This window comes from Pseudorhodobacter antarcticus, assembly GCF_900110135.1.
Lineage (GTDB): Bacteria > Pseudomonadota > Alphaproteobacteria > Rhodobacterales > Rhodobacteraceae > Pseudorhodobacter > Pseudorhodobacter antarcticus.
On the sequence record NZ_FOCO01000006.1, the window covers coordinates 57,257 to 111,657 of the forward strand.

Below are 54,401 nucleotides of genomic sequence, written 5' to 3' on the forward strand. Positions count from 1 at the left end.
GGGCTGAACGAATACGGGATTGCGACCTATAAAACCCCCGATAATTTTGCGGCGCGCGAGGTGGCGTGGCTGTTGCAAATTGGCGGGATTGAAGTGCGGTGCGGCGTGAAATTGGGGCGCGATGTGTCGTTGGACGCGTTGCGCGCGGACTATGATGCGGTGTTTTTGGGCATAGGCCTGGGCGGTGTGAACGCGCTGCGCGTGGCGGGTGAGGATTTGCCGGGCGTGCGTGATGCTGTTGAATTTATTGCAGAGTTGCGGCAAGTGGCCGATAAGGCCGCGCTGCCTGTGGGGCGCGATGTGGTGGTGATTGGCGGCGGCATGACGGCGGTGGACGCGGCCGTGCAGTCGCGATTGCTGGGCGCGCAAAACGTCACGATTGTGTATCGGCGCGGGCAAGACCGGATGAGTGCGAGCGCGCATGAGCAAGACCATGCCACGCAAACCGGGGTGCGGATTATTTGCAACGCGGCCCCTGTGGCGGTGTTGGGCACTGCGGCCGTGGAGGGGGTGGAGTTCGCCTATACCCATGACGGGCCGGACGGGTTGGTGATGGGCGAACGGTTTGTTTTGAAGGCCGATCAAGTGTTCAAAGCGATTGGGCAAGCGTTGATTGCGCCCGAAGGGTTGCGCGGGGCGAAGTTGGATGCGGCGCCTATGGCCGGGGTTTGGACGGGCGGCGATTGTGCGGTGGGCGGTGCCGATTTGACCGTAACGGCCGTGGCCGAGGGGCGCGATGCGGCGGAGGCGATCCACGCCGCATTGGGGTTGAAATGACCGGGTTTGCCCCTTTTCTTGGCTTAGTGCGCAGCTTAGATGTAAGCCGCAACCAAGCGGGGATTTATGGAGACGACCGGGCTGATCGCGTTTTTGACGGAGCATCAAACGGCGGTGCCGTTTATTGCGGCAGCGCTGGCGGCGGTGGAGACGATTGCATTTTTGTCGATATTCGTGCCGTCGACAGCGCTGTTGATGGCGGTGGGGGCGGCGTCCAGCACGGGGGCGTTTTCGCTGGGGCCGATCTGGGTCGGGGCGACGATTGGGGCGCTGATCGGGTCCAGTTTCAGCTATTGGTTGGGCTGGGCGTTCGGGGCGCGGATGCTGGCGGCGTGGCCGTTGCGCGACCATGTCGATGCCGTGGCGCGGACGAAAGCGCTGTTTGCACGCTGGGGCGGGTTGGCGATTGTGGCGGGGCATTTCATTGGGCCACTGCGCCCTGTGGTGTTTTTATTCGCGGGATTGTCGCGGATGCGGTTTTGGGCGTTTATGGCGTTCAACGTGGCGGGCGCGGCAAGCTGGGCCTATTTGATCCCGAAATCCGGGGCGGTGGGTGGCGATATTTTGGGCTGGCTGTGGCGCGCTTTGGGGTTTTGACCCGGCGCGCAGTAATGTGGAATTTCAATTTAATTACAGTGGGTTCTGAAGGGTTCTTCAGCGCGCGCTTTAAGATGGGGGCATGACATGGCGGACCTGACCACAGATTTTATTGGCATCAAATCACCCAACCCGTTCTGGCTGGCATCGGCGCCGCCGACGGATAAGGAATACAACGTGCGCCGCGCGTTCAAGGCGGGTTGGGGCGGTGTTGTGTGGAAAACGCTGGGGTCTGAGGGGCCGCCGGTGGTGAATGTGAACGGGCCGCGGTACGGTGCGATTTGGGGGGCGGACCGTCGGTTGTTGGGGTTGAACAACATCGAGTTGATCACGGACCGGCCGCTGGAGGTGAACCTGCGCGAGATCAAGGCGGTCAAGCGGGACTGGAAGGACCGGGCGATGATTATATCCCTGATGGTGCCGTGTGATGAGGCGTCATGGAAGGATATTTTGCACCGGATCGAGGATACGGAAGCCGACGGGGTTGAGCTGAACTTTGGCTGTCCGCATGGGATGGCGGAGCGGGGGATGGGCAGCGCCGTGGGGCAAGTCCCCGAGTATATTGAGATGGTGACGCGCTGGGTGAAATCGCACAGCCGAATGCCGTGTATTGTGAAACTGACACCGAATATATCGGACATTCGCCTGCCTGCGGAGGCGGCAAGACGCGGTGGTGCGGATGCGGTGAGTTTGATCAACACAATCAATTCCATCACCTCGGTCAATTTGGACAGCTTTTCGCCTGAGCCGATGATTGATGGCAAAGGTACGCATGGCGGGTATTGCGGGCCAGCGGTGAAGCCGATTGCGCTGAATATGGTGGCGGAAATTGCGCGGGGGGCGGCGACGCAGGGCCTGCCGATTTCGGGGATTGGTGGGGTGACGACCTGGCGCGATGCGGCGGAGTTTATGGCGCTGGGGGCTGGGAATGTGCAAGTTTGCACAGCCGTCATGACCTATGGGTTCAAGATTGTGGAGGAGATGATTTCCGGCCTGTCGCAGTATTTAGACGAAAAAGGGATGCAATCGACCGCTGAATTGGTGGGTCGTGCGGTGCCGAATGTGACGGATTGGCAGTATTTGAACCTGAATTATGTGACTAAAGCGCGGATTGACCAGGATGCCTGCATTGGCTGTGGGCGCTGTTATGCCGCGTGTGAGGATACCAGCCACCAAGCGATTTCGATGAGCGTGGACCGCGTGTTTGAGGTGATGGACGACGAATGTGTTGCCTGTAACCTGTGCGTGAATGTCTGCCCGGTGGAGGATTGCATCACGATGGAAGTGCTGCCCCAAGGGGCGGTGGACGAGCGCACGGGCAAGGTGGTAGACGGGTTTGCCAATTGGACCACGCACCCCAACAACCCTAGCGTGGCGGCGGAATAGGTTAGGGCTGCGGGCCGCGCGGGGCGATGTGGCCATAGGTGACAGCGGCGGCCTGTTTGGCGATTTGCATGGCCAAGCTGAGGGCGGCGGTTGAGGCGGGCGGTTGGGCCAGAAGTGCCTGAATGATCGCGGTTTTTTCGCGGGGTTCAAACGCTGTTTCGGCGGCGGCCCGCGCTTCATCCACGCTGAGGGGGGCGGGGAGGAGGGTGGTTTCTGCACGCGAGGTGGGCGGTTTTTGCACCTCTGCCTGCGGGAGGGCGGCGGTTACGGGGCGTGTGGTGGTTGGAAAGTCCATTGCCTGATTCCTGACGCGATGAGGCCCCCGCCTAAGGTTACCTTAACCGATTTTGGCGTGGATTTCGCGGGCCTAGTGCAGCGAATTTTAGGTATCGCTGACCTGCAGCAATTTGCGAAACAGCGTTTCGAGGTAATCGCCCGCCACGGGAAAGGCGTCATGGTCAGGGCCAAGGAGCGCGCGGATTTGGCAGTCGAAATCGGCGTAATGCTGGGTCAGTGACCAGATGGAGAAAAGGAGATGCACGGGGGGCAGGCGCGCGATTTTGCCTTGATCCATCCATGTTTGTAAAACGGCGGTTTTTTCAATCACCAGTGTTTTCAGATCCCCTTCGATCGCTGGGCGCATATGGGGCGCGCCTTGCAGGATTTCATTGGCAAAAAGGCGGCTTTGACGGGGAAAATCGCGGCTGAAGTTCAGCTTGGCGCGGACGTAGCCCATGATTTGGGTCAGTGGGTCGCCGTTCGGGTCCATCGCGCGCAACGGGTCGAGCCACGTGTCGAGGAGTTGGCTGAGGAGGGCTGTGTGAACCGCCTCTTTTGACGGGAAATAATAAAGGAGGTTGGGTTTGGACAGGCCCGCCACATCGGCGATTTGATCCAAGGTAGCACCACGAAAGCCTGCGGCGGAGAACACGTCGAGCGCGGCATCGAGGATGGTTTCAGAGTTTTTGGCTTGGATGCGGGTTTGCGGGCGGCGCATGGCATGGTCCTGCGTGGGGGCCGGAACGGCCCGGTCGCAACGCCGATGGTTAGCCCGTCTTTTGGATTTGGTCAAACCCTTAGCGCGGGTTTTTGGGACTGCCGCGCGCCAAGGGTTTGGTTTTGATGATTAATTGACTGTCATCGCGATGAGGTATGGCACGGCCACGATCATGCCGACGATGATGGTGAGGCTGCGGGTAAGACCTTTGAACATGAGATATCCTTTGCGAATTGCTATACCTATCACTTAGGCGTGATGGGCGCGCAAACAAGGCGGGGCGGGTGTGTTTTCTTCAGATGGTCGCTGCGTCCGTCAGCCTCCATGCCAGCGCTTTGACCACCAGCGCGTGATCGTCGCGTTGGGGCAGGCCCGACACAGTCACGGCGGCGACAACAAGCCCGTTTTGCAGGCGGATGGGAAAGCTGCCGCCATGATCGGCGTGATGTGCGGGGTCAAGCCCATCATCGGCCAGCGTGCGGCCACTGGCGCGCATCCGTTCGCCCACATGCAGCGATGACAGGTGATAGGTGAGGACGGTCGCCGATTTGCGCCGCGCCCAAAGGTCGTTCAGCGGTGTGGCACCCGGCAGGGCCACATGGAACAGCGTTTGGGTGGGGGTGCGGATGTTGATGACCACAGGCAGCGCATCTTTGCGTGCCATGACCAAAAGGGTTTGACCAAGATCGAGCGCGTCGCTGGCGGTGAACTGTGGCCAGACCAGCGTTTCTTCTTGGGATTTTAGGGTTTCGATGTCCATTCGGCGGCCTTTTGGGTTGGGTTAGGCGGCACGGATGCCGCGCAGGATGATCTGTTTCACGGTATCTTTGGCGGTTTGCCATTCGGCCTTTGACAAAGGTTTGCCGCCGTTCAGGGTTTGCACCTGATGCCCGAAATCGGCGTAATGCTGGGTGGTGGCCCACAGCATGTATAGAAGGTGGCGCGGGCTGATCGGGGCCATTTGGCCCGCATCAATCCATTTTTGGATTACGGCAATCCGCCCATCGGTCCAATCGCGCAGCGTACTTTCCAGATAATCTTGGATAACGGGCGCGCCGTGCATCACCTCGGACGCCCAAACCTTGGAGCCGTTGGGATGGCGGCGCGAGATTTCCATTTTGGCGTCGATATAGCCGCCGATGCCTGTCGCGGGGTCGGGGGCATGGTCAAAGCTGGCAGCGGCATCGAGCCAGATTTCAAAGATGTCTTGGACAACGTGGCGGTAAAGGTCTTCTTTGGTGGCGTAATAATAGTGCAGGTTGGCCTTTGGTAGGCCCGCCAGATCGGCGATCATTTGCATGGTGGCCCCGCCAAATCCTGCCTCGGCAAACACGGTTTGCGCGGCGGTCAGGATGGCGCTTTCGGTTTGGGCCCGTGCGGCCTGCCGGGATTGTGGGCGTTTTTCAGGTTGCGCGGTGGGTGGGGCCATAAAGGGGCGAATTTTCTTGACCGATTGGTCAGCTTGTGTTGCGCTGCTGTTAAATCATAGGGCGGGGTTGCGACTCGCGGCAAGAAATATTTGACGAAATCTGGGGGTGTGGGATGGTGAAACCGGGCGCAAATGTGCGGATTGACAGCGCGCGGCTGTGGGACAGCCTGATGGAGATGGCACAGATTGGCCCCGGCGTGGCGGGCGGCAACAATCGCCAGACATTGACGGATGAGGATGCGGCGGGGCGCGCGCTGTTCCAAGGTTGGTGTGAGGGCGCTGGCATGGTGATGGGTGTCGATACCATGGGCAACATGTTTGCCACGCGGGCGGGGACGGATGCGGACGCGTTGCCCGTGTACATGGGCAGCCATTTGGACACGCAGCCCACGGGCGGAAAATACGACGGGGTGCTGGGCGTTTTGGGCGCGTTGGAGGTGGTGCGGAGCCTGAACGATGCGGGCGTGCAGACGCGGCACCCGATTGTGGTCACAAATTGGACCAATGAGGAGGGCACGCGGTTTGCGCCTGCGATGCTGGCCAGTGGGGTGTTTGCGGGGATGCATTCGCAGGACTACGCTTATGGCCGCGTGGATGCGGCGGGCAAGCGGTTTGGCGATGAATTGGCGCGGATTGGCTGGGTTGGGTCCGAGGCCGTTGGTGCGCGAAAGATGCATGCGATGATTGAGTTGCATATTGAGCAAGGCCCGATTTTGGAAGCCGAAGGGCGGCAAATTGGGGTTGTGACGCATGGCCAAGGGTTGTGGTGGTTGCAGATCACGCTGACGGGCAAGGATGCGCATACCGGCAGCACGCCGATGGGGATGCGGGTGAATGCGGGGTTGGGAATGGCGCGGATTACCGAAGCGGTGCACCGCATTGCGATGAGCCACCAACCGGGGGCCGTGGGGGCGGTGGGGCATGTGGATATGTACCCCAATTCGCGCAACGTGATCCCGGGGCGCGTGGTGTTTACGGTGGATATTCGCACGCCGGATTTGGCCAAGCTGGACGCGATGAAGGCGGAGGTGGAGCGCGCGGCCCATGCGGTTGGCGTTGAGCTGGGCCTTGGGGTGGAGATTGAGGATGTTGGGCATTTTGACCCGGTGACGTTTGATGCGGGGTTGGTGGATGTGGTGCGAAGTGCTGCGAAGCGGTTGGGGTATTCCCATATGGATATCATCTCGGGTGCTGGGCATGATGCGTGTTGGATCAACCGATTGGCGCCGACGGTGATGATTATGTGTCCGTGTGTGGGGGGGCTGTCGCATAACGAGGCGGAGGAGATTAGCCCCGAATGGGCGGCGGCGGGGACGGATGTGATGTTGCACGCGGTGATGGATGTGGCGGGGGTTGTGGGCTGAGGGGTGGCGATTGCTGAACCGCCGGGGGGCTGCGCTGCCCCCCGGACCCCCCGCAGGTATTTTTGCCAAGATGAAATCTGGATTTAGGGAGCGAGAGTGATGAGCACGGTGATTAAGGGCGGCACGATTGTGACCCATGATCTGACCTATGTGGCGGATGTGTTGATTGAGGGCGGGCGGATTGCGGCGATTGGGCCGGGGTTGCGCGGCGATGTGGAGTTGGATGCGACGGGCTGTTTTGTGATGCCGGGCGGGATTGACCCGCATACGCATTTGGAAATGCCGTTTATGGGCACCTATTCGGCGGATAATTTTGAGAGTGGGACGCGTGCGGCGTTGGCGGGGGGGACCACGATGGTGGTGGATTTTGCGCTGCCGTCGCCGGGGCAGGGTTTGCTCGATGCGTTGGAGATGTGGCACAACAAATCGGGGCGGGCCAATTGCGACTATTCTTATCACATGGCGGTGACGTGGTGGGGCGAGAAGGTGTTTGACGATATGGCCGCCGTGGTGGACCGGGGGATTACCAGCTTTAAGCATTTCCTTGCCTATAAAGGCGCGTTGATGGTGAATGACGACGAGTTATTCTCCAGCTTTCAGCGGGTGCGCGATTTGGGCGCGATTGCGATGGTCCATGCTGAGAATGGCGATGTGGTGGCGGAGCTTTCGGCGCGCCTGCTGCGCGAGGGGAATGTGGGGCCGGAGGCGCATGCGTATAGCCGTCCGCCGCAGGTGGAGGGGGAGGCGACGAACCGCGCCATTATGATTGCGGATATGGCGGGCGCGCCTTTGTATGTGGTGCACACGAGTTGTGAGGACAGCCATGAGGCGATTAGGCGCGCGCGGGCGGCGGGCAAGCGGGTGTGGGGGGAGCCGTTGATCCAGCATTTGACGCTGGATGAGAGTGAGTATTTTAACGCCGATTGGGACCATGCAGCGCGGCGCGTGATGTCGCCGCCGTTTCGCAATAAGCAGCATCAGGACAGTTTGTGGGCGGGGTTATCGTCTGGGTCGCTGTCGGTTGTGGCCACCGATCATTGTGCGTTTACCACAGCACAAAAGCGTTCTGGGGTGGGGGATTTCACCAAGATACCGAATGGTACGGGGGGGCTGGAGGACCGGATGCCAATGCTGTGGACGTATGGCGTGGTGACGGGCCGGATTACGATGAATGAGTTTGTGGCGGTGACATCGACCAATGCGGCCAAGATTTTTGGGATGTATCCCAAGAAGGGGGCTGTGGCGGTGGGGTCGGATGCGGATTTGGTGGTGTGGGACCCTATGCGCGAAAAGGTGATTGGGGCGGCCACGCAGCAATCGGCGATTGATTACAATGTGTTTGAGGGCAAGCGCGTGACGGGGTTGCCGCGGTTCACGCTGACGCGGGGGCAGGTGGCGGTGTTTGATGGCGAGGTTCGCACGCAGGAAGGGCATGGAGAATTTGTGGCGCGCGAACCGAATGGGGCGGTGAACCGGGCGCTGTCGACGTTCAAGGAATTGACGGCACCCCGGCCTGTGGTGCGGGCGGGTATTCCGGCGAGTGGGGTTTGATGGGTAAGCATTGCGTCATGCTTGGGGCGGGATTTTGGGCGGGTGCGGCGCAGGCGTGCCCTGTACCCTACGATGCCCCTGTTTGGCACGCCTTTGGTTGTGAGGTTGGTTTGCCAAGTGGGGCGGACTTTGCTGCGATGTCTGACGCGAGTGCCGTGACCGCGGCCTTGGTGCGGCAGGAAGCGATGGTCAGTTTACACTATCAAAGTGACGCCGCGCCGATTGTTGTGGCGATTGACGCGTTGTTGGCAAAAGCAGCGCTGCCAGTGAGATCAAAGGCGGAACGATTGGCGATTGCTGCGATCACCGAAGACAGCGGAGAGCCGGTATTTGACGTTGCGCCTGTTTTGGAGCGAATGGTTTTGGAACGTGGGATGCATATGGTGTATGTTGAGACAGCGACAGATTTCGCCACTTGGGCGATTTGGGGCGGGGATGTTTTCTGTCGATGGAACAGAGTGCGGCTTTCGGAATTTGTGAGTGTTTCGCAGATTACAGCGATCGACGCGCCTGACACTTATTTCGAAAGAACGCTTTGGCCGGATGCGCCGAGAGTATACGCAGGGGTCGCCGGATGAGTGTGGACGCTGTGATTGAGGCCAAGGGGGTTGGGCTGACGTTTCAAACCAGTGACGGGCCGGTACGGGCGTTGACGGAGGTGGATTTGCGGGTTGAGAAGGGGGATTTTGTGTCCTTCATCGGGCCTTCAGGCTGTGGCAAGACCACGTTTTTGCGCTGTCTGGCGGCGTTGGAGACGCCAACGGCGGGAAGTTTGACTGTTAACGGGATGAGTGCGGAGGCAGCAAGGCAAGCGCGGGCCTATGGCTATGTGTTTCAGGCGGCGGGGCTTTATCCTTGGCGGACCATTGGGGGCAATATTCGGTTGCCGTTGGAGATTATGGGGTTTTCCAAGGCCGAGCAGGCGGAGCGGGTGGAGCGGGTTTTGGAGTTGGTGGACCTGAAAGGGTTTGGGCGCAAATATCCGTGGCAGTTGTCGGGCGGGATGCAGCAGCGCGCCAGCATTGCGCGGGCGCTGGCGTTTGATGCGGATATTTTGCTGATGGACGAGCCGTTTGGCGCGCTGGACGAAATTGTGCGCGACCATTTGAATGAGCAGTTGTTAGCCTTGTGGGCGCGCACGCAAAAGACGATTTGTTTTGTTACCCATTCCATCCCCGAGGCGGTGTATTTGAGCACCAAGATTGTGGTGATGAGCCCGCGGCCGGGGCGGATTGCGGATGTGATTGAGAGCCCGCTGCCACGGACGCGACCCTTGGATATTCGTGATAGTCCGGAGTTTATTGCGGTGGCGCACCGGGTGCGGGACGGGCTGCGGGCGGGGCATTCTTATGACGATTAGTGTGTGGCCAGCACAGGTAGGTATTTGGGCCAAGATGAAATTGGGGGCGAGATGAAGCGGGTTGCGCCGGTTTTGGTCGTGGTTGGGTGCATCTTGGCGCTGTGGTACGTCATGGCAGTGGTGATGAACACGCAGTGGGAGCGTGACCAAGCGGGGCGGGCGGGTGTGAGCGTGGGCTGGGCGCAGATTGTGCCTGCGACGATGCGCCAAGAACGGCCTGTTTTGCCTGCGCCGCACCAAGTGGTGGCGGAGTTGTGGCAGTTGACCTGGGTGGAGGAAACGGAGGGGCGGCGGGGGCTGGTTAACTCGGGCAGCCTGTCGAACCGGGGGTTGTTGATCCATGCTTGGGTCACGGTGTCGGCGACCATGCTGGGGTTTGCGATGGGCGCGGGCTTTGGGATTTTTCTGGCGGTGGGGATTGTTTACAACCGGGCGATGGATGCATCTGTGATGCCTTGGGCGATTGCCAGCCAGACCATTCCGATTGTGGCGATTGCGCCGATGATTATTGTGGTTTTGAATTCGGTTGGCGTGGCGGGGTTGCTGCCAAAGGCGATTATCGCGGCGTATTTAAGCTTTTTTCCGGTGGTGGTGGGGATGGTCAAAGGGTTGCGCAGCCCTGATGCGATGCAGTTGGATTTGCTGCGGACGTATAATGCCAGTGCAGGGCAGGGGTTATGGAAGCTGCGGTTTCCGGCGTCGATGCCGTATTTCTTTGCCAGTTTGAAAGTGGGGATTGCGGCCAGTTTGGTGGGCACGATTGTGGCGGAGCTGCCGTTGGGCGGGGCGGGGTTGGGGACGCGGTTGCTTGCGGGGTCGTATTACGGGCAAACCATTCAGATTTGGGCCACGCTGATTGTCGCGGCGATATTGGCGGCGGGGCTGGTGGGGGCGGTTGGGTTTGTGCAGGTCCGCGTGCTGGGCCGGATGGGGATGCGGGCATGAGGATGGCGGCGGTTCTTGGGGTTATAGCGGGGTTTGTGCTGGACTGGCGGTTGGGGCTGTTGCTGGCGGTGTGGTTGGGGGCGTGGTTGGTCAATCATGGGCTGTCGCAGGGCGGCGGCGTTTGGGCGATGCGGCTGGTGCCCGTGATTTTTGGGCTGTGTTTGTTGGTGTTGTGGCAGATGGCGGTGACGTTGTTTGCGGTGCCGAGCGTGATTTTGCCGGGACCGGTGGCGATTACTGTGCGATTTGCCAGCGGCTTGGACATGTTGTGGGGCGATTTTGTGCAAACCTTTGTGAAAGGCGCGCTGTCGGGGTATTTTATCGGCTGTGGGGCGGCGATTTTTGCCGCGATTGCGGTGGATCGGTCGCTGTTTTTGCAGCGGGGATTGTTGCCGGTGGCGAGTTTTCTGGCGGCCTTGCCCGTGGTGGGAATTGCCCCGATTTTGGTGATGTGGTTTGGGTTTGATTGGCAATCGAAGGCAGCGGTGGTTGTGGTGATGGTGTTTTTCCCCGTGCTGGTCAACACGGTGGAGGGGCTGCGCGCGGCGGATGCGATGCAACGCGATTTGATGGCGACCTATTCGGCGAGTTATTGGCAAGGTTTGGTCAAACTGCGGTTGCCTGCGGCGATGCCGTTCATTTTCAATGGGCTGAAGATTGCGACCACGCTTGCGATGATTGGGGCTATTGTTGCTGAATTTTTCGGCAGTCCGACGCAAGGGATGGGATTTCGGATATCCACGGAGGTGGGGCGGCTTGGCCTTGATATGGTTTGGGCGCAGATTGCGGTGGCGGCATTGGCGGGATCGGCGTTTTATGGTGTCGTGGCGATGATAGAAAAAGGGGTGACGTTCTGGCACCCTTCACAACGAGGCCGGTGATCGGTCCAACATGGGAGAGAGCGAATGAAGAAGATTTTGGCGGTTTCGGTTGTGGCGGCACTGCTTGCGCCTGCGGCGCATGCGGCGGATGATGTGACCTTGCAGTTGAAATGGGTCACGCAGGCGCAGTTTGGCGGCTATTACGCGGCGCTGGAAAATGGGTTTTATGAGGAAGAGGGGCTGAACGTCACTATCAAACCCGGCGGGCCGGATGTGGCCCCGGTGCAGGTGTTGATGGGCGGCGGGGCGGATGTGATGGTGGATTGGTTGCCATCAGCACTGGCCGCGCGCGAACAAGGCGCGCCGGTGGTGAACATCGCGCAGCCGTTCAAATCATCGGGCATGATGTTGACCTGTTTGAAAGAAACCGGGATCACCAGTCCGGCCGATTTTAAGGGCAAAACCTTGGGTGTTTGGTTTTTCGGCAATGAATACCCGTTTTTGTCTTGGATGAGCACGTTGGGCATTCCGACCACGGGCGGGGCTGACGGGGTTGAAGTGTTGAAGCAGGGGTTCAACGTGGACCCGTTGTTGCAAAAGCAGGCGGCGTGCATTTCGACCATGACCTATAATGAATATTGGCAAGTGATTGATGCGGGGATTGCCGAGGCGGATTTGGTGACCTTTAAGTATGAAGATCAAGGCGTTGCCACGCTGGAGGACGGGCTTTATGTGCTGGAGGCCAATCTGGCGGACCCGGCGTTTGAGGATAAGATGGTGCGGTTTGTGCGTGCGTCGATGAAAGGCTGGAAATGGGCAGAAGAAAATTCGGACGCCGCGGCGATGATGGTTTTGGACAACGACGAGACCGGCGCGCAGACCGAAAGCCACCAAAAGCGGATGATGGCAGAAGTGGCGAAACTGACGGCTGGATCGAACGGCGCGCTGGATATTGCGGCCTATGACCGGACGGTGGCGACCTTGCTAGCAGGTGGGTCGGACCCGGTGATTTCGAAAACGCCCGAGGGGGCGTATACGACCGCAATCACGGATAAAGCGTTGAAGTAAGGTTTGCGCAGCGATGAGGAGGGGGGCGTGCCGCGAGGTGCGCCCTTTTTCATTTGGAGGCGGCGCTGTGGGGCGGGGCTGGAGAGGTATTTAAGCCAAGCCGAACCGCAATTTTACTTAAATTGTAAATGATAGGAATTTGTGTAAATTTGACGTGAATTGTGGAGGTTGAGCGATGCCATTGACGGGGTTAACGGGCAGCCGGGTCCGCGAGCGGCGGTTGGCGGCGGGCATTGCGCAGGCGGATTTGGCGCGGGCGGTGGGGATTTCGGCATCCTATCTGAATTTGATTGAACACAATCGGCGGCGGATTGGGGGGGCGGTTTTGGACCGATTGGCGGCAGGATTGGGCGTGGCACCTGCGCTGTTGGCCGAAGGGGCCGAGGGGGGGGCAGTACAAGATTTGCGTGCGGCGGCGACCGGGGCTGCGGCGGGGGCCAAGCCGGAAGTGGACCGGATTGACGAGTTTTTGGGTCGGTTTCCGGGCTGGGCCGATGTCTTGGCCGGCCAATACCGCCGGATTGGCGATTTGGAGCGGATGGTGGCGGCGCTGAACGACCGGATTGGGCATGACCCGCATTTGAGCCAAGCGCTGCATGAGGTTCTTTCGGCGGTGAGTTCGGTGCGGTCCACCGCCGCGATCTTGGCCGAGACGGAGGATATTGACCCTGATTGGCGTGCGCGGTTTCATGGCAATTTGCACATGGACAGCGAGCGTTTGGCGGTGGGGGCCGAAGCGTTGGTCGCTTATTTGGACGGGTCCGAGCAAGAGGCCGACACGGGGGGGGCCGCCCCGCAGGAGGAGTTGGAGGGCTGGCTGGCCGCGCATGGCTGGCATTTTGCAGCCCTTGAGGCGGGCGGCGCGGGGGCCGCGTCATTGGCGGGCGAGATTGCGCAACTGGCATCAAAGGCCGCGCGCGATTTGGCAAGCGATTGGGTGCGCCAAGCGGCGGCAGATGCGGCCGCCCTGCCGCTGGCCGCGTTTGAAGCGGCGCGGGCTGAGGCCGCAGACCCGTGGATTTTGGCGCGTAAGTTTGGCTGCGATGTGTTGCAGGTGTTTCGCCGCGTGGCGTTTCGGCCGGGAGCGGTGGAGGGGCTGGTGCTGTGCGATGGGGCGGGCACTTTGTTGATGCGCAAGCCGATTGCGGGGTTTTCGCTGCCGCGCTATGGCGCGGCCTGCCCTTTGTGGCCGCTGTATGCGGCCTTGTCGCGCCCGATGCAGCCTGTGGCCGGGGTGGTGGAGATGCCGGGGTTTTCGCGCGCGCGGTTTCATGTGCAGGCGTTTTGTGGGGTCGATTACCCGGCAGGGTTTGGCGGGCCGGAGGTGCGCGACGCGGCCATGCTGATTGCGCCGCAAGCGCTGGTGGCGGCGGAGCCTGCGCTGGCGGTGGGCACATCTTGCCGGATTTGCCCAAGGGGCGGGTGCCCGGCGCGGCGTGAACGGTCGATTGTGGCTGAAATCGCGTTTTGACAGCGGGCGTGGAAGGCGCGATAGTTACAGCGATTGGGGGGCGTGGATATGGGGCGGCATGTCTTGTTGATTGAGGATGAGCCCAACATTGTTGAGGCTATCCGCTTTATCCTGACGCGCGATGGCTGGCGGGTGAGCACGCATGGGGATGGGGCGGATGCGGTGGCGGTGGTGCAACGGCTGCGGCCCGATGTGGTGATTTTGGATGTGATGTTGCCGGGGCAATTGGGGTTGGAGGTGTTGCGCGCGCTGCGTGCGGACCCTGCATTGGCGGCGCTGCGGGTGATGGTGTTGACCGCCAAGGGCGCGACACGGCGCAAAGCGTGGGGGCGGATGTGTTTATGACCAAACCTTTTGCCAATGCGGATATTTTGGCGGCGATGCGTGATTTGGCCCCTGGAGAGGCCGCGCCATGAAGCGGCCGTTGTTTTTGGCACCGCAAAGTTACCGCCAGCGGCGTTTGCGGGATGCGGCGCGGTTGCTGCCGATCTTGGCCGTGTTTTTGTTCGTGTTGCCGATGCTGTGGGGCGAGGAGCGCAATGATCTGCGCAACACGGGGGTGGATGCGATTTATCTGTTTGCGGTGTGGTTTGTACTGATTGTGGCGGCGGCGGTTTTGGGGCGGCGGTTGTCATCAACGGATGTGCCGCCCGTTTTGCTGCCAGTGCTGCCTGTGGTGCCGCCTGTGGGTAGGGACTGATATGCCGTTCAACCTGCTGGTTCTTGCCTCGCTCGCCTATGTCAGTTTTCTGTTTTTCGTGGCCTTTGTGGTGGAACGGCGGGCGGCGAAAGGGGCTGTGGGGTGGTTGCGGTCGCCGTTGATTTATACGCTATCGCTGTCGGTTTACTGCACGGCCTGGACGTTTTACGGGGCTGTGGGATATGCAGCGCGGTCGGGGTTGGAGTTTTTGACGATTTATCTGGGCCCGACGATTGTGTTTGTGGGCTGGTGGTGGGTGCTGCGCAAGTTGGTGCGGATCGGGCGCCAGCACCGGGTCACGTCGATCGCGGATTTGATTTCCAGCCGGTACGGCAAATCGAACCTTCTGGGTGTGATTGTCACGGTGATTTGCGTGGTTGCGGCGACGCCATATATTGCGTTGCAATTACAATCAGTTACGCTGTCGTTTGGGGTGTTCGCATCGGCCACGGCGGATGGGTGGGCCAAACCAGACGGTGATGTGACATCAGTTTGGGTGGCGGCGGGGTTGGCGCTGTTTACAATTTTGTTTGGCACCCGCAATTTGGACGCGAATGAGCAGCACACAGGCATTGTGACCGCCATCGCGGTGGAGGCGGTGGTGAAGCTGGTCGCGCTGATTGCCGTGGGCTGTTTCGTGGTGTGGGGGGTGGCGGACGGGCCGCGCGATATTTTGGCGCGTATTGATGCCAGCCAGATGGCGCAGTGGCATATGCAGCCCTCGCGCTGGACCGGGCTGATCTTTTTGTCGGCGGCGGCGGTGTTGTGTTTGCCACGCATGTTTCAGGTGATGGTGGTGGAAAACAGCGATGAGCGGCATCTGGCGACCGCAAGCTGGGCGTTTCCGTTGTATGTTTTGCTGATGAGCCTGTTTGTGATCCCCATTGCCGTGGTGGGGTTGGAGGTGATGCCAGCGGGCGCGAACCCCGATTTGTTTGTGCTAACGCTGCCCCTGTCGCAGGGTCAAGGCGGCCTTGCGATGCTGGCGTTTTTGGGCGGGTTTTCCAGCGCCACGTCGATGGTGATTGTGGCGGCGATTGCGCTGGCGACGATGGTATCGAATCATGTTGTGATGCCGTTTTGGTTGTCACTGCGGCCTGCGCAGGCGGTATCTGGCGATGTGCGGCGGTTGGTTTTGCTGTCGCGTCGGTTGTCGATTTTGGCGATTTTGGGGTTGGGATACGCGTATTACCGCGGGTCGGGCGGGTCGAGCGCGTTGGCGGCAATTGGTTTGATTTCATTCGTGGGGGTGGCGCAGATTTTGCCTGCGATGATGGGTGGGATTTTTTGGCGTGGTGCGACCAAGGTGGGGGCAGGGTGGGGGCTTGGCCTTGGGTTTGTGATTTGGGGCTATACGCTGTTTTTGCCATCCTTTGGCGTGGATGCGGTGATGTCGGCGCAATTGATGGCGCAAGGGCCGTTCGGGCTGACGTGGTTGCGGCCCCAAGCGCTGTTTGGGGTGGTGGGAATGGACCCGCTTATTCATGCGCTATTTTGGTCTATGGCGCTGAATACATTGGTGTTTTGTGTCGTGTCACTGCTGACGTTTCCCGGCCCGGTGGAACGGGTGCAAAGTGCGGCCTTTGTGAATGTGTTTGAGGCGGACAGCGGGCTGTCGCAGGCTTGGGTGGCGCAAGATGGCACCGGGGCGGAGGAATTGCTGGTGATGGCGCAACGCATTTTGGGCGAGGATGCGGGCCTTGCGTTTTTTGAGGCAGAGGCCCGCGCGCAAGGCCGGGCGGGGTATCTGCCGGACCCGACTGCAGGGTTCATGGACCAGTTGGAGCGGCGGCTGGCGGGGTCTGTGGGGGCGGCCACGGCGCATGCGATGATTTCGCAAATCGCAGGTCGTGCGGTGGTGTCGGTGGAAGATTTGATGGCCGTGGCGAATGAGGCGGCGCAGATCATGGAATATTCCGCGAAGCTGGAGGAACAGCAGGCGGCGTTGACCCGCAGCGCGCGGGCATTGCGCGATGCCAATGACAAGTTGACCACGTTATCAGTGCAAAAAGACGCGTTTTTAAGCCAGATCAGCCATGAATTGCGCACGCCCATGACATCCATCCGCGCGTTTTCCGAAATTTTGACCGAAGGCGATTTGCCCCCCGCACTGGTCACGCAATATGGCGGCGTCATTCATGCGGAAACCAAGCGGTTGACGCGGTTGTTGGATGATTTGCTGGACCTAAGCGTGTTGGAAAACGGCACAGTGCAGTTGAACCTTGACCTTGCAAACCTGCGCGAGATGATTGATCGGGCCATGGTGGCGGCCAGCCATACGGCAGCAGAACGGATGTTTGTTATCCACCGCGATTTGCCGAATGAAGATGTGTTTTTGCACACGGATGGTGACCGATTGACCCAAGTTTTCATCAATCTGATTTCCAACGCGCGCAAATATTGCGATGCCGCCAGCCCAGAATTGCGGATTGTGGTGCGGCGCAAAGGCGGGCGGGTGACGGTGGATTTCATCGACAATGGGTCGGGGATCGCCAAAGATAAACAAGCGCTTATCTTTGAGAAATTCGCGCGGTTGACCGATCAGACGCGGGCGGGCGGCGCGGGCCTCGGCCTTGCGATTTGCCGTGAGGTAATGGCGAATTTGGGCGGCACCATCGGGTATTTGCCGGGACAACGCGGGGCCGCGTTTCGTGTGACCCTGCCGTTGCGGTTGGAACGGGTGCCCGTTTGAAGCCGGATTAGCGGCGGGAGGCGCGGGCGTTGGCAGCACCTTGCACGGTAATTTCACGCACGCCGGCCAGTTTGATGTCGGAGATATAGGTCGCCACCGTCACCTCGCGTGAGCGAGGGGTGGAGACGTTGGTGGCGATGATGGGTGGGAACACGCGGAAATCATAGGTTAATTTACCATCCTCCACCGGGCGGGCGACCAGTTCGGCGTCCCAGAACCCTTGGACGGGGGGCAGGCCTGTGGCACGCACAATCACGCCGCCGGGCATTTTTTCCAGCACCAAAACGGTGACCTGCGACACCAATTGCCGGGTGTCTGCGGGTTTGCCATCGGGGGAAACCATCGCCACCTCTTCGGACCCGCCAAACCAATTGAACGGGTTTATCCGCGAATTGCTGATGGTGGCACAGGCCCCAAGGGCCAGACTTGCGCACAGGGCGGTGATGAGCGGTGTTTTCATTGCGGTGTTCCCGGTCCAGTTTCCCCTTGGGTAGCCGAAAGCGAAGCGTTTGAAAAGCAAAAGCGTGGCGCGGGTTGCTGGACCTTTGGGGGTTTTCGCCCTAGCTGTAAGGGGAACAGACTGGGAGAGTGTGATGGCCAGCGCCGCCTTTGAAGAAATTGCCGAAACCTTTGAATTTCTGGATGATTGGGAAGATCGGTATCGCCATGTGATTGAGTTGGGGCGCGCGATGCCACCGCTGGATGCGGCCTTCAAAGTGCCGGGGCTGAAGGTGGAGGGCTGTGCCAGCCAAGTGTGGCTGCGCCCGATGCTGGAGCGCGGCGTGTTTCGGTTTGAAGGCGAAAGCGATGCGATGATTGTGCGCGGGCTGATCGCGGTGCTGCACGCGCTGTATTCGGGGCTGCCTGTGGGCGATGTGGGCCGTGTGGATGCGTTTGCGGAATTGGGGCGGCTGGGGTTGAATGAACATTTGTCGGCGCAGCGGTCCAACGGGGTGCGCGCGATGGTGGACCGTATTCGGGAAACGGCTGCGGCGGCTTAAAGTGGGGCTGTGGCAAGGGTGAGCCATGCTCGGGCGGCGTCTGACAGGCGGTCGGATAGGTTTTGTGCGACCTGCGCGTGATAGGTGTTGGTCCATGCCCGCTCGCCCGGTGATAGCATCGCGGTGTCGATCAAGTGGCGGTCAAAGGGCACAAAGGTGATGGTTTCAAACTGCAGCTGGTCGCGGTCATCGGCCAGTTTGGGTGCGGGTTCGACCACGATCAGGTTTTCAAGGCGGATGCCAAACGCCCCTTCGCGGTAATAGCCCGGTTCATTTGACAGAATCATGCCGGGCAGCAGCGGCACCTCGGACATGCGGCTGATGCGTTGCGGGCCTTCGTGGACCGACAGGAACGCGCCAACGCCGTGGCCCGTGCCGTGGTCAAAATCCATGCCCGCCATCCACAAGGGCGCACGGGCCAGCGGGTCAAGGTCGCGGCCCGTTGCGCCACGGGGCCAGCGGGCGCGCGAAATCGCGATCATGCCTTGCAGCACAAGGGTGTAGGCGGTGGCGGCCCCATCGGGCACCGGGCCAATCGCCATGGTGCGGGTGATGTCAGTGGTGCCGTCGATATATTGCGCGCCGCTGTCGACCAACAAAAGTTCGCCGAGGGTGATGGGGCGGTTGGTGGTTTCCGTGACGCGGTAATGCATGATTGCGCCGTGGGGGCCCGCGCCGCAGATCGTCTCGAAACTGATATCATGCAGCTGGTTGGTGGCGCGGCGAAAGGATTCGAGCTGGGTGACCACGTCAATTTCGCTTAGCCCGCCTTGCGGGGCCGTGGCATTCAGCCATGTCAGAAATTCGACCATGGCCGCGCCGTCGCGCAGGTGGGCGGTGCGGGTGGCTGCGATTTCAGCATCAGTTTTACAGGCTTTTGGCAGGCGGCAGGGATCATCGCCGGGGGCAATTTCGATGCCTGCATCAATCAGTTCCAGTGTCACGGCAAGGGGGGCGGTTGCCCGGTCCACGCGCACCGGGCCTTGCAAGGTGCGCAGGGCGGGGATGAAAGCGGTAGCGGGGCGCAGGGTGACATGGGGGCCGAGGTGGGCCTTGGTGGCGGCGTCGAATTTTGCGGGGTCGGCATAGAGCGTGACGCGGGCATCGCTGTGCAGAACGGCAAAACCGTGAAGGATGGGGTTGCGCGCGACGTCTGCGCCGCGGATGTTTAACAGCCAGCACAGGCTGTCGGGCAGGGTAATAATGGCGGCGGTATGGCCTGCCGAGGTGAGGTCTGCGGCAAGCGCGCTGCGTTTTTCCGCGCTGGTTTTGCCAGCCAACGCATCGGGATAGACAAAGGCCTGGCCCATTGGGGGGCTGGGTTGACCATGCCAAATGGTGTCGATGAAATTCGTTGTGGGCGTTAGGGTTACGGGCCTGTCTTCAAGTGATTTCTCAATCGCTGCAACCTCTTCTGCGGTGTGCAGCCATGGGTCGAAGCCGATTTGGCCTTGGGGCAGATGGGCCGCAATCCACGGGCCCGGTTTGGTATAGGGCCAAGGGACAGGGGTAAAATGGGCAAGGTCAACTTGGGTTTTGACTTGGGCACGGTAGCGGCCGTCGATGAACACGCCCGCAATATCCGGCAGCACGATGCAAAACCCCGCAGAACCGGTAAAGCCTGTCAACCATTCCAGCCGGGCATCGCGCGCGCTTACATATTCGCCTTGATGCGCATCGGCGCGGGGGATGATGAAACCCGCAAGCCCCTGTGCGGCGAGGGCCGTGCGCAGGGCGGCCAAGCGGGCGGGGCCTTGGGCCGGATTGGCGTGATCGGCAAAGGTTTGCAGCATTTATCCGACCTTTTTCATCCCCAACACGCGGGCGCGTTTGCGCGGGTCGGTGTCAAACAGCCCGGCAAGCTGTTCGGTCATCGCGCCCGCCAATTGTTCGACATCGGTGATGGTCACGGCGCGGTTGTAATAGCGGGTCACGTCATGGCCGATGCCGATGGCGATCAATTCGACCGCTTTCTTTTTCTCCACCATGGCGATCACATCGCGCAGGTGTTTTTCCAAGTAATTCGCGGGGTTAACGGACAAAGTTGAATCGTCCACCGGGGCACCATCAGAGATGACCATCAGGATGCGCCGCGCTTCTGGCCGCGCCAGCATCCGGCGGTGCGCCCATTCCAGCGCCTCGCCGTCGATGTTTTCCTTTAGCAGCCCTTCCTTCATCATCAGCCCAAGGTTGGGGCGCGCGCGCCGCCACGGGGCATCGGCGGATTTGTAGATGATGTGGCGCAGATCGTTTAGGCGACCGGGCTGTTGTTGGCGGCCAGCGCCCAGCCAGCGTTCGCGGCTTTGCCCGCCTTTCCACGCGCGGGTGGTAAAGCCGAGGATTTCCACCTTGACCGAGCAGCGTTCCAGCGTGCGGGCCAGAACATCGGCACAAATTGCCGCGATGGAAATCGGGCGGCCCCGCATGGAACCGGAATTGTCCAACAGCAGCGTCACGCAGGTGTCGCGAAATTCGGTGTCTTTTTCCTGTTTGAACGACAAAGGCGTGGTGGGGTTGGCGACCACGCGCGCAAGGCGGCCCGCGTCCAGCGTGCCTTCCTCCAAATCAAACAGCCAGCTGCGGTTTTGCTGCGCTTGCAAGCGGCGTTGCAGCTTGTTGGCAAGGCGCGACACGGCGCCTTTCAGCGGCTCCAACTGCTGGTCAAGGTAAGCGCGCAGGCGTTCGAGTTCGGCGGCCTCGGCGAGATCCTCGGCGCGGATTTCTTCGTCATAATCCGTGGTATAGACGCTGTAATTTGGGTCCGCATCGGAATGGGCGGCGGGGGGTGGCGGCTCCATCGGGGCTTCGCCTTCGGGCAATTCCGCCTCATCGCCTTGTTGCATATCGGCGCTGTCATCTTCGGACACTTGCGCCTGCGAGGCGTCTTGTTGTTCCTCTTGGGACTGTTCGGGTGAGGATTCGCTGTCTTGCTCTTCGCTGTCGTCGTCGCCGGTGCTGTCTTGCTGTTCTTGTTCTTCGGCGTCATCGCCGCTGTCGGGGTCCTCTTGGTCGGCGTCCGGGTCATCGCCCAATTGGTCGCCATAGCCAAGGTCGGAAATCACCTTGCGGGCAAGGCGGGCAAAGGCGGCTTGATCGGCCAGCACATGGTCGATGTTTTGCAGGGTTTCGCCTGCGCTTTCCTCCATAAACCCGCGCCACAGGTTCATTACATTGTCCGCACCTTTTGGCAGGTCGCGGCCCGTGGCAAGGTGGCGCACGAGATAGCCCGCGGCGATGGGCAGCGGCGCATCGGCGGCTTGGGTAATCTCGGCATAGCCTTTGCGCGTTGCTTCATGCCCGATTTTGGCGTCTATATTGCCTGCGGTGCCGGGCATGTAGCGCGCGCCCACCGCCTCGCAGCGCGCGGTTTCCATCGCGTTATAAATTTCGCGGGCAAGGGTGCCTGTGGGGGCGTATTTGGTGGCAGTGGCGGCATCGTGGAACTTGCGGCGCATTGCGAACGCATCCGCGGTGCCACGGGCCAGCAGCACCTCATCGCGGGTCATGCGGCGGCTGACTTGGGGCAAGCGCACGCCTTCATTGGTCATGCCGGACGGGTCCACCGAATAGGTGACGGTCATATCCGGGTCATCGGCGAGGACTTTGGTCGCCTCGGCCAGCGCTTTTTTGAACGGATCGGCGGGGTTGTCGGTGGGTTTGGTCATGATAATCCCGGATCAGCTGGGGGTAGGGTGGGCTTTAACGCACCGCTGGTTGGGTGGGGTTAAACCCCACCCTAGGTTATTTCATCGCCATGCTTGCTGCCGATTCCGGCAATTCTTCGGCAAAACACCGCTGATAGAATTCCGCCACGGTCTGGCGCTCCAGCTCATCGCATTTGTTCAGGAAGGTCAGGCGGAACGCGTAGCCGACGTTTTGGAAAATACGGGCGTTTTCGGCCCAAGTGATCACAGTGCGCGGTGACATGACGGTGCTAAGGTCACCGTTCATAAAGGCTGTGCGCGACAGGTCGGCCACGGTGACCATTTGCGAAATGGTTTTGCGGCCTTTGTCGGTATTGTAATGCGGGTTTTTCGACAAAACGATGGCGCTTTCGGCGTCATGCGACAGATAGTTCAGCGTGGCCACAAGCGACCAACGGTCCATCTGCGCTTGGTTGATTTGTTGGGTGCCGTGATAAAGGCCCGTGGTATCGCCAAGACCCACCGTGTTGGCGGTCGCGAACAGGCGGAAGGACGGGTGGGGGGTGATAATCTCATTCTGGTCCAGCAGGGTAAGTTTGCCGTCATGTTCCAGCACGCGCTGGATGACGAACATCACATCGGCGCGGCCCGCGTCGTATTCATCAAACACGATAGCCACGGGGTTGCGCAGCGCCCAAGGCAGGATGCCTTCGTGAAATTCGGTGACCTGCTTGCCGTCGCGCAGTTTGATCGCATCTTTGCCGATCAAATCAATCCGGCTGATGTGGCTGTCAAGGTTGACGCGCACGGTTGGCCAGTTCAGCCGCGCGCCGACCTGTTCGATATGGGTGGATTTGCCCGTGCCGTGATAGCCTTGGACCATCACGCGGCGGTTGTAACCGTAGCCTGCAAGGATCGCCAAGGTGGTGTCGGGGTCGAACTTGTAGGTCGGGTCAATCGCGGGCACGCGGTCTGTGGGTTCGGCGAACCCTTTGACCTTCATGTCAGTATCAATGCCGAAAACCTCGCGGACAGAGATTTCTTCGGTGGGTTTCATTACTGCATCAACCATAGGTTCGCCCGTTCCCTCAAGCCTTCGTGGGCGCTCGGCCCAATGTGGTATTTGTTGAGTGATGGAACATAAACCAAAAGGGTGCAAGGGAAAGGCATTAAAGTTTTGTGTGGGGCACAAGGTTAGGCTGGTCGCCGATATGGGCAGGGGCCACGGCGGCAGTTTTGAGGATGGCAAAGCAAGGGGTGCCGGGCGCGAGCGCAAGCGCGGTGGCCGAACGGGTGGTGATGCGCGCAAGGATTTGATCGGTGCCCGCGTGCAGTTGCACCAAAGTGGATGCGCCGTCTGGGTGCAGCGATGTGACGGTGGCGGGCAGGATGTTAAGGGCCGAAAGCCCGGTGGGGGCGGTGCGTGCGATGATCACGTCTTGGGCCAAAATGCGGATGCGCAGGCGTGCGCCCAAGGGGGCGTCGATGTGAGGCAGATAAATTGGCCCGGTGGCGCAGGTAAGGCGGCTGAGGCCATCGCTGTCTTGGGCGGTCAGGGTGGCGGTGATGACAGCGCCCACATCGCGCGCGCCAAGTGCGGGGGCGGTGGCGGGGTCTGCCAGCAAGGTTTCCAATGGGCCTGCGTGGGTGATTTGGCCTTTGTCGATTAGCATCAAATGGTTGGCCAGCCGCGTCACCTCGGCCATTTGGTGGCTGACATATAGGATGGGCGTACCGATGTTGTCGCGCAGGCGTTCAAGATAGGGCAGAATTTCGGCCTTGCGGGTGGCGTCCAAGGCGGCAAGCGGTTCATCCATCAACAGCATCCGCGGGCGGGTCAGCAAGGCGCGGCCAATGGCGCAGCGCGACTGTTCGCCCCCCGACAGCGTGGCGGGGTGGCGGGGCAGCAAAGGCGCAAGGTCGAGCGCTGTGATAACATCATCCATGCTGGGGCCGGGGTGGTTTTGGGCGCGTTTGTCGGCATAAGACAGGTTTTGCGCAACGGTAAGGTGCGGAAACAGCCGGGTGTCTTGGAACACATAGCCCAAGCCGCGTTTGTGGGGCGGGGTGCGATGCCGGGCGTCTTGCCACACGTCATCCCCCCAGGCGATGCGGCCTGTGGCGTTGAGTTCCAACCCTGCAATCACCCGCAAAAGCGTGGATTTGCCAGATCCGGAACGGCCAAACAGCGCCGTGACGCCCGATGCGGGAAAAGATTGCGCGATATTCAGCGCGAAATCCTTGTAATTCAAGGTGATATCGACATTCAACATCAGGCACGCCCCCCGACGGGATAGCGGCGGTTGATGGTGTAGACCATGACAAGGGTGGTGAAGGAGAACACCAAAAGGATTGCTGCCAGCACATGCGCGTCGGCGTAGTTGATGGTTTCCACATGTTCGTAAATCGCGATGGAAATGACCTTGGTTTTGCCCGGAATATTGCCGCCGACCATCAACACCACCCCAAATTCACCCAGCGTATGCGCAAATGTAAGGACCGCAGCGGTCAGAAACCCGCGTTTGGCCATTGGGGCCGCCACGGTTGCGAAACGGTCTAGGGGAGAGGCGCGCAGCATCGCCGCCGCCTCCATCGGGGTGCGGCCGATGGATTCGAAGGCGGCTTGCAGTGGTTGCACGGTGAAGGGCAGGGAGTAGAGCATGGAGGCGATGACGAGGCCGGTGAAGGAAAAGGTGAGTGTTTCGCCCGTCACGCGGACCCAAAACCCGCCGAACGTGGAGGTGGGGGAGAAGAGGACAAGCAGGTAAAACCCCAGCACAGTGGGGGGCAGGACGAGGGGCAGGGCCGTCAGCGCCTCCACAATCGGTTTGACGCGCGACCGGGTTTGCGACAGCCACCATGCCAGCGGGGTGCCGCAGATCAGCAGCAGGATGGTAGTGACAGCCGCGAGGTGTAGGGTGAGCCAGAGCGGCCCCAAATCGGGAAGCGTCATGGCAGGCCATAGCCGAATTGAGCGATGATGGCATGAGCGTTTGGGGATTGCAGGTAGTCAAGGAACCCTTTGGCCGCCGCGTTATCCGCGCCATATGTTAACAAAATCGCGTCTTGTTGGATGGGCGGGTACAGGGCGGGCGGAACGTCCCAGATGAACCCCGTGGCATCGGCTGGCAAGGCGGATTTGGCGATGAACCCGGCATCGGCGGCACCCGAGCTTGTCAGCGCGAAAGCTTGGCCAATGTTTTGGCCCATCACGATTTTATCGGCTATTTTGTCATATATGCCCATCGCGGTCAGCGCCGCTTTTGCCGCAGCGCCATAAGGGGCAAGATCGGGGTTGGCGATGGCGATGTGGCGGGTTTCGGTGCTTTGCAGCAGGGTTGTGGCATCTGTGGTGGTGCGGTTCGGCGCCCAAAGGGTTAACACGCCGTAAGCATAGGGAAAGGCCAACCCATGACCCGCCGCCTGCAATTGGGCCGGAATGGCGGCATCGGCAGACAGCAACACATCAAACGGCGCGCCTGCGATGATTTGCGCGTAAAGTTTCCCGGTGGAGCCTGTGGTCAGCGTGATGTCGTGCCCCGATCGGGTTTTGAAATCGGCGGCCAATGCGGTGGCGGCCCCTGCGAAATTGGCGGCAACGGCGGCCAGCGCCGTGTCCGCATTGGCTGGTTGGCCGAATACCGGACTGGCGAGCAAAAGCAGGGCGGCGGCGCGGAGCATAGAACCCTCATCATGCGGTTGGTTGCCCATCTTTATCGCGAGGCGGGGCGCGCGGGGCAAGAGGGCTTGGCATTTGCGGGGTTTTTGCCCAAAAGGAGAAAAAAGGGGCGGCGCATGACAACTAAGTTCAGCTTTGACGTTTTGGCCCGCGATGGGCGCGCGCGCAAAGGGGTCATTTCCACCCCGCGCGGCGACATTCGTACGCCTGCGTTTATGCCTGTGGGCACGGCGGCCACGGTCAAGGCGATGTTGCCGGACTCGGTGCGCGCCACCGGGGCGGATATTTTGCTAGGCAACACCTATCATTTGATGCTGCGCCCAACGGCGGAACGGATTGCGGGCCTTGGTGGTTTGCACAAATTCATGAATTGGGATCGTCCGATCTTGACGGATTCGGGCGGGTTTCAGGTGATGTCACTGGCCAGTCTGCGCAAGCTGACCGAGGAAGGCGTGCGGTTTTCCAGCCATATTGATGGGTCCAAACACATGCTGTCGCCCGAACGCAGCATGGAGATTCAAAAACTGCTTGGGTCCGATATCGTGATGTGTTTTGATGAATGTCCGGCATTGCCCGCCACAGATGCGCAAGTGGCCGCGTCGATGGCGCTGTCGATGCGGTGGGCGCAGCGGTCGCGCGATGCGTTTGGGGACCGCCCCGGTCATGCGCTGTTTGGCATCCAGCAAGGTGGTGTCACGCAACATTTGCGGGAAGAGAGTGCGGCGGCGTTGCGCGCGATTGGTTTTGACGGCTATGCGGTGGGTGGTTTGGCGGTGGGCGAAGGGCAAGAGGCGATGTTTGGCGTGCTGGATTATGCGCCCGGCATGTTGCCCGAAGATAAGCCGCGTTACCTGATGGGGGTTGGAAAACCCGATGATATTGTGGGCGCGGTAGAACGCGGAATTGACATGATGGACTGCGTTTTGCCGTCGCGGTCGGGGCGGACGGGGCAGGGGTGGACGCGGCATGGCCAAGTGAACATGCGCAACGCGCGCCACAAAGATGACCCGCGGCCATTGGACGCTGCTTGCACTTGCCCCGCCTGCCGCAACTATTCCCGCGCTTATTTGCATCATGTGATCAAGGCGGATGAAATTATCGGGTCCATGCTGCTGACATGGCATAACTTGCATTACTATCAAGATCTTATGGAAGGGATGCGGGTGGCGATTGGCGCAGGGGCGCTGGCCGCCTTTGTGGCCAATTTCCACGCGGCACGGGCGGAGGGCGACATTGAACCGTTGTAAGGTGCTTTGCGCCCCGCCGTGTGTGCGATAGGTCTGTGGGCATGGAATTGCGGGTTGAAAATGTAAGCGTGGCGCGGGGCGGCATTACCGTGCTGCAAGGTGTTGGGTTTGCCGTGCAGCCGGGGCAGGTTTTGATTTTGCGCGGACCGAATGGGGTTGGCAAAACCACATTGTTGCGGGTGATCGCAGGGTTGCAGCCAAGCGTTGCGGGCACGGTTTTTGGTGGCGGGGACGCTGTGGCTTATGCCGCCCATGCCGATGGGTTGAAAGCCACGCTGACGGTCGCGGAAAATCTGGCATTTTGGGCGGCGATTTATGGCACCAGGGGCGTAGAGGCGGCGCTGGTGGGCATGAATTTGGTCGATTTGCGTGGCCGATTGGCGGCCAACCTGTCAGCAGGGCAAAAGCGGCGGCTGGGGTTGGCGCGGTTGCTGGTCACCGGGCGGCCCGTTTGGGTGCTGGATGAGCCGACGGTATCGTTGGATGTGGCATCAGTGGCGCTGTTTGGTGATGCGTTGCGCGGGCATCTGGCCGTTGGCGGGTCGGCGTTGATTGCCACCCATATTGACCTGGGGGTGGCGGCAGAGGTGCTGGACCTGACCCCATTCAAAGCGCGGATTGGCACGGTAAGCGGCGATTTTGACGCGGCATTTGGCGGGGATTTCGCATGATCGCGCTGTTAATCCGGGATGTGCGGTTGGCTGTACGGGCGGGCGGCGGTTTTGGCCTTGGGTTGGCGTTTTTTCTGTTGGTGGCCGTGCTGGTGCCACTGGGTGTGGGGCCGGACGGCGGCACGCTGGCGCGGATCGCACCGGGTATTTTGTGGGTGGGGGCGCTGCTGGCCTGCCTCCTTAGCCTCGATCGGTTGTTTGCGTTGGATTATGAAGACGGGTCGTTGGACCTGTTGGTGACTGCGCCCATCCCGCTGGAAGGGGTGGTGGCGGTCAAGGCGCTGGCGCATTGGATGGTGACAGGGCTGCCGTTGACCTTGGTTGCCCCGGTGTTGGGGGTGTTGTTGAACCTGCCCGCGCCGGGGTATTTTTGGCTGGTGGTGTCGCTGGCACTGGGTACGCCCGCGTTATCGGTGATCGGCGCGTTTGGGGCGGCGTTGACAGTAGGGTTGAAACGTGGCGGGCTGTTGTTGTCGCTTTTGGTGCTGCCACTCTACGTGCCCACGCTGATTTTTGGGGCCGAGGCGGTAAAACGCGGGGCCGAAGGCATGGCCACGGGCACACCGCTGGCGCTGCTCGCCGCGATTACGGCGGGGGCTGCGGCACTTTTGCCCTTTGCGGCGGCTGCGGCAATCCGTATCAACCTTCGGTGAAGATTGCGTTAAACCTTGTCGATTAACCCCTGAAAGATTACCTAACCGCCATGTCACTTTGGGAATACGCCAATCCGCAGAAATTTATGCACCTGTCGCGCCGGGTGCTGCCCTTTGTTGCGGGGGCTGCAGCGCTGTGCCTGATCGTGGGGCTGGTTTGGGGGTTCTTTGCGACCCCGAATGATTACAAACAAGGGCCCACGGTCAAGATCATCTACCTGCATGTGCCCGCCGCGATGATGGCGATCAATGCGTGGGTGATGATGCTGGTCGCGTCGCTGATTTGGTTGATTCGGCGGCACCATGTATCGGCGCTGACGGCCAAGGCGGCGGCCCCGGTGGGCTTGGTGTTCACGCTGATTGCGCTGGCCACGGGTGCGCTGTGGGGCCAACCGATGTGGGGCACTTGGTGGGCCTGGGACCCGCGATTGACCAGCTTTTTGATTTTGGCGCTGTTCTACCTTGGGTATATCGCGCTGTGGGCGGCGGTGGATGACCCCGACACGGCGGCGGATTTGACGGGGATTTTGTGCATTGTGGGGTCGGTGTTTGCGCTGTTGTCGCGCTATGCGGTGAACTTTTGGAACCAAGGGTTGCACCAAGGGGCGTCTTTGTCGTTGGACAAGGAAGAAAACGTGTCGGATGTGTTCTGGTTTCCGCTGCTGGTGTGTATCGCGGGGTTTGTGTTGATGTTTGTGGCGCTGGTTTTGCTGCGCACGCGCACCGAAATTCGGGCGCGGCGGTTGGCAGCCTTGATCGCGCGGGAGCGGATGGGATGATGCCTGATCTTGGGAAATATGCGGATGCGGTGCTTGGCTCCTATGCCGTGTCGTTGGGGCTGATTGCGGCTTTGGTTGGGTTCAGCCTGTGGCAAGGAGTGCGGATGCGCCGGGCGCTGGCAGTGGCCGAAGCGCGGACGAAAAAGGAGCCTGTCGATGGCTAAAATCTTGATGTGGATGCCGCCGATTTTGTTTGCCGGCTTGGCGGGTCTGTTTATTGCGGGGATGGAGCGGGATGACCCAGATGGCTTGCCATCGGCGCTGACGGGCAAAGCGGCCCCATTGGTGCAGTTGACGCCATTTGGGGATGCTGCGGCATTTACGGATGCCGATTTGCGTGCGCCAGGCCCAAAATTGGTGAACTTTTGGGCCAGTTGGTGCGCGCCTTGCCGGGCCGAACATCCGCTGTTGGAACAGTTGGCAGTCGAAGGGGTGGCCATTTACGGCGTAAATTACAAAGACCGGCTGGATGACGCCCAAGGGTTCTTGAGCGAGCTTGGCAACCCATACACCGCGATTGGCCAAGACGCTGGGCGCATGGCGTTGGATTGGGGCGTGTACGGCGTCCCCGAAACCTATGTGATTGATGGCGACGGGCGCATCGTTTTGCGTTTTGCTGGGCCAATTTCGGCAGCGGAGTTGGAACGGACCATCCGGCCCGCGATTGCCAAAGCGTCTGAAAAACCCGATTAGAACAGGGTTTGCAGCATAATCAGCAATGATATTCCGATGATAGCCGGGCCCCAAGGCAGGTTGCGCCCAGCATCCGTGCGGGGAATGGCGCTGCGCAGCTGTGCATCAATTTCAGCTTGGGAGCTTAGGTTGGGAAAACGCATGAGGGCGGTCCTTTTCACTTAATCTGGCCCCAGCGTGACGCAAGAACGTTAACAGCCCCCTAAAATTCAAGGTAATTTGGCAAAAAAACAAGCGCCCCGGAGGGCGCTTGTGGGTCGTTTTATGCACCTTGGTTCAGGCGGTTTTCGCCAGATCGCGCAGCACATAATGCAGCACGCCGCCGTGTTCGACATATTCCTTTTCAATCGCCGTATCGATCCGGCATTTGATCTGGATGGTTTTGGTTTTCCCGTCGGCATAGGTGATGTGGCAAGGCACGCTGGACAAAGGCTTCAAATCGCCCGCGAGCCCGTCGATGCTGATCACCTCATCCCCGGTCAGGGCCAGTGATTTGCGGGTGTCGCCATTCGTAAACTCGAACGGAATAACGCCCATGCCCACAAGGTTCGACCGGTGGATGCGTTCAAACGATTCCGCGATCACGGCCTTGACCCCCAGCAAAGCGGTGCCTTTTGCCGCCCAATCGCGCGACGACCCCGCGCCATATTCGATGCCGCCAAAGATGACCAAAGGCACGCCCGCATCCTTATACGCCATCGCCGCGTCAAAGATGGAGGTTTGCACGCCATCCGGTCCCTTGGTGTAGCCGCCTTCGACGCCGTCCAACATCTCATTTTTAATGCGAATATTGGCGAATGTGCCGCGCATCATGACTTCATGGTTGCCACGCCGCGCCCCGTAGGAATTGAATTCGCGTGGGGCGACCTGACGGTCCACAAGGTACTTGCCTGCGGGTGTGGTTTCTTTGAACGAGCCTGCGGGAGAGATGTGGTCGGTGGTGATCATATCGCCCAACAGCGCCAGAACCCGCGCGCCTTTGATATCCGAAATCACGCCCGGAGTTTTGGACATGCCGCGGAAATAGGGCGGGTTTTGGATGTAGGTAGAGGTGGCCGGCCAGTCATAGGTTTCACTGTCCGGCGTTTTCACAGCCTGCCATTTTTCATCGCCCTTGAACACATCGGCGTATTTTTTCTGGAACGCAGCACGGGTGACCGTGCTTTCCACCAATTCCGAAATCTCGGCGTTGGTGGGCCAGATGTCCTTTAGATACACGGGTTGACCGTTTGATCCGCTGCCCAAAGGCTCGGTTGTCAGGTCGATGTTCATGTCGCCGGCCAGCGCATAAGCGACGACCAAGGGTGGCGATGCCAGATAGTTGGCGCGCACGTCGGGCGAAATGCGGCCTTCAAAGTTGCGGTTGCCAGACAGAACGGCAGTGGCGACCAGATCGCCTTCGGTGATCGCGGCCGAAATTTCCGCCTGCAACGGGCCAGAGTTGCCGATGCAAGTGGTGCAACCATAGCCGACAAGGTTGAAACCAATGGCGTCAAGATCTTCTTGTAGGCCTGCTGCCTCTAGGTATTCGGACACGACCTGAGAGCCGGGGGCGAGCGAGGTTTTGACCCAAGGTTTGCGGTTCAGACCCAATGCGCGGGCCTTGCGGGCCACCAGCCCTGCGCCGATCATGACGTAAGGGTTGGAGGTGTTGGTGCAAGAAGTGATGGAGGCGATGACAACTTTGCCGGACGACATGGTGTAATCTTCGCCCGCCACAGCCACTTCTTTGCCCAAGGGACGTTTGAAGGTTGCCGCCATTTCATGTGCGAAACCGGTTTTGCTGTCGGTCAATGCCACAAAATCTTGCGGGCGTTTGGGGCCGGAAATGGCGGGCACAATCGTACCCATATCCAGTTCAAGCGTGGAGGTGTAGATGGGCGCGTAATCGCTCCCGCGCCACATGCCGTTGGCCTTTGCATACGCTTCAACCAGCGCGATCCGTGCTTCGTCCCGGCCTGTGTTGCGCAAGTAGCGCAGGGTTTCATTGTCGATTGGAAAGAAGCCGCAGGTCGCGCCATATTCGGGGGCCATGTTGGCGATGGTTGCGCGGTCAGCCAGTGGCAGGCGGTCCAACCCGTCGCCATAAAATTCGACAAATTTGCTGACAACGCCGTGTTTGCGCAGCAATTGCACGACTTTAAGCACCAGATCGGTGGCGGTTGTGCCCTCCACCATCGTGCCTGTCAGTTTGAAACCGACGACTTCGGGGATTAGCATCGACACGGGCTGGCCCAGCATTGCGGCCTCCGCCTCAATCCCGCCAACGCCCCAACCGAGGACGGCGAGACCGTTGACCATGGTTGTGTGGCTGTCGGTGCCGACGAGGGTGTCGGGATAAGCGACCTCTTTGCCGTGCTGGTCCTTGTCGGTCCAAACGGTTTGGGACAGGTATTCAAGGTTCACCTGGTGGCAAATCCCAGTGCCGGGCGGCACCACGCGGAAATTGTTAAACGCGTTTTGACCCCATTTCAGGAAGGTGTAGCGTTCCATATTGCGTTCGTATTCGCGATCCACGTTCATCTGAAACGCGCGGGGGTTGCCAAATTCATCAATCATAACCGAATGGTCGATGACCAGATCAACCGGGGCCAAGGGGTTGATTTGTTGGGCGTTTCCGCCAAGGCCGATGATGCCGTCGCGCATGGCGGCAAGGTCCACGACCGCAGGCACGCCCGTGAAATCCTGCATCAAAACGCGGGCAGGGCGGTAAGCGATTTCGCGCGGATTCTGGCCGCCGTTGGCACCCCATTCAGCGAATGCGCGGATGTCATCAACCGAGACGGTCTTGCCATCTTCAAACCGCAGCATGTTTTCCAAAACCACCTTCAGCGCGGCTGGCAAGCGCGCAAAATCGCCCAAGCCCGCCTCTTGTGCGGCGGTGATGGAATAATAGTCAACGCTGGCACCGCCTGCGGTAAGGGTGCGGCGGGTCTTGGTGCTGTCATGTCCGACGGTAACGGTCATGTCTAACCTCCTGATGGGTGGGGCGTGAATGATATGGCGTTCCCTATGGTAATGCCGAAAACGGGTTCGGAAAACAAGGGAATTGCTGCTTTGTATACAATTGTATGCCGAAAATCCAGTCCCAATTTGCACGATATTTTTCGGGGCAGCAGATTGGTGTTTTGTAACGCTGGCTCGCAAAACCTTGATTGGCCGAACGGCGGGCGAGGGGGTAGGAAGGGGACAACACGGCACACAGGAAAGAATTTATGAAACATATCGTCACAACCGTTTGCGCGGCATGGATGGCCCTTGCGCCAACGGCCCAAGCGCAAAGCACAAATGCGGTTGTGGTGGAGCTGTTTACATCGCAGGGCTGTTCGTCCTGCCCGCCTGCCGATGCGATTTTGGGCAAGTTAAGCGCGGATGATCGGGTGATCGCGCTGTCCTTGCACGTCGATTATTGGGATTATCTGGGGTGGAAGGATAAATTCGCCAGCCCGCAATTCACCGCCCGCCAAAAGGAATATGCGCATCACGCCCGCGATAAGATGGTGTTCACGCCGCAGATCGTGGTGCAAGGCCAAGCGCGTGTCGTGGGCAATCGCGGGGCAGAGGTGGAGGCAGCAATCCAAGAGCAATTGGGGCAAGTGCGCCAAACCGGGCTGCGCCTGACGCGCCAAGGCGGCGCAGTTTTGATTGAAGCGCCCGCTTTGGGGGTGGTCGCGCCTGTCAGGGTGCAGTTGGTGCGGTTTTCACCTGCGGAAAAGGTCCTGATTGAACGTGGTGAAAATGCTGGTAAAACAATCACCTACCACAATGTTGTCACATCTTGGGAAGTGTTGGAAATGTGGAATGGGGCCAGCCCCTTGGCTCTTGTCGCGCCCGCACCCGGGCCTGCGCCATTGGTGGTGATTTTGCAAGCCGATGGTCCTGCAGATATTTTTGCTGCGGCGGTGTTGCGCTAGGGGATTGGCCAGTCGCGTTTAGGCGGCGTTTTTCCAGCGGCGGTGAATCCAGAACCATTGTTCGGGATGCAGGCGCACCAATTTATCCAGCGAATCGTTCAAGGCTTGGGTCATCGCCTCGGGCGTGCCGTGCGGGATTGGCGGTTCAATGATAATGTCGAAATCCAAGCCCCCTTTGCGGCGCACCGCATAGGTGGGCACCAAAAGCGCGTCGTATTTCAACGCCAAATCGGCGGCGGAAAGGGCGGTCAACGCCGGGTGGCCCATAAAGGTCAAGTCTGCGCCAGCGCTGATATGCTGGTCCATCAACAGCCCTAACATACCACCGCCGCGCAAAAACCGGATCATATCGGCCAGCCCGGCGCGGCCGCGTGGAAACACCGGGGTGCCGATTTGCGAAATCGCCCGCACATAATGGGCGTTGAAGTAAGGATCGCTCATCGGGCGATAAAGCGCGCCGACGGGAAAACCGCGCGCGATTAAGGCGGCGCGGCTGGCGTCGTAATTGCCGAAATGCCCGGTCACAAGGATCACAGGGCGGCCTGCGGCGTGGGCGGCGTCCAAGGCGGCCAGCCCTTCGCCTTTTAAGGGTTCGGCGGTGGCGCGGGCGACAAATTCTGCGCCTGAATAAATTTCAATCAAGGTGCGACCCACGTTGCGCGGCACATCGCGGGTCAGACGTTTCACCTCGGAGTTGGGCAGATCGGGCATGATCAGGGCCAGATTGGCGCGCACCCGTTTGTCATAACCCGCAATCGGCGCGATCACATAGGCCATCACCCAGCCGCACAGCGGCACGCGCAGGCGGTAGGGCAGGACCAACAGCACAGCGATCAGCCAACGCAACGGGATGTTGCGCAACCGTCTGCGGCTTGCTTGGCTTACTTTGGTCATGCTTTGGCCTGCGGGTCACTGCGCTGTGCGCGGGTTTCACGGTGCCAAACATAAAGCCCCGCCGCCACGATCACAAGCGCACCCAATACCGTCCAGCGGTCGGGGTAGGTGTCAAACAACACGATCCCCCAAAATGCGGCAAACAAAATTCCGACATAGGCAAAGGGGGCGACCGATGACGCCTCGGCCAAGGTAAAGGCGCGGATGATGCACAGCTGCGCAATGGTGCCAAGGGTGCCGATCAGCGCGAAAATCGGCAAATCGGCAGGCAGGATGGGCACCCAGACAAACGGCAGCGTCAGGCTGGCAAGGGCGGTGCAGATCACGGAGGTGTAGGCCATCGCGGTCCACGCGCTTTCCTTTGGGCCGATCCAGCGGGTGATCAGCGCGTTGGCGGCGTAAAACACTGCCCCCGCCAGTGGCAAAAGGGCCGCTGGGGTGAAAATGCCCGCGCCGGGGCGAATGACGATCAGCGCCCCGATTAGGGCGGCGACCACCCCAAACAACCGCCGTGGCCCCAGTTTTTCACCCAGAAAAAGCGCTGCGCCCAAGGTGATGAGGACTGGGTTCACGTCGATCAGTGCAGTCGCCTCGGCCAGACCGATATACGCAAGGCTGGTGAAAAACAGGGCTGTGGCCCCGATTTGGGTGACTGCGCGCGCCAAGTGTATGGCGGGATAGCGGCTGCGCAAATGGGTGAAAAACCGCCCCCGCAACAAGATCACCACCAACACCAACTGCCCTGTAAACCGGATCCAGACCAGCATCGGGGCGGGATAGCGGTCCACCATGCCTTTGACCTGTGAATCCATCAAGGTGAAACAAAAGATGGCCAAAAGCATGAACAAAATGCCGCGCCCATTGCTGCCGGGGCGCGGCAGGGTCGCAAAGGAAAAGCGCATCTATGGGTCCGGGGTTGGGGCAGGCGCGGGGCCGTCCCGCGCAAGCTAATATCGTTTTGGCTGGGTGTGGAGCGTAAACTGCATCTGCTTTGCCCTTTTGGTCAAAAATCAGCCCTCTTGCTGGATAAAGACAATCTCTCCGTCCGCCTCCAGGGTGCGAATGGCGGAAATGACGATACCTTGCGCCGCCTCGGCGTCTTTTTCGCTGACTTTGCCGCGTTCCTGCATCTCTTCGCGCAACGATTGGGCCATGCGTTGCGACATGTTGGCAAGGAAAAATTCGGCAATTGCAGCTTTGTCGGGTTGGGCCGCCGCTGCGGCAAGGGCTGTGACCAGCACGGGTTGATCGACCACGCGGGTTATTTTGGGCACATCACGCGGGCTGACCCGGTCGGTGATGTGAACAAAGGTAAAGATCGCTTTGCGCACCAATTTGGCGAAATCTTCGTCGTCTTTGTCAAGGCCGGCCAACACCTCATCCCGGATCACTTGGGGGGCCACGTTCAAAATGGCGCAAACGCGTTCCACGGGCCCAGTGTCAAAGGCGCGGGCGGGTTGGTTTTCCAACTGTCCGACCAGCGACATGCCAATGCGGCGCACGGTTTCGGGGTCGACGTTGCCGGTGCGTGACACGGCAAACGCCACACGCCGGGCCCGTTCGCCTTCCAGTTTTCCCAGCAATTCTGCGGCTTTGGGCACTGCGAGTTTGGACAGCATGACGGCTGCCACCTCTACGCTTTCTTCCTCCAGCACGGGCAGCAGGCGGTCAACATCCATCCCTGCGATACGGTCCCAAGGGTCGGCGCGCGACGATGCCCCGGCAAGGCGGCGCAAACGGCTGGCAGCGGTGGCAGAGATATGGCCATCCATGATCGACAACGCGCCTTCAATGCCGCCGGGAAAGGCAAGGCCCACCTCCTCCAGCTCGGTCACGAATTCGGAAACGACCCGGTCAAGGGTGTTGCGGTCGATCAACCGCATCTTGCTCATCTGTTCGGCAAGGGCGGCTTGCGTGTGTTCGGGCAGGGTGGACAGCGCAATTGGCGCCCCTTGCGCCAGCATAAGGCGCACAATCACTGCCGCCTTTTCGCGATTGGTCAAGGTTCGGCGCGCGCTGCGTCGATCGCGGTTTTGCACAAAGGATTGACCGGGCAGCAGTTGCGCCAGTTCCGTAGACCCATTTTCCATTTCGCCCCCATGATCGCTGTCTTGACGATCACGCTGGCAGAGGAAAGTTAAGATGGGCTTACACAACCACGATTAAACGCCGCCCGGCCGCGTTTTTAGCCCGTTACCGGCACGCAGGCCATGGCCGCGCTGTCATAGACTTTGCCATCGACGCAGCTTTGCGCTTGGGCATGGGCTTCGCCGTTGCACGCGGCCATCGCCCATGTCGGCGTCAGGGTTAGGGCGAGCAGTACAAAAGTTGTCTTGATATTCATCGGTCGTCCTTTCTGGTTTTTAGTCTGGTTTCTGGTCTGGTTTAGCCGTCTTTTAAGTGGGTCAGTAGTTCAAAACCTGTCCGGTGCCGACCGCTTGGTCCAGCGCCGCTTCGGCCCAAGTGCCCATCCCACCGCGTTGGCGGATTTGGGCCAACTGGCGGGCGGCGGCGGCAATATCGCCTTGTTCCACAAGAGCTTGGCCCATGTAGGAGCGCGCGAGGAGATTGTCGGGGTTCACGTCCAGCGCGCGGGCGTAAAGCGCCATGCCGCCCGCCATGTCGCCAGATTTGCGCGTGATGAAACCCATATACGTCAGCACGCGGTCGCTGTCACCCTCACCCATCGCGGCTAGGGTTGTCATCGCATCGGCGTACCGCCCGGCATAGGCCAGTTCGCGAACGGCACCAAAGCGGGTGTCATCGCCAAGGCTGGCATCGGTGGGGTTTTTGCAGGTTTTGGCCTTATCATCATAGATCTGGCCCGTGGCGCATTTGGTGGTGGTTGGCGTCGTCGCAGGGGGGCTCGTGTCATCCGACCCGGCGGCGAGCGCGGCAAAGGGCAGGGCGGTGATCAATAACGTGGTCAAAAGGCGCATTGGCAACGATCCTTTGGCTGTTATTCCAAAGGTAGCACGAAAAACAAAAGGGCAAGCAGGAATTTTGCTTGCCCTTTGTGGGGTATTTTAGCGGCGGCTGTCAGCCAAAAACGCGTTTGAAAATCGTATCGACATGCTTGGTGTGATAGCCGATGTCGAATTTCTCCTCGATCTGCGCGGGTGTCAGGGCGGCGGTCACCTCCGTATCGGCCAGCAGTTCGGTTTTGAAATCCGCCCCTTTTTCCCAAACTTTCATCGCGTTGCGCTGCACCAAACGGTAGCTGTCTTCACGCGACACACCCGCTTGGGTCAGTGCCAAAAGCACGCGCTGCGACATGACCAGCCCGCGAAATTTGTTCATATTGGCCAGCATGGTTTCGGGATAGATCACCAGCTTTTCCACCAGCCCGGCAAGGCGGTGCAGCGCGAAATCCAGCGTGATGGTGGTGTCCGGGCCAATCGCGCGTTCCACCGATGAATGGCTGATATCGCGTTCGTGCCACATCGCCACGTTTTCCAGCGCAGGCGTCACCGACATGCGCACAAGGCGCGCAAGGCCCGTCAGGTTTTCGGACAGCACGGGGTTGCGTTTGTGCGGCATGGCAGACGACCCCTTTTGGCCTGGGCTGAAAAACTCCTCCGCCTCCAACACTTCGGTGCGCTGCATGTGGCGAATTTCAATCGCGATGTTTTCAATGCTGGACGCGATCACGCCAAGGGTGGCGAAAAACATCGCGTGGCGGTCGCGGGGAATGATTTGGGTGCTGATGGGTTCTGGCGTCAGGCCCATCATCTGGCAGACATGTTCCTCCACACTCGGGTCAATATTGGCAAAGGTGCCAACCGCGCCCGACACCGCGCCTGTGGCGATCTCTGCGCGGGCGTTCACAAGGCGCGCACGGCCCCGGTGCATTTCGGCATAAAACCGCGCGAAGGTCAGGCCCATTGTGGTGGGTTCGGCGTGGATGCCGTGGCTGCGGCCAATACGAACGCTGTCTTTGTGTTCCATTGCGCGCGATTTCAACGCGGCCAACACCCGGTTCATGCCCACCAGCAGCAGGTCAGTTGCGCGCACCAATTGCACGTTAAACGTGGTGTCCAACACGTCCGAACTGGTCATGCCTTGATGCACAAACCGTGCATCATCGGCGCCAATATGTTCGGCCAGATGGGTTAGAAACGCAATGACATCATGCTTGGTCACGGCCTCAATCTCATCAATCCGGGCCACGTCAAAGGTGACATCCTTGGCGCGCCACACCGCTTCGGCATTGGCCTTTGGGATCACGCCGATGGCGGCTTGGGCGTCGCAGGCGTAGGCCTCAATTTCGAACCAAATTTTGAATTTGGATTCGGGGGACCAGATGGCAACCATATCGGGGCGGGAATAGCGCGGGATCATGGGGCGGGCCTTTCGGTGGGGGGTGGGGTTGCGTGTCCATAATCCGCCACGCCGCCAAGGGCAAGGTTTAGCCGTTTTCGGTGGTGTGGATCGTGGCCTGCGCCTCCAGCGTGCGGTGAACTGGGCATTTGTCGGCAATCGCAATCAGCTTTTGGCGTTGATCGGCGTCAAGGTCGCCGGTCAAGGTGATAACCCGCGTGAAAGTGTCAATTTTATTGTCTTTATCACAATTATCACAATCGGTTGCATGCTGTTTATCATGCGAGACATCAACGGCCACATGCGCCAGCGGCCAGCCTTTGCGCCGGGCATACATGCGGATGGTCATGGCGGTGCAGGCCCCCAACCCCGCGCTGAGGTATTGATAGGGCGAGGGGCCAAGGTCGGTGCCGCCAAACGACACCGGCTCATCCGCCTTCAGGTGGTGGTGGCCCATGTGGATGTCTTGCAAAAAGCCGTTCGGATCCGCTTCTACCACGCGCGTGATGCCCTCAGCGATATCCGTTTGCGGCGCAGGGGTTGGATCAAGGTAGCGTTCGGCCCAAGTGGCAATGCTGTCGGCGGCATAATCGGCGTCGGCCGCGCGGGTCAGCAGATGATCGGCGTCGTCCAAAGTGATAAAGCTTTTGGGGTGGCGCGCGGCGGTGAACAGGGCGGCGGCGTTATCAATGCCCACAACCGCGTCGGTGGGCGCGTGCAAGATCAGCAAAGCGCGGTGGAGATTGTGGAGGTGGTCGGTCAGGGTGACGGTTTGCAAATCGCGCAGAAACTTGGCGCTGATGGTGAACTCGCGGCCTGCCAGCGACACTTCGGCGGCCCCGTTTTGGTCAATCTGATCTGTGACATGGGAAAAATGCCGGGTTATGTGGGCGGGGTCTGCGGGCGCGCCGATCACCGCCACAGCCTTGGCTGATGGGATTTGCTCCGCCGCCGCAATCACCGCGGCCCCGCCAAGGCTGTGGCCCACCAACAGCCCCGGTGCCAGTCCCGCCTGCGCCATAGCAACGCTGGCGGCGACCAAATCATCGACATTGCCGATAAAGCCGGAATTGGCAAATTCACCGTCGGAATGGCCCAAACCGGTGAAATCAAACCGCAGCACCGCAATGCCTTGGGCGGCCAAGCGGCGGCTAATGCGGCGGGCGGCGAAAATATCCTTGCCGCAGGTAAAACAATGCGCAAACAGCGCAGCACCGCGCAAGTCTCCTTGCGGGCGTTCCAACCGCCCGCGCAGGGTTTGGCCGTCTTTGCCCGTAAATTCAAATGCTTCTGCCATGATAATCCCCTTTGCTGCGCGCACTCCATTATGACGCCTTTGGCCTGCGGGGTAACCCTTGGTCGCCCCGCCTCACCGCTTTGTGTGGCGGGCAAACAATGGGTCTGGCCTATTTGGCGCTGTCCCGGCAGATTATGGGCATGAACGCTATTTTGAATCACACCTTGCCCGCCTTGCCGTGGATGGAGCCCGCGCTGGCCCGCCTGCCGGGGATGCGCCCGGTTCTGGACGATGCATGGACCGTGCAGACCGAAACCTTTGCAGCCCAAATGGCGGCGCGTGATCGGTTGATCGCGGATGCGGCCCCTGTGCATGCGCTGCTGCCAGCAGGGCAGGCGGCGGCGGAGGAGGTTTACGCGCTGATGCTGGCGCGGTTGCGGGGCACGCCGGGATATGCTGTGACGGACGCATCCGTGACGCGGCCAGACGGCGTTGGCGTGCCTTTGCGGCCCGATGCACCCCCGCAGACCTTGGGCCGCTTGGTGCAAGAGGATGTGTGCCTGCTGACCCCCGGTGGGATGGGCGAACATACCTTAAGTGGTGCGATTTTGTGCTTTCCCGCCTCATGGACGTTGGCGGAAAAGCTGGGCCGCCCGATGACGGCGATTCATACGCCCGTGCGCGCCTATGACGGCGATATGGCGCGGCGGGTGCAGCGGTTGTTGGACGGGGTGCGGGTGGGCCAACCGTTGTGGCGGATGAACCACAACCTTTATGCCAGCGCCGATTTGTTCCATCCACGGCCAGAGGCGGCCCCACGGCTGGATGCGGTGCCTTTGTATTTGCGCGCCGAACGGCAATGCCTGCTGCGGCTGCCGCAAACCGGGGCGATAGTGTTTACCATCCACACCTACCTGATGCGGTTGGCCGATTTGGGCGTGGGTGCGCGCGCGGCCTTGTTTGTAGCACACGGGGTGGCGCAATAAAAAAGGCCGCCCCAAGGGACGGCCTTTTGTGTTTTCATCCCAGCATCAGCAGGAATAATACATCGCGTATTCAATAGGATGTGGCGTATGCTCATAGGCATAAACCTCTTCCCATTTCAGGGCCATGTAGCCTTCCAACTGGTCGCGTGTGAACACGTCACCGGCCAGCAGGTAATCATGGTCTGCCGCCAAGCTGTCCAGCGCTTCGCGCAAGGAGCCGCAAACGGTGGGGATTGCGGCCAGCTCTTCGGGTGGCAGATCATACAGATCTTTGTCCGAAGCGGGGCCGGGATCGATTTTGTTCTTGATGCCGTCAAGGCCAGCCATCAGCAAAGCCGAGAATGCGAGGTAGGGGTTCGCTGCCGGATCGGGGAAACGCGCCTCAACCCGCTTTGCCTTTGGCGATTCTGTCCACGGAATACGAACGCAGCCAGACCGGTTGCGGGCCGAAAACGCGCGCAGAACTGGTGCCTCGAACCCAGGGATCAAGCGCTTGTAGCTGTTGGTCGATGGGTTGGTCAGCGCGTTCAACGATTTCGCATGCTTCAGGATGCCGCCGATGAAATACAGCGCTTCCTGGGACAGATCAGCGTATTTATCGCCGGCAAACAACGGCTTGCCGTCTTTCCAAATCGACATGTTCACGTGCATCCCGGACCCGTTGTCGCCCTTCATGGGCTTGGGCATAAAGGTAACGGTTTTGCCGTAAGCGTGGGCCACATTGTGGATCACATATTTGTATTTTTGGATGTTGTCGGCCTGTTCGACCAAGCCGCCAAAGATCATGCCAAGTTCGTGCTGGCAGGTCGCCACTTCGTGGTGGTGCTTGTCCACCTTGATGCCCATACGCTTCATCGTCGACAGCATTTCGCCGCGAATATCTTGCGCCTCGTCAATCGGGTTCACGGGGAAATAGCCGCCTTTGAACGTCGCGCGGTGGCCAAGGTTGCCGCCTTCGATTTCCGCGTCGGTGTTCCATGCGGCCGCTTCGGCATCAACTTGGAACGACACCTTTTGCGGCGTGACGCTGTAGCGCACATCGTCAAACAGGAAAAATTCAGCTTCTGGCCCGAAATAGGACGTGTCGCCAATCCCGGTGGATTTCAGATAGGCCTCGGCCTTGGCCGCGGTGCCGCGTGGATCGCGCGAATACGCCTCACGCGTGTCGGGTTCGACCACGTTGCAATGCACGCAAAGCGTTTTTTCTGCATAGAATGGGTCCAGATAGGCCGATGATGGATCAAGGATCAGCATCATGTCGGACTGATCAATCGACTTCCAACCCGCGATGGAGGAGCCGTCGAACATGAAGCCTTCTTCAAAAAAGTCCTCATCCACCAGATCAACATCAAGCGTTACATGCTGCAACTTACCCTTCGGATCGGTAAAACGAACGTCGACATAAGCGACCTCTTCGTCTTTGATCAACTTCAGGACGTCTGCGACCGTTTTCATAGGGTCATTCCTTCTTCTAAAGCGTTTCGTGTGATTTTACAGCGCATCATCGCCGGACTCGCCGGTGCGGATGCGAATGGCTTGTTCCACCGGGCTGACAAAAATCTTGCCATCGCCGATTTTGTCGGTGCGCGCGGCGATGATAATCGCTTCAATCGCGGCGTCGACCATATCGTCGGACAGCACGATTTCAATTTTCACCTTGGGCAAAAAATCTACGACATATTCGGCGCCACGGTACAATTCGGTATGGCCTTTTTGGCGGCCAAACCCTTTAACCTCGGTCACGGAAAGCCCTTGAATACCAGCCTCTTGCAAGGCCTCTTTGACTTCGTCGAGCTTGAATGGCTTGATGATCGCTTCGATCTTTTTCATGGCCGAACGCCCCTCGTGCAATTTCGATAGGCATGGTTGACCATTTCCGGCGCGCAGGGACAATTGCAGGCAAGGGCTGGGCGTGCGTCTGGCGGGTGTAAATTGTGCGGTTGATTAAAAAATAGGCAGTTGGCGCTGAATTTGTGCGAAATGAAAACAAAAAGGGTAAGATATGACCGAATTGCTGACCGCCGCCCAAATGCGCGCCCTTGAGGCGGCTGCGATTGCCTCCGGCGCAGTGACCGGGCTGGAATTGATGGAACGCGCATGGCAGGGCGTGGTGGCGGCAATTTTTGAAGAATGGCCAGATTTTGCGGTCGCGACGGAAGGGGGCGCTGCCCCCCAGACCGATTTTTACGATGCAAAACACGGCCTCCCCCCGAGGTATTTGGACCAAGATGAAAGCAGCGCGTGGCGGGCGGTGGTTTTGTGCGGGCCGGGGAATAATGGCGGGGATGGGTTTGTCGTTGCGCGCTTGTTGCATGATGTCGGCTGGGCGGTGGAGGTGTATTTATATGGCGATCCCGCGCGGCTGCCGCAGGGCGCGCGGCTGAATTATGAGAGGTGGTGCGAGTTGGGGGTGGTGACCCCCCTTGATCACAAAAGTTGCGAGTGGGTTGGGACACCAACCCTTTTGATCGACGCCCTTTTCGGCACGGGGCTTACCCGTGCTTTGCCAGATGACCTACAGGGTATTTTCAGAATTATTGCTGGCCTTGTAACTGCGCCTTATCATCCCAGGTATAGGCGCTGTGTGGCCGTTGACCTGCCAAGCGGTATTGATGCGGACACGGGCAAATGCTGGGCGGCCGATTTTACGTCTGTGATCCGGGCGGACCTTTCGGTGACTTTTTTGACGGCCAAGATCGGGCATTTTTTGGGGGATCCGTTTTCGCTTGGAAAACTTGTGGTCAAACCTCTTGGATTGCCTGGAGAGCCGTTTTTGGAAAGGGGTTTTCACAACGAACCGCCGCAAGACCGAAGGGTTAAGTTGGTCGATCAAAGGCTTTTTGGCAAAGCCACCCCTATATTGCGGAACCGGTTGGGGAAGGCGATATCTTGGAACAAGTTTGATAACGGGCACGCGCTTATCCTGTCTGGCGGTATCGCGTCTGCCGGGGCGGCGCGGTTGGCAGCTAGGGGCGCACTGCGGATTGGGGCGGGGGTGGTGACGGTTGGGTGCCCACCTGCCGCGCTGATGGTGCAGGCGGCGCAGCTGACAGCGGTGATAGTACGGGCTGTTCGCGATGCGGCGGCGCTGGACGCGGTTTTGGCGGACGCGCGAATCAATGCGCTGTGTTTGGGGCCGGGGTTGGGGTTGGGCGCGCGCGAGGCGGCGTTAGTGGCGACAGCTCTGGCGCGTCGGCGGGAACCGCGCGCAACGGTTTTGGATGCGGATGCTTTGACTTTAATCGCGCGGGATGCGGCGCTGTTTGACCTGCTGCATGGGGATTGCGTGCTGACGCCCCATGCGGGGGAATTTGCGCGGTTGTTTCCGGATTTGGCAGCAAAGGTGGCGGAGCCTGCGACCAAAGGCCCGACCTATTCCAAGGTGGATGCAACGCGCGATGCGGCCAAACGTGCGGGCTGCGTGGTGTTGTTCAAAGGGCCGGATACGGTAATTGCGGCCCCTGATGGGCGCTGTTCAATTAACGCGGCCTTGTATGATCGGGCCGCGCCTTGGCTTGCAACCGCAGGGTCGGGCGATGTGTTGGCGGGGTTTATCACGGGGTTGTTGGCGCGTGGGTTTGCGCCGATGGACGCGGCAGAAACCGCCGCTTGGCTGCATGTGGAATGTGCGCGATCTTTCGGGCCGGGGTTGATTGCCGAAGATGTACCCGAGGAATTGCCAAAGGTGTTTCGCGCTTTGGGTCTGTGATTACAAAGCAAAACCCGCCCTTTTTCAAAGGTGGGTCGAGCAGGAAGATCAAGGAAAAAAGGGGAATTAGGTTAGGCGGTGACCGTGACGGGGGCGCAGGTGACTTCAACCCCATTGGCATAAATCACTTCTGGCTGCGCGAAATGCAGGGCATGCAAGGTGGCCCCTACAACGGTTTCGCAGCGGATATATTCACCATCCAGCAAATCCTTGGCGGCGATCACGGTTTGTGCGACGCCTTTCAGGGCCTTGGCGCGCCAGTCGCGGATGTGGATGCCTTGTTCGGGCATTACGCGCATGTCGTCGGCGGGTTGTTCGACGCCCAAGGCGGAGGCGGAGATACAGATCAATTTCGCGACAGGCATCACGGTGCTGCGCATCGCCACGATATGCCGCGCGCCGGACCGGGTGATGACGCGGTCGCCGACGGTCAACATCTCAACCGGTTTTTCGCCGGTCAGTGTCAAAACAGTGGTGCCTGCGACCAAGCCTTCGGTCAGGTCGGTGCTGAGTGCGGTGGCGGCGGCGATGATGGTGCTGTGATGTGTCATGTGGTGCATTCCTTTTTTCCCTGCATCTTCTCTCGCCTCCAAATGTGGCGGGAATGAGTCATTGAAAGGTCAAGCGCGGGATTTGAATCTATCCATTTTAAGGCAAGTTTTTCCTCTCGCATCCAAGGCGCAGCTTTGTTAGAAGGGCGCGGAAATTCATTGCAGTCGCGGGGCGGTCGTTCCAAAGCTACGGTGATTTAGCGGGTATGGCGAAATTGGCAGACGCACCAGATTTAGGTTCTGGCGCCGCAAGGCGTGGGGGTTCAAGTCCCTCTACCCGCACCAGATATGTAAGAAGGATGGAATTATATGCAGGTCACCCAGACCCTGAACGAAGGCCTTAAGCGCGGTTACACCATCACGGTGAGCGCGGCAGAGCTTGACGTAAAAGTGCAAGAAAAGCTGGTCGAAGCGCAGCCCGAAGTTGAAATGAAGGGCTTTCGCAAAGGCAAAGTGCCGATGGCGATGATGCGCAAGCAGTTTGGCCCGCGGATCATGGGCGATGCGATGCAAGACGCCATTGATGGCGCGATGAAAGACCATTTTGAAGCATCCGGCGACCGCCCTGCGATGCAGCCCGACGTCAAGATGAAAGACGGCGAAGAGTGGAAAGAAGGCCAGGACGTTGTGGTCGAGATGTCCTATGAGGCGCTGCCCGAGATTCCGGAAGTTGATGCCAGCAAGGTCACGCTGGAGCGTTTGGTTGTGAAGGCCGAAGACGCCGCTGTGGATGAGGCTTTGGCCAATCTGGCAGCATCGGCGCAGAATTTTGAGGACCGCAAAAAGGGTTCCAAGGCCAAGGACGGCGATCAGGTTGTGATCGACTTCAAAGGGTCGGTTGATGGCGATTATTTTGAAGGCGGCACGGGCGAGGATTATCCGCTTGTTCTCGGCTCCAATTCCTTCATTCCCGGATTTGAGGCGCAGCTGGTTGGTGCCAAAGCGGGCGATGAGGTGAAGGTCGACGTGTCATTCCCCGCCGAATATCAGGCGGCCCATTTGGCCGGCAAAGCGGCCGTGTTTGAATGTACCGTGAAAGCGGTCAAAGAACCAAAGCCTGCTGAGATTGACGATGAGATGGCCAAGAAATACGGCGCCGAGGATTTGGCCGGGTTGAAGGGCCAGATTGCCGAGCGTTTGGAAGCTGAATATCAGGGTGCCGCGCGCGCTGTGATGAAGCGGTCGTTGCTGGATCAGTTGGACACGCTGGTGAAGTTTGATCTGCCTCCATCGCTGGTCGAAGCCGAAGCAGGCCAGATTGCGCACCAGTTGTGGCATGAAGAAAACCCAGAGGTTCAAGATCACAACCACGACGCGGTTGAAGCCACGGATGAGCATAAAAAACTGGCGGAGCGTCGCGTGCGTTTGGGCCTGTTGCTGGCTGAAGTGGGCCGCAAAGCAGAGATCACCGTGACCGATCAGGAAATGACCCAAGCTGTGATGACGCAGGCCCGTCAATATCCGGGGCAGGAACGTCAGTTCTTTGAATTTGTCCAGAAAAACGCCCAGATGCAGCAGCAGCTGCGCGCGCCGATTTTTGAGGACAAAGTTGTGGATCACATTGTAGCTGGCGCGAAAGTGTCGGACAAAGAGATCGACAAGGATGCGCTGCAAAAGGCGATTGAAGCCTTGGACGAAATGTAACATTTGGTTGGTTTTGCCAACCAAGATTGGGGCCGCGCCGCTGAGCGCGGCCCTTTTTCATAGCTGCGCATCGCGCGCGATGCGCTGTGTAAGTCCTTGATATATCGTGACTGTCCGAAATCTGTTTACCTTGTGTTAACCTGCGAACCGCAGTTTGATCGCACTTATGGTGCGGGTGAAAAACCGCCATCCTTTGCCCCTGTTTTCCCGTTTCGAAAGGCCCCAAACCATGCCCGATTTCCTTCCTGACGTGCCGGTGGATGCGCTGTTGGCGGCCCTGCTTGCGGCCCCCGGCAATGAAGTGAAAACGGGTAAGTTTGACAGCCCCGAATCATCTTCCGCGCTGGCGATCAATGCGTTTGGCTGGTTTTTGAACCGCCCCGATTTGTTTCCCATGCTGCCCGGCGGGATGGGCCAAGTGCGCGAGGTGCGGGTGGAGGCGGAAATGCGGTTCCCTTGGGACGGCGGCAAGCACCCGTTTATGGACGCGGTTTTGGTGACCGATCGCTATTTGATCGGGGTGGAAAGCAAACGATATGAGCCGTTCCGCCCGCTGAAAACCAACAAGTTTGGTGAGAATTTTGACCGCAAAGCCTGGGGCGAAAAGATGGAAGGGTACACGCGGTTGCGCCGTACCCATGCCAATGGCGCGCGGCGATTCGGGTGTTTGGACGATGCGGAATTGGTCAAGGACGCGTATGGGCTGCGCACGCAGGCGCACCAGCTGCGGCTGCGGCCTGTGCTGCTGTACCTGTACGCGGAGCCGACCGCTTGGGCCAATGGCAAGCCTGTGGACCCGGCCAAGATTGCGGCGCACCGCGCGGATGTGGCGCTGTTTTCCGAAAGCGTGGCGGGCGACGAGGTGGAATTTGTACCGATGGACTGGGGCCAGATGTTGGCCATGTGGGGCCGCGGCAAGATGGCGCTGGCCGATCACGCGGGCCGCGTGGCGCAGCGGTTTGGACCGTTGTGAGGGGATTTGCGGGGGGTAGGGGATGGTGTGCTGAACGCAAATAACTTGACATGATCAGGATTCTGTACATAGACCAATGTCTACGAATAGAGTTTCGCAGCATGAGAAATCAGCGTCAGAAATCAGCATCAGAGAAAACATGAACATTTTGACTTATACAGATGCCAGAAATGGCTTGGCTGGTGCGATGGACCGAGTTGTTCAAGACCGCGAAGCAACTGTCATCACCCGGACCGGAAGAGAAGCTGTTGTGATGGTGGCACTTGAAGAATGGAATGCCATTCAGGCCACGCTGCATTTGCTATCTTCGCCGCGCAATGCTGATCGTCTCCATGCCTCAATAGCTGAGCTGGATGCTGGAGATGGCGAAGAACGAGGACTGAACCTTGAGGATGAAATTCGCGACCCACGCTTGGGCTGATTATTTATATTGGCAAGAAACGGACCGAAAAATTTTATCCCGGATCAATGTGTTGATTGAGGAGTGTCGCCGGCATCCATCCAGCGGGATTGGCAAGCCGGAGGCATTGAAGGGCAACCTTGCGGGGTGGTGGTCGCGGCGGATCGACCGAGAGCATCGCTTGGTATACCGCGCGGTTGGCAGCGGTGAGACGCAAGTTTTGGAAATTGCGCAATGTCGGTATCATTATTGAAAGGGGCGGTGGGTTGCACACAACCTGTGGGCTCGGCGGTTTGCCCGGGCGAGTCGGGGTGAACCCCGACCTATGGGGACCGGGTGGTTGATGGGTAGGGTGGGTGGAACGAGATATGCCCAAAAGTTGGTGACGGCCCTCATCAGGCGGCGTTTTGAAGTTGTTTGATCCCATCCTTAAACTCAACCCCCAGAATGACCTCGGGTAGACGGTTTGGCCCGGATATCTTCCGCCACTTCTTCTTGGCTGACATCATCAGCTGGAAGACCATGGCCAGGGCAGTCTTGCGGTTCAGGCATCCCTTGGTTTTCCGCGTCCTGTTCCTGACCGTGGCAAAGACACTTTCGATTGGGTTCGTGGTCCTGATGTGCTTCCAGTGCTCGGCCGGGAAGTCGTAGAAGGCCAGCAGTTCGGCGCGGTCTTTGACCAGCTTGGCGACGGCCTTCTCGTACTTCACGCCATAAGTTTCCACGAAGAGATCAAAGGCTGCGTTCGCCTCCTTTTTGGTTTCAGCCATCTGTTACCCGGCAGGGCATGCTTGCATGCCCGAGAGGGCAGATATCTTGTAGATCAGACTTCGCTTTTTCATGCAGTGCTTTTGGCATTGCTCCGGTGACATTGGCGGTCTTGTGAACCCAGCATCGTTGTTCGCGTGTCGTGGGGAACACGTCGCGCAGCGCCGTCCAGAACCCGAGCGCCCCGTCGCCAATGGCCAACTCAGGCGGCACCGCCAGACCGCGCTTCTTCAGCCCGTTCAGCAGGTCGCGCCAGCTGTCCGCGTTCTCCCGGAACCCGTCCATGATCGCCAGAACACCCTTCTCGCCATACTCATCCGCACCGATAATAACCAACATACATTGGCGATCCCCGTCCAGTCGCGGGGTGAAGTAGATCCCATCCGCCCAGATGTAGACGTAGCGCTTGCCCGTAAGGTCACGCTTGCGCCAGGCCTCGTATTCCTCCCACCATGCCGCCTTCAGACGCGTGATGGTCGATGACGACAGCCCCTCAGCATCAGGGCCCAACAGGGCGGCCAGCGCTTCGCTGAAATCCCCTGTGGAGATGCCCTTCAGGTAAAGCCAAGGCAGCAGTTCTTCGACCGACTTCGCTTTGCGCAGATAGGGCGGAACCAACGCCGAGCGGTACTTGATCTTGCTGCCATCCTCATTGGCACCTCGGTCGCGAACGCGCGGTACCTGCACGGGCACCGTCCCGATCCCGGTCATAACCTCGCGCTCGGGCAAGAACCCGCGGCGCACAAGCCGCTGGCGGCCTTCCTCGTCCAAAAGATGTGCGTGCTCTGCAATGAACGACGACACCTCAGCTTGGATCGCCGTACGTAAAAGCGCCTTCGCGCCATTCTGGATAACCTCGGTCAAAGGGTCCGGTGAAAACTCCGATGGCAGTTCGAATGGTACAACAGTAGATTTAGCCATGGTGGCATATCCTTTCTCTTTGAGACTGACGGCGTCGTTCAACACCGCCATGATATGCCGCCTACTTCAGACCATCACCAACTTTAGGGCATAACTCGGTGGAACCCACCGCCCCTTTTTGTGGCCGCCGGGCCGAGGGTATGAAAAAACCGCGCAGGGTTGCCCTTGCGCGGTTCTTTAATTTTTATCGGTATGGGGGCGATTAATCGCGGCCCATATCCTCACCGTCGACGTTGGCAGCGCCCAGTTCATCGAACAATTCGGCGATTTCGAACTCTGCTGCGGCTTCTGCTTCGGCTGCCAATTCCTGAATGGATTTGCCAGCGGCCTGCAATTCAGCCTCTTCGGCGGAACGTGCGATGTTGACGGCGAATTTCGCCGTAACTTCGGGGTGCAGCACAACGGATACGCTGTGCAGGCCCAGTTCTTTGATTGGCTTTTCCAGCACAACCTGACCACGGTCCACGGTAAAGCCTGCCTCGGTTGCGACATCGGCGGCGTCACGGGTGGTGACGGAGCCGTACAGCGCGCCCGCATCAGACGCAGAGCGAATGATGACGAAGGTTTGACCGTTGAGGGTTTCGGCGATTTTATCGGCCTCTGCCTTTGTCTCAAGGTTTTGTGCTTGCAGCTGGACTTTGCGGGCCTCGAACGACTTCATGTTGGCATCGTTGGCGCGCAAGGCTTTGCCTTGGGGCAGCAGGAAGTTGCGGCCGAAACCGTCTTTGACGGTCACAACTTCGCCCATTTGGCCCAATTTGGCCACGCGTTGAAGAAGGATCACTTTCATATCAATGCTCCTTATTTCACAGCATAGGGCAGCAGGGCGAGGAAGCGGGCGCGTTTGATCGCACGGGCCAGTTCACGCTGCTTTTTCGCCGAGACGGCGGTAATGCGGGACGGCACGATTTTGCCACGCTCGGAAATATAGCGCTGCAAAAGACGTGTGTCTTTGTAGTCGATCGCCGGTGCACTGTCGCCCGAGAAGGGGCAGACCTTGCGGCGGCGGAAAAAGGGTTTGTTCGCCATTTGGATGGTCCTTTCCTATGCCTTAGATCAACGACGCGGCCGGTCGCCACGGTCACCACGGTCGGGGCGGTCGCCACGATCCGGGCGGTCGCCACGGTCTGGACGGTCACCACGATCGGGGCGGTCGCCACGTTCACGGTCGTCGCGTTTTTGCATTTGGACGGAGGGGCCTTCCTCATGCGCGTCGACCTTGATGGTCAGGATGCGCATTACGTCATCGTGCAAGCGCATTAGGCGTTCCATTTCCTGGACTGCGGGCGCGGGTGCGTCCGAGCGCAGGAAGGCGTAGTGGCCTTTGCGGTTTTTGTTGATCTTATAGGCCATCGTTTTGACGCCCCAGTACTCATGCTCCACCACTTTTCCGCCATTGTCGGCGAGAACTGTGGAGAAGTGTTCAATGAGCCCTTCGGCTTGCGTGCTGGAAAGATCCTGACGCGCGATGATGACATGCTCGTATAGCGGCATGCTGTCTCCGTTCATTTTACATGGTGCATTTCATAGGTCAGGGTCAACATCTTGCCGCGTCCCGACCACGAGAGGCTGCACCGGATCAAAGATATGATGCGGCAAGATTGGGCGCGTATAGCGGGGGGGGGGCGGTGGCGCAAGGGGGATTGGGGTTAGGCGGGGGCGTGGATCGCCAGATCTTGCAGCGCATTTGCGGTGAGGGTGAGGGAGTGCAGGCGTTTTGCGTGGTTGTGAAAGATGCTGGTCACCATCAGTTCATCCGGTTGGTAGGTGGTGAGGATGCGCGCGAGGTCGCGGTGCAGTTTGTCCGGGCCGCCGTGGGCGGAGACAGACAGCATGTGGCGGACCTGTGCGAGAACTTGGGGCGGCACATGGGCCGCGATATCGGCCACGGGGGCCGGGATTTGGCCGCGTTTGCCGGTAACGACATTGGCAAAGGATTGGAGTTGCGAGGAGCGCAGGTAATCCGCCTCATCATCGGTATCTGCCGCAATCACGGAGGCTGCGATGATGGCGTAGGGTTTTGCCAGATAGCGCGAGGGGCGAAAGGTGGTGCGGTAGGTGTGCAGTGCCTGAGCCAGCAGTTGCGGGGCGAAATGGGAGGCAAAAGCATAGGGCAGGCCCATATAGGCCGCAAACTGTGCGCCAAAAAGGCTGGAGCCGAGGATCCACACCGGCACATTGCTGCCGGCGCCCGGAAAGGCGTTGACGCCCGTGGGGGGCGGGGTGTCCCCGAGATAGCCAAGAAGTTCGGCCACATCATTGGGAAAGGTGTCGGCGCTGTCCATGTGGCGGCGCAGGGCCTGTGCTGTGTGCCCATCGGTGCCCGGCGCACGGCCAAGGCCGAGGTCGATGCGGTCGCCGTACAGGGCTTGCAGCGTGCCGAATTGTTCGGCGATCATCAAAGGGGCGTGGTTTGACAGCATGATGCCGCCCGACCCGATGCGCATGGTGGAGGTGGCACCTGCGACATGGCCGATCAGCACGGCGGTGGCGGCGCTGGCGATGCCGGGCATGTTGTGATGTTCGGCCAGCCAGTAGCGGTGAAATCCCATTTTTTCGGCGTGTTGCGCCAAGCTGCGCGCATTGGCGAGGGCTTGGGTGATGGTATCGCCTTGGGCCACGGGGGCAAGGTCGAGGAGGGAATAGTGCTGCATGTGCTGTCTCCGCTTCAACTTCCTACATAGGAAGGGCGCGGGCGGGGGGCAATGGGGTGTTATTTTGCCAAGCGCAGCAGAGCCACGCCGATGAGGGTGATGGCGGTCGATGCAATTTTGGCAGCGTCGAGTTTTTCCTTGAGGAACACCACGCCGATCAAGAGGGCAAAGATGATCGAGGTTTCGCGCAAGGCGGTGACCAGCGCGATGGGGCTTTGGGTGAAGGCCCAGATCACGAGACCGTAGGCGGCATAGCTGGCGGCACCGCCGATCAAGAACACGCGTTTGCCACGGGTGGCGAGGGCGCGGAACTGATGCGGGGCGGTGGCGGCCACGAACAAGGCCATCAGCACCGCATTGCCCATTGCAAGCCAGCCGTAAAACGCGATGGGCGAGCCTGCGATGCGCGCGCCTGTGCCATCAACCAGCGAATAGGCCGCGATAAAGCAGCCTGTGATCAGCGCCAGTTTGGCCGCCTGTGGGTTGCGCTGGCCGTTTTGTTTGCGCACCAAAGCCATGGACAAGATGCCAAGGCCGATGGTGGCCACGGCGGTGATTTCCATTGGTGCAAGGGTGACGCCCAAAAACGCCACAGACACGGCGGCGACGATCATGGGGGCGGAACCGCGCGCGAGGGGGTAAACTTGGGTCAGATCGCCCGCGTTATAAGCGCGGATCAAAAAGATTTGATAGCCGAAATGCAGCGTCATTCCGGCGGCGATATAGGGCAAGCTGGCCGGGGCGGGGGCGGGGAAAATCGAAATGGTGATCACGGCCAAGGGCACATGACCCAAGACCACCGCAATCATATTGAGTTGTTTGTCATGCGCCCCTTTGACCATCGCGTTCCAACTGGCGTGCAGCAGGGCCGCGGTGAGGACAGCGCAAAAGACCAGAAAGCTCATGTTTTGCCTTTGTGTGGGCTGCCTTTTGGGGGCTTTGGGTCGGTGCAGCATCCTTTGCGGGGGGCGCTGTTGCAAGGGGGAAAGCGTTTGGCGCGCGCGGGGCGGGAGGTGAGGTGCCGGAGAGGGCCGCACGGTGGTTGGGCGCGGGTTAGAGCGCGGCGGCGTGCTGCAATAGGGTGGTTTCGGCGCGGTTAAGGCAAAGGCGGGCGGTTTGGGCGAAATTATGCGCGGTTTTGGCGGCGAGTTCGGGGAAAAGATGCAGCACCTCGGCCCTTGCGGCGCGGTCCATCGCGGCAAGGGCGGCCGCGCCGGGAAACAAACTTTCCGATGGGGCGTTGTTGGCATAGACGACTTGGTGGCGGTCAAACAGCAAGTGAATGTAGGTGACCTGCCCGCCTAGCACGCGGCGCACGCCGTTTTGGCCAAGCAGGTGTTTGGCGGCGACAAACACCTCGGTCGTGCCGAAATAAAGGTCGTTGGAGGCGGCGGTGATCAGCATGCGGTGGTTGGGCGAGACGCGCAGGGGCGCGGTATTGTCCAAGACGCCTGCCGCGATTTCAATCGGGGCAAGGGCGTTGCGGGCCGCCACGTTGCGGGTGCCAATCCATGCCAGCGGTTGGGGGCCATTGTCGCGCGTGGTGATCAGATCACCCGGGCGCAGGGTTTGCACATCGCGGGCCCCGTGAGGGGGGGCGATTTGGGTGCCGGGGGTATAGCAGATCACCAGATTTCTATAGGTGGTTTGGCCGACGAAATTGCCCGCAGGCAAGGTGATGTTGTCGCCGATATTCACTGGGGTGGTGAAGGATGGGATGGTGAAGGATGGGATGGTGAAGGAATTGTAATATTCGCCGTTCTGGCCGCCGGGCGCAGAGGGGTTTGTGCCTGCATAGATGCGCAGCAAATAGGCGGTGCCCACCTGGCCCGTGGTGTTGTTGGTCAGGGTGTAGCGGTAGACCGATTGCGCAACCAAGCCCGCGCCGTAGATGCCATCAAATGG

The 54,401-nt window shown here is 59.8% G+C and carries 56 protein-coding genes, 1 tRNA gene and 2 pseudogenes (2 of these 59 running past the window's edge); 29 read left to right on the top strand and 30 right to left on the bottom strand.

What is annotated here, in order from left to right; translation table 11 throughout:
- The 3 genes from BMY36_RS04285 to preA form a co-directional block, all read left to right on the top strand.
- Positions 1-777: the 3' portion of an NAD(P)-dependent oxidoreductase gene (locus BMY36_RS04285; protein WP_050518493.1), read on the top strand. It extends 534 nt beyond the left edge of the window; only the last 777 of its 1,311 coding nucleotides appear in the window; its start codon lies off the left edge, out of view; its stop codon occupies positions 775-777.
- A 66-nt stretch (positions 778-843) separates the two neighbouring features.
- Entirely contained in the window at positions 844-1,374 is a 531-nt protein-coding gene (locus BMY36_RS04290) for a DedA family protein (RefSeq protein WP_050518443.1), read from the top strand.
- Between the two features lie 87 nt (positions 1,375-1,461).
- Positions 1,462-2,760 (top strand): NAD-dependent dihydropyrimidine dehydrogenase subunit PreA, encoded by a 1,299-nt coding sequence (gene preA, locus BMY36_RS04295; RefSeq protein ID WP_050518442.1) that lies wholly within the window; start codon positions 1,462-1,464, stop codon positions 2,758-2,760.
- A 1-nt stretch (position 2,761) separates the two neighbouring features.
- On the opposite strand, the gene BMY36_RS04300 is transcribed toward preA, so the two are convergent.
- From BMY36_RS04300 to BMY36_RS04315, 4 genes are all read right to left on the bottom strand, one after another.
- Complete coding sequence (locus BMY36_RS04300; protein ID WP_050518441.1) at positions 2,762-3,055, bottom strand: hypothetical protein; 294 nt, start codon at positions 3,053-3,055, stop codon at positions 2,762-2,764.
- 87 nt (positions 3,056-3,142) lie between these two features.
- Entirely contained in the window at positions 3,143-3,757 is a 615-nt protein-coding gene (locus BMY36_RS04305) for a TetR family transcriptional regulator C-terminal domain-containing protein (protein WP_050518440.1), read from the bottom strand.
- Positions 3,758-4,052: 295 nt separating this feature from the next.
- Positions 4,053-4,517 carry a heme-degrading domain-containing protein gene (locus BMY36_RS04310; RefSeq protein WP_050518439.1) on the bottom strand — a complete coding sequence of 155 codons (465 nt, stop codon included), beginning with the start codon at positions 4,515-4,517 and terminating at the stop codon, positions 4,053-4,055.
- 21 nt (positions 4,518-4,538) lie between these two features.
- Complete coding sequence (locus BMY36_RS04315; protein WP_050518438.1) at positions 4,539-5,186, bottom strand: TetR/AcrR family transcriptional regulator; 648 nt, start codon at positions 5,184-5,186, stop codon at positions 4,539-4,541.
- Positions 5,187-5,299: 113 nt separating this feature from the next.
- Between BMY36_RS04315 and BMY36_RS04320 the strand changes: the two genes are divergently transcribed.
- From BMY36_RS04320 to BMY36_RS04370, 11 genes and pseudogenes are all read left to right on the top strand, one after another.
- A complete protein-coding gene (locus BMY36_RS04320) occupies positions 5,300-6,550 on the top strand; it encodes a Zn-dependent hydrolase (RefSeq protein WP_050518437.1) in 1,251 nt (416 codons plus the stop codon).
- 99 nt (positions 6,551-6,649) lie between these two features.
- The gene (gene hydA, locus BMY36_RS04325; RefSeq protein ID WP_050518436.1) at positions 6,650-8,101 is read left to right on the top strand and encodes a dihydropyrimidinase; all 1,452 of its coding nucleotides are present in this window, start codon (positions 6,650-6,652) and stop codon (positions 8,099-8,101) included.
- 137 nt (positions 8,102-8,238) lie between these two features.
- Positions 8,239-8,679 carry a hypothetical protein gene (locus BMY36_RS04330; protein ID WP_139193933.1) on the top strand — a complete coding sequence of 147 codons (441 nt, stop codon included), beginning with the start codon at positions 8,239-8,241 and terminating at the stop codon, positions 8,677-8,679.
- The gene (locus BMY36_RS04335) at positions 8,676-9,461 is read left to right on the top strand and encodes an ABC transporter ATP-binding protein (RefSeq protein WP_050518434.1); all 786 of its coding nucleotides are present in this window, start codon (positions 8,676-8,678) and stop codon (positions 9,459-9,461) included. Before BMY36_RS04330 ends, BMY36_RS04335 begins: the two co-directional genes overlap by 4 nt.
- Before the next feature lie 51 nt (positions 9,462-9,512).
- Positions 9,513-10,406: an ABC transporter permease gene (locus BMY36_RS04340; protein ID WP_050518492.1), complete on the top strand. Its 894-nt coding sequence runs from the start codon at positions 9,513-9,515 to the stop codon at positions 10,404-10,406.
- 2 nt (positions 10,407-10,408) lie between these two features.
- Positions 10,409-11,287, top strand: a complete 879-nt coding sequence (locus BMY36_RS04345; protein ID WP_197086026.1) for an ABC transporter permease — start codon at positions 10,409-10,411, stop codon at positions 11,285-11,287.
- A 24-nt stretch (positions 11,288-11,311) separates the two neighbouring features.
- Entirely contained in the window at positions 11,312-12,295 is a 984-nt protein-coding gene (locus BMY36_RS04350) for an ABC transporter substrate-binding protein (protein ID WP_050518433.1), read from the top strand.
- A gap of 175 nt (positions 12,296-12,470) precedes the next feature.
- Positions 12,471-13,766: a short-chain fatty acyl-CoA regulator family protein gene (locus tag BMY36_RS04355; RefSeq protein WP_050518432.1), complete on the top strand. Its 1,296-nt coding sequence runs from the start codon at positions 12,471-12,473 to the stop codon at positions 13,764-13,766.
- A 48-nt stretch (positions 13,767-13,814) separates the two neighbouring features.
- Positions 13,815-14,182 (top strand): annotated as a pseudogene (locus BMY36_RS04360) (response regulator transcription factor).
- Entirely contained in the window at positions 14,179-14,466 is a 288-nt protein-coding gene (locus BMY36_RS04365; protein ID WP_074818430.1) for a hypothetical protein, read from the top strand. Before BMY36_RS04360 ends, BMY36_RS04365 begins: the two are co-directional and overlap by 4 nt.
- Position 14,467: 1 nt before the next feature.
- The gene (locus BMY36_RS04370) at positions 14,468-17,158 is read left to right on the top strand and encodes an ATP-binding protein (protein WP_050518431.1); all 2,691 of its coding nucleotides are present in this window, start codon (positions 14,468-14,470) and stop codon (positions 17,156-17,158) included.
- Positions 17,159-17,165: 7 nt separating this feature from the next.
- Here the strand turns inward: BMY36_RS04370 and BMY36_RS04375 are convergent, their stop codons facing one another.
- Positions 17,166-17,618 carry a hypothetical protein gene (locus BMY36_RS04375; RefSeq protein ID WP_050518430.1) on the bottom strand — a complete coding sequence of 151 codons (453 nt, stop codon included), beginning with the start codon at positions 17,616-17,618 and terminating at the stop codon, positions 17,166-17,168.
- A 133-nt stretch (positions 17,619-17,751) separates the two neighbouring features.
- On the opposite strand from BMY36_RS04375, the gene BMY36_RS04380 reads away from it, so the two are divergent.
- The gene (locus BMY36_RS04380; protein ID WP_050518429.1) at positions 17,752-18,159 is read left to right on the top strand and encodes a SufE family protein; all 408 of its coding nucleotides are present in this window, start codon (positions 17,752-17,754) and stop codon (positions 18,157-18,159) included.
- On the opposite strand, the gene BMY36_RS04385 is transcribed toward BMY36_RS04380, so the two are convergent.
- The 6 genes from BMY36_RS04385 to modA form a co-directional block, all read right to left on the bottom strand.
- Positions 18,156-19,952, bottom strand: coding sequence for an aminopeptidase P family protein (locus BMY36_RS04385; protein ID WP_050518428.1), 1,797 nt, complete (start codon positions 19,950-19,952; stop codon positions 18,156-18,158). The genes BMY36_RS04380 and BMY36_RS04385 overlap by 4 nt on opposite strands.
- Entirely contained in the window at positions 19,953-21,824 is a 1,872-nt protein-coding gene (cobT, locus tag BMY36_RS04390; protein ID WP_050518427.1) for a cobaltochelatase subunit CobT, read from the bottom strand.
- Between the two features lie 76 nt (positions 21,825-21,900).
- Entirely contained in the window at positions 21,901-22,875 is a 975-nt protein-coding gene (gene cobS, locus BMY36_RS04395) for a cobaltochelatase subunit CobS (protein ID WP_050518426.1), read from the bottom strand.
- Positions 22,876-22,972: 97 nt separating this feature from the next.
- Complete coding sequence (modC, locus tag BMY36_RS04400) at positions 22,973-24,076, bottom strand: molybdenum ABC transporter ATP-binding protein (protein ID WP_175469248.1); 1,104 nt, start codon at positions 24,074-24,076, stop codon at positions 22,973-22,975.
- The gene (gene modB, locus BMY36_RS04405) at positions 24,076-24,756 is read right to left on the bottom strand and encodes a molybdate ABC transporter permease subunit (RefSeq protein ID WP_050518424.1); all 681 of its coding nucleotides are present in this window, start codon (positions 24,754-24,756) and stop codon (positions 24,076-24,078) included. Before modB ends, modC begins: the two co-directional genes overlap by 1 nt.
- Complete coding sequence (gene modA / locus BMY36_RS04410; RefSeq protein ID WP_050518423.1) at positions 24,753-25,484, bottom strand: molybdate ABC transporter substrate-binding protein; 732 nt, start codon at positions 25,482-25,484, stop codon at positions 24,753-24,755. Before modA ends, modB begins: the two co-directional genes overlap by 4 nt.
- Before the next feature lie 114 nt (positions 25,485-25,598).
- Between modA and tgt the strand changes: the two genes are divergently transcribed.
- Genes tgt through BMY36_RS04440 form a run of 6 tightly spaced genes read left to right on the top strand, consistent with a single transcriptional unit; the run spans position 25,599 to position 29,525 of the window.
- Positions 25,599-26,729, top strand: coding sequence for a tRNA guanosine(34) transglycosylase Tgt (gene tgt, locus BMY36_RS04415; protein ID WP_050518490.1), 1,131 nt, complete (start codon positions 25,599-25,601; stop codon positions 26,727-26,729).
- Positions 26,730-26,770: 41 nt separating this feature from the next.
- Positions 26,771-27,400 carry a heme ABC exporter ATP-binding protein CcmA gene (ccmA, locus tag BMY36_RS04420; protein ID WP_050518422.1) on the top strand — a complete coding sequence of 210 codons (630 nt, stop codon included), beginning with the start codon at positions 26,771-26,773 and terminating at the stop codon, positions 27,398-27,400.
- A complete protein-coding gene (gene ccmB / locus BMY36_RS04425) occupies positions 27,397-28,053 on the top strand; it encodes a heme exporter protein CcmB (protein WP_050518421.1) in 657 nt (218 codons plus the stop codon). Before ccmA ends, ccmB begins: the two co-directional genes overlap by 4 nt.
- A 50-nt stretch (positions 28,054-28,103) precedes the next feature.
- A complete protein-coding gene (locus BMY36_RS04430; RefSeq protein WP_050518420.1) occupies positions 28,104-28,832 on the top strand; it encodes a heme ABC transporter permease in 729 nt (242 codons plus the stop codon).
- Positions 28,829-28,996, top strand: coding sequence for a heme exporter protein CcmD (ccmD, locus tag BMY36_RS04435; protein ID WP_050518419.1), 168 nt, complete (start codon positions 28,829-28,831; stop codon positions 28,994-28,996). The genes BMY36_RS04430 and ccmD overlap by 4 nt, the downstream gene beginning before the upstream one ends.
- Positions 28,989-29,525: a DsbE family thiol:disulfide interchange protein gene (locus tag BMY36_RS04440; RefSeq protein WP_139193934.1), complete on the top strand. Its 537-nt coding sequence runs from the start codon at positions 28,989-28,991 to the stop codon at positions 29,523-29,525. Before ccmD ends, BMY36_RS04440 begins: the two co-directional genes overlap by 8 nt.
- On the opposite strand, the gene BMY36_RS19815 is transcribed toward BMY36_RS04440, so the two are convergent.
- Together BMY36_RS19815 and acnA are read right to left on the bottom strand one after the other, a co-directional pair.
- Positions 29,522-29,668: a hypothetical protein gene (locus tag BMY36_RS19815; RefSeq protein ID WP_156215086.1), complete on the bottom strand. Its 147-nt coding sequence runs from the start codon at positions 29,666-29,668 to the stop codon at positions 29,522-29,524. The two genes, BMY36_RS04440 and BMY36_RS19815, sit on opposite strands and share 4 nt — an antisense overlap.
- A 133-nt stretch (positions 29,669-29,801) precedes the next feature.
- Positions 29,802-32,492 (bottom strand): aconitate hydratase AcnA, encoded by a 2,691-nt coding sequence (gene acnA, locus BMY36_RS04445; protein WP_050518418.1) that lies wholly within the window; start codon positions 32,490-32,492, stop codon positions 29,802-29,804.
- A gap of 248 nt (positions 32,493-32,740) precedes the next feature.
- On the opposite strand from acnA, the gene BMY36_RS04450 reads away from it, so the two are divergent.
- On the top strand, positions 32,741-33,439 hold the full coding sequence (locus BMY36_RS04450; RefSeq protein WP_082224744.1) for a DUF1223 domain-containing protein: 699 nt from the start codon (positions 32,741-32,743) through the stop codon (positions 33,437-33,439).
- An 18-nt stretch (positions 33,440-33,457) separates the two neighbouring features.
- Here the strand turns inward: BMY36_RS04450 and BMY36_RS04455 are convergent, their stop codons facing one another.
- The 7 genes from BMY36_RS04455 to BMY36_RS04480 all read right to left on the bottom strand — a co-directional run bounded on the left by BMY36_RS04455 (position 33,458) and on the right by BMY36_RS04480 (position 39,953).
- Entirely contained in the window at positions 33,458-34,333 is an 876-nt protein-coding gene (locus tag BMY36_RS04455) for a lysophospholipid acyltransferase family protein (RefSeq protein ID WP_050518417.1), read from the bottom strand.
- Positions 34,330-35,235 carry a DMT family transporter gene (locus BMY36_RS04460; RefSeq protein WP_050518416.1) on the bottom strand — a complete coding sequence of 302 codons (906 nt, stop codon included), beginning with the start codon at positions 35,233-35,235 and terminating at the stop codon, positions 34,330-34,332. The genes BMY36_RS04455 and BMY36_RS04460 overlap by 4 nt, the downstream gene beginning before the upstream one ends.
- Before the next feature lie 108 nt (positions 35,236-35,343).
- The gene (locus tag BMY36_RS04465) at positions 35,344-36,423 is read right to left on the bottom strand and encodes a flagellar motor switch protein FliG (protein ID WP_082224743.1); all 1,080 of its coding nucleotides are present in this window, start codon (positions 36,421-36,423) and stop codon (positions 35,344-35,346) included.
- Between the two features lie 95 nt (positions 36,424-36,518).
- Positions 36,519-36,677, bottom strand: coding sequence for a hypothetical protein (locus BMY36_RS19820; protein ID WP_156215084.1), 159 nt, complete (start codon positions 36,675-36,677; stop codon positions 36,519-36,521).
- 61 nt (positions 36,678-36,738) lie between these two features.
- Entirely contained in the window at positions 36,739-37,272 is a 534-nt protein-coding gene (locus BMY36_RS04470; protein ID WP_050518415.1) for a tetratricopeptide repeat protein, read from the bottom strand.
- Positions 37,273-37,372: 100 nt separating this feature from the next.
- Positions 37,373-38,674, bottom strand: coding sequence for an adenylosuccinate lyase (gene purB, locus BMY36_RS04475; protein WP_050518414.1), 1,302 nt, complete (start codon positions 38,672-38,674; stop codon positions 37,373-37,375).
- A gap of 67 nt (positions 38,675-38,741) precedes the next feature.
- Positions 38,742-39,953, bottom strand: coding sequence for a bifunctional alpha/beta hydrolase/OsmC family protein (locus tag BMY36_RS04480; protein ID WP_414811669.1), 1,212 nt, complete (start codon positions 39,951-39,953; stop codon positions 38,742-38,744).
- A gap of 8 nt (positions 39,954-39,961) precedes the next feature.
- Here BMY36_RS04480 and BMY36_RS04485 point away from each other — a divergent pair, with 8 nt between their 5' ends.
- Positions 39,962-40,876: a heme-dependent oxidative N-demethylase family protein gene (locus BMY36_RS04485; protein ID WP_231579655.1), complete on the top strand. Its 915-nt coding sequence runs from the start codon at positions 39,962-39,964 to the stop codon at positions 40,874-40,876.
- 45 nt (positions 40,877-40,921) lie between these two features.
- Here BMY36_RS04485 and glnA read toward each other — a convergent pair whose 3' ends face one another.
- A complete protein-coding gene (glnA, locus tag BMY36_RS04490) occupies positions 40,922-42,331 on the bottom strand; it encodes a type I glutamate--ammonia ligase (protein ID WP_050518413.1) in 1,410 nt (469 codons plus the stop codon).
- 36 nt (positions 42,332-42,367) lie between these two features.
- A complete protein-coding gene (locus BMY36_RS04495) occupies positions 42,368-42,706 on the bottom strand; it encodes a P-II family nitrogen regulator (protein ID WP_050518412.1) in 339 nt (112 codons plus the stop codon).
- Between the two features lie 172 nt (positions 42,707-42,878).
- Between BMY36_RS04495 and BMY36_RS04500 the strand changes: the two genes are divergently transcribed.
- Entirely contained in the window at positions 42,879-44,585 is a 1,707-nt protein-coding gene (locus tag BMY36_RS04500) for a bifunctional ADP-dependent NAD(P)H-hydrate dehydratase/NAD(P)H-hydrate epimerase (RefSeq protein WP_050518411.1), read from the top strand.
- A 71-nt stretch (positions 44,586-44,656) separates the two neighbouring features.
- Here BMY36_RS04500 and BMY36_RS04505 read toward each other — a convergent pair whose 3' ends face one another.
- Complete coding sequence (locus BMY36_RS04505; RefSeq protein WP_050518410.1) at positions 44,657-45,136, bottom strand: Hint domain-containing protein; 480 nt, start codon at positions 45,134-45,136, stop codon at positions 44,657-44,659.
- A gap of 200 nt (positions 45,137-45,336) precedes the next feature.
- On the opposite strand from BMY36_RS04505, the gene BMY36_RS04510 reads away from it, so the two are divergent.
- From BMY36_RS04510 to BMY36_RS04530, 5 genes are all read left to right on the top strand, one after another.
- Positions 45,337-45,421: transfer RNA gene (locus BMY36_RS04510), tRNA-Leu, on the top strand.
- 24 nt (positions 45,422-45,445) lie between these two features.
- Positions 45,446-46,780, top strand: coding sequence for a trigger factor (gene tig / locus BMY36_RS04515; protein ID WP_050518409.1), 1,335 nt, complete (start codon positions 45,446-45,448; stop codon positions 46,778-46,780).
- 229 nt (positions 46,781-47,009) lie between these two features.
- Positions 47,010-47,753, top strand: a complete 744-nt coding sequence (locus tag BMY36_RS04520; protein WP_074818433.1) for a PGN_0703 family putative restriction endonuclease — start codon at positions 47,010-47,012, stop codon at positions 47,751-47,753.
- 139 nt (positions 47,754-47,892) lie between these two features.
- Positions 47,893-48,174, top strand: coding sequence for a type II toxin-antitoxin system Phd/YefM family antitoxin (locus BMY36_RS04525; RefSeq protein ID WP_074818445.1), 282 nt, complete (start codon positions 47,893-47,895; stop codon positions 48,172-48,174).
- The gene (locus BMY36_RS04530) at positions 48,146-48,406 is read left to right on the top strand and encodes a Txe/YoeB family addiction module toxin (RefSeq protein WP_336469874.1); all 261 of its coding nucleotides are present in this window, start codon (positions 48,146-48,148) and stop codon (positions 48,404-48,406) included. The genes BMY36_RS04525 and BMY36_RS04530 overlap by 29 nt, the downstream gene beginning before the upstream one ends.
- 142 nt (positions 48,407-48,548) lie before the next feature.
- Here the strand turns inward: BMY36_RS04530 and BMY36_RS04535 are convergent.
- The 7 genes and pseudogenes from BMY36_RS04535 to BMY36_RS04565 form a co-directional block, all read right to left on the bottom strand.
- Positions 48,549-49,842, bottom strand: a pseudogene (locus BMY36_RS04535) (IS256 family transposase).
- A 202-nt stretch (positions 49,843-50,044) separates the two neighbouring features.
- Complete coding sequence (gene rplI, locus BMY36_RS04540) at positions 50,045-50,632, bottom strand: 50S ribosomal protein L9 (RefSeq protein WP_050518406.1); 588 nt, start codon at positions 50,630-50,632, stop codon at positions 50,045-50,047.
- 11 nt (positions 50,633-50,643) lie between these two features.
- The gene (gene rpsR, locus BMY36_RS04545; protein WP_050518405.1) at positions 50,644-50,871 is read right to left on the bottom strand and encodes a 30S ribosomal protein S18; all 228 of its coding nucleotides are present in this window, start codon (positions 50,869-50,871) and stop codon (positions 50,644-50,646) included.
- Positions 50,872-50,898: 27 nt separating this feature from the next.
- On the bottom strand, positions 50,899-51,336 hold the full coding sequence (rpsF, locus tag BMY36_RS04550) for a 30S ribosomal protein S6 (RefSeq protein ID WP_050518404.1): 438 nt from the start codon (positions 51,334-51,336) through the stop codon (positions 50,899-50,901).
- A 155-nt stretch (positions 51,337-51,491) separates the two neighbouring features.
- Positions 51,492-52,496: an LLM class flavin-dependent oxidoreductase gene (locus BMY36_RS04555; protein ID WP_050520997.1), complete on the bottom strand. Its 1,005-nt coding sequence runs from the start codon at positions 52,494-52,496 to the stop codon at positions 51,492-51,494.
- A gap of 59 nt (positions 52,497-52,555) precedes the next feature.
- On the bottom strand, positions 52,556-53,401 hold the full coding sequence (locus BMY36_RS04560) for an EamA family transporter (RefSeq protein ID WP_050520998.1): 846 nt from the start codon (positions 53,399-53,401) through the stop codon (positions 52,556-52,558).
- Positions 53,402-53,549: 148 nt separating this feature from the next.
- Positions 53,550-54,401, bottom strand: the 3' portion of a protein-coding gene (locus tag BMY36_RS04565; RefSeq protein WP_050520999.1) for a Hint domain-containing protein. It continues 276 nt past the right edge of the window; the window shows 852 of its 1,128 coding nt (coding positions 277-1,128); its start codon lies beyond the right edge, outside the window; the stop codon is at positions 53,550-53,552.

What these genes read in the sequence shown, in the direction of transcription:
- BMY36_RS04330 (WP_139193933.1), top strand. Translation starts at nt 8,239, where the DNA reads ATGTCTGACGCGAGTGCCGTGACCGCGGCCTTGGTGCGGCAGGAAGCG.
- BMY36_RS04465 (WP_082224743.1), bottom strand. Translation starts at nt 36,423, where the DNA reads ATGGAAAATGGGTCTACGGAACTGGCGCAACTGCTGCCCGGTCAATCC.
- BMY36_RS04430 (WP_050518420.1), top strand. Translation starts at nt 28,104, where the DNA reads ATGTCACTTTGGGAATACGCCAATCCGCAGAAATTTATGCACCTGTCG.
- BMY36_RS04335 (WP_050518434.1), top strand. Translation starts at nt 8,676, where the DNA reads ATGAGTGTGGACGCTGTGATTGAGGCCAAGGGGGTTGGGCTGACGTTT.
- BMY36_RS04375 (WP_050518430.1), bottom strand. Translation starts at nt 17,618, where the DNA reads ATGAAAACACCGCTCATCACCGCCCTGTGCGCAAGTCTGGCCCTTGGG.
- BMY36_RS19820 (WP_156215084.1), bottom strand. Translation starts at nt 36,677, where the DNA reads ATGAATATCAAGACAACTTTTGTACTGCTCGCCCTAACCCTGACGCCG.
- BMY36_RS04300 (WP_050518441.1), bottom strand. Translation starts at nt 3,055, where the DNA reads ATGGACTTTCCAACCACCACACGCCCCGTAACCGCCGCCCTCCCGCAG.
- cobS (WP_050518426.1), bottom strand. Translation starts at nt 22,875, where the DNA reads ATGGTTGATGCAGTAATGAAACCCACCGAAGAAATCTCTGTCCGCGAG.
- BMY36_RS04560 (WP_050520998.1), bottom strand. Translation starts at nt 53,401, where the DNA reads ATGAGCTTTCTGGTCTTTTGCGCTGTCCTCACCGCGGCCCTGCTGCAC.
- BMY36_RS04385 (WP_050518428.1), bottom strand. Translation starts at nt 19,952, where the DNA reads ATGCTGCAAACCTTTGCCGATCACGCCAATCCGGCCCAAGGCCCCGCC.
- BMY36_RS04555 (WP_050520997.1), bottom strand. Translation starts at nt 52,496, where the DNA reads ATGCAGCACTATTCCCTCCTCGACCTTGCCCCCGTGGCCCAAGGCGAT.
- BMY36_RS04315 (WP_050518438.1), bottom strand. Translation starts at nt 5,186, where the DNA reads ATGGCCCCACCCACCGCGCAACCTGAAAAACGCCCACAATCCCGGCAG.
- BMY36_RS04525 (WP_074818445.1), top strand. Translation starts at nt 47,893, where the DNA reads ATGAACATTTTGACTTATACAGATGCCAGAAATGGCTTGGCTGGTGCG.
- ccmA (WP_050518422.1), top strand. Translation starts at nt 26,771, where the DNA reads ATGGAATTGCGGGTTGAAAATGTAAGCGTGGCGCGGGGCGGCATTACC.
- tig (WP_050518409.1), top strand. Translation starts at nt 45,446, where the DNA reads ATGCAGGTCACCCAGACCCTGAACGAAGGCCTTAAGCGCGGTTACACC.
- glnA (WP_050518413.1), bottom strand. Translation starts at nt 42,331, where the DNA reads ATGAAAACGGTCGCAGACGTCCTGAAGTTGATCAAAGACGAAGAGGTC.
- BMY36_RS04470 (WP_050518415.1), bottom strand. Translation starts at nt 37,272, where the DNA reads ATGCGCCTTTTGACCACGTTATTGATCACCGCCCTGCCCTTTGCCGCG.
- BMY36_RS04505 (WP_050518410.1), bottom strand. Translation starts at nt 45,136, where the DNA reads ATGACACATCACAGCACCATCATCGCCGCCGCCACCGCACTCAGCACC.
- BMY36_RS04305 (WP_050518440.1), bottom strand. Translation starts at nt 3,757, where the DNA reads ATGCGCCGCCCGCAAACCCGCATCCAAGCCAAAAACTCTGAAACCATC.
- BMY36_RS04370 (WP_050518431.1), top strand. Translation starts at nt 14,468, where the DNA reads ATGCCGTTCAACCTGCTGGTTCTTGCCTCGCTCGCCTATGTCAGTTTT.
- rplI (WP_050518406.1), bottom strand. Translation starts at nt 50,632, where the DNA reads ATGAAAGTGATCCTTCTTCAACGCGTGGCCAAATTGGGCCAAATGGGC.
- BMY36_RS04310 (WP_050518439.1), bottom strand. Translation starts at nt 4,517, where the DNA reads ATGGACATCGAAACCCTAAAATCCCAAGAAGAAACGCTGGTCTGGCCA.
- BMY36_RS04355 (WP_050518432.1), top strand. Translation starts at nt 12,471, where the DNA reads ATGCCATTGACGGGGTTAACGGGCAGCCGGGTCCGCGAGCGGCGGTTG.
- BMY36_RS04495 (WP_050518412.1), bottom strand. Translation starts at nt 42,706, where the DNA reads ATGAAAAAGATCGAAGCGATCATCAAGCCATTCAAGCTCGACGAAGTC.
- BMY36_RS04340 (WP_050518492.1), top strand. Translation starts at nt 9,513, where the DNA reads ATGAAGCGGGTTGCGCCGGTTTTGGTCGTGGTTGGGTGCATCTTGGCG.
- BMY36_RS04350 (WP_050518433.1), top strand. Translation starts at nt 11,312, where the DNA reads ATGAAGAAGATTTTGGCGGTTTCGGTTGTGGCGGCACTGCTTGCGCCT.
- modB (WP_050518424.1), bottom strand. Translation starts at nt 24,756, where the DNA reads ATGACGCTTCCCGATTTGGGGCCGCTCTGGCTCACCCTACACCTCGCG.
- BMY36_RS04320 (WP_050518437.1), top strand. Translation starts at nt 5,300, where the DNA reads ATGGTGAAACCGGGCGCAAATGTGCGGATTGACAGCGCGCGGCTGTGG.
- BMY36_RS04450 (WP_082224744.1), top strand. Translation starts at nt 32,741, where the DNA reads ATGAAACATATCGTCACAACCGTTTGCGCGGCATGGATGGCCCTTGCG.
- modC (WP_175469248.1), bottom strand. Translation starts at nt 24,076, where the DNA reads ATGTTGAATGTCGATATCACCTTGAATTACAAGGATTTCGCGCTGAAT.
- modA (WP_050518423.1), bottom strand. Translation starts at nt 25,484, where the DNA reads ATGCTCCGCGCCGCCGCCCTGCTTTTGCTCGCCAGTCCGGTATTCGGC.
- BMY36_RS04520 (WP_074818433.1), top strand. Translation starts at nt 47,010, where the DNA reads ATGCCCGATTTCCTTCCTGACGTGCCGGTGGATGCGCTGTTGGCGGCC.
- cobT (WP_050518427.1), bottom strand. Translation starts at nt 21,824, where the DNA reads ATGACCAAACCCACCGACAACCCCGCCGATCCGTTCAAAAAAGCGCTG.
- rpsR (WP_050518405.1), bottom strand. Translation starts at nt 50,871, where the DNA reads ATGGCGAACAAACCCTTTTTCCGCCGCCGCAAGGTCTGCCCCTTCTCG.
- preA (WP_050518442.1), top strand. Translation starts at nt 1,462, where the DNA reads ATGGCGGACCTGACCACAGATTTTATTGGCATCAAATCACCCAACCCG.
- BMY36_RS04455 (WP_050518417.1), bottom strand. Translation starts at nt 34,333, where the DNA reads ATGACCAAAGTAAGCCAAGCAAGCCGCAGACGGTTGCGCAACATCCCG.
- BMY36_RS04500 (WP_050518411.1), top strand. Translation starts at nt 42,879, where the DNA reads ATGACCGAATTGCTGACCGCCGCCCAAATGCGCGCCCTTGAGGCGGCT.
- ccmD (WP_050518419.1), top strand. Translation starts at nt 28,829, where the DNA reads ATGATGCCTGATCTTGGGAAATATGCGGATGCGGTGCTTGGCTCCTAT.
- BMY36_RS04290 (WP_050518443.1), top strand. Translation starts at nt 844, where the DNA reads ATGGAGACGACCGGGCTGATCGCGTTTTTGACGGAGCATCAAACGGCG.
- ccmB (WP_050518421.1), top strand. Translation starts at nt 27,397, where the DNA reads ATGATCGCGCTGTTAATCCGGGATGTGCGGTTGGCTGTACGGGCGGGC.
- BMY36_RS04460 (WP_050518416.1), bottom strand. Translation starts at nt 35,235, where the DNA reads ATGCGCTTTTCCTTTGCGACCCTGCCGCGCCCCGGCAGCAATGGGCGC.
- BMY36_RS19815 (WP_156215086.1), bottom strand. Translation starts at nt 29,668, where the DNA reads ATGCGTTTTCCCAACCTAAGCTCCCAAGCTGAAATTGATGCACAGCTG.
- rpsF (WP_050518404.1), bottom strand. Translation starts at nt 51,336, where the DNA reads ATGCCGCTATACGAGCATGTCATCATCGCGCGTCAGGATCTTTCCAGC.
- BMY36_RS04380 (WP_050518429.1), top strand. Translation starts at nt 17,752, where the DNA reads ATGGCCAGCGCCGCCTTTGAAGAAATTGCCGAAACCTTTGAATTTCTG.
- BMY36_RS04440 (WP_139193934.1), top strand. Translation starts at nt 28,989, where the DNA reads ATGGCTAAAATCTTGATGTGGATGCCGCCGATTTTGTTTGCCGGCTTG.
- tgt (WP_050518490.1), top strand. Translation starts at nt 25,599, where the DNA reads ATGACAACTAAGTTCAGCTTTGACGTTTTGGCCCGCGATGGGCGCGCG.
- BMY36_RS04530 (WP_336469874.1), top strand. Translation starts at nt 48,146, where the DNA reads ATGAAATTCGCGACCCACGCTTGGGCTGATTATTTATATTGGCAAGAA.
- BMY36_RS04365 (WP_074818430.1), top strand. Translation starts at nt 14,179, where the DNA reads ATGAAGCGGCCGTTGTTTTTGGCACCGCAAAGTTACCGCCAGCGGCGT.
- purB (WP_050518414.1), bottom strand. Translation starts at nt 38,674, where the DNA reads ATGATCCCGCGCTATTCCCGCCCCGATATGGTTGCCATCTGGTCCCCC.
- BMY36_RS04345 (WP_197086026.1), top strand. Translation starts at nt 10,409, where the DNA reads ATGGCGGCGGTTCTTGGGGTTATAGCGGGGTTTGTGCTGGACTGGCGG.
- acnA (WP_050518418.1), bottom strand. Translation starts at nt 32,492, where the DNA reads ATGACCGTTACCGTCGGACATGACAGCACCAAGACCCGCCGCACCCTT.
- hydA (WP_050518436.1), top strand. Translation starts at nt 6,650, where the DNA reads ATGAGCACGGTGATTAAGGGCGGCACGATTGTGACCCATGATCTGACC.